This window comes from Streptomyces sp. NPDC096311 (assembly GCF_044763085.1).
Classification (GTDB): Bacteria; Actinomycetota; Actinomycetes; order Streptomycetales; family Streptomycetaceae; genus Streptomyces.
In genome coordinates, this window is sequence record NZ_JBIWFN010000002.1 from 55,550 (window position 1) to 111,650 (window position 56,101).

At 71.0% G+C, this 56,101-nt stretch carries 53 protein-coding genes (2 of these 53 cut by a window edge); 31 read left to right on the forward strand and 22 right to left on the reverse strand.

The features are described 5' to 3' along the window. Positions 1–4 carry the beginning of a cytochrome c oxidase subunit 4 gene (locus tag ACIRA5_RS04855; protein WP_352052142.1) on the reverse strand. 395 nt of this gene lie to the left of the window's left edge, so 4 of the gene's 399 nt are visible here — the first part of the coding sequence; the start codon lies at positions 2–4; its stop codon lies beyond the left edge, outside the window. Beyond that, a complete protein-coding gene (gene ctaD / locus ACIRA5_RS04860) occupies positions 1–1,737 on the reverse strand; it encodes a cytochrome c oxidase subunit I (protein WP_352052143.1) in 1,737 nt (578 codons plus the stop codon). The genes ACIRA5_RS04855 and ctaD overlap by 4 nt, the downstream gene beginning before the upstream one ends. Continuing rightward, on the reverse strand, positions 1,734–2,693 hold the full coding sequence (coxB, locus tag ACIRA5_RS04865; RefSeq protein ID WP_067363563.1) for a cytochrome c oxidase subunit II: 960 nt from the start codon (positions 2,691–2,693) through the stop codon (positions 1,734–1,736). The genes ctaD and coxB overlap by 4 nt, the downstream gene beginning before the upstream one ends. Before the next feature lie 355 nt (positions 2,694–3,048). Between coxB and ACIRA5_RS04870 the strand changes: the two genes are divergently transcribed. After that, entirely contained in the window at positions 3,049–4,440 is a 1,392-nt protein-coding gene (locus tag ACIRA5_RS04870; RefSeq protein WP_403687337.1) for a cysteine desulfurase/sulfurtransferase TusA family protein, read from the forward strand. 54 nt (positions 4,441–4,494) lie between these two features. Here the strand turns inward: ACIRA5_RS04870 and ACIRA5_RS04875 are convergent, their stop codons facing one another. After that, positions 4,495–5,469, reverse strand: a complete 975-nt coding sequence (locus tag ACIRA5_RS04875) for a carbohydrate kinase family protein (protein ID WP_075026442.1) — start codon at positions 5,467–5,469, stop codon at positions 4,495–4,497. 133 nt (positions 5,470–5,602) lie between these two features. On the opposite strand from ACIRA5_RS04875, the gene ACIRA5_RS04880 reads away from it, so the two are divergent. Both ACIRA5_RS04880 and ACIRA5_RS04885 read left to right on the forward strand, forming a co-directional pair. Continuing rightward, the gene (locus tag ACIRA5_RS04880) at positions 5,603–5,818 is read left to right on the forward strand and encodes a hypothetical protein (RefSeq protein ID WP_352052145.1); all 216 of its coding nucleotides are present in this window, start codon (positions 5,603–5,605) and stop codon (positions 5,816–5,818) included. 99 nt (positions 5,819–5,917) lie between these two features. Then, the gene (locus ACIRA5_RS04885; protein ID WP_403687340.1) at positions 5,918–7,474 is read left to right on the forward strand and encodes a hypothetical protein; all 1,557 of its coding nucleotides are present in this window, start codon (positions 5,918–5,920) and stop codon (positions 7,472–7,474) included. Positions 7,475–7,589: 115 nt separating this feature from the next. Here ACIRA5_RS04885 and ACIRA5_RS04890 read toward each other — a convergent pair whose 3' ends face one another. Then, the gene (locus tag ACIRA5_RS04890; RefSeq protein ID WP_352052147.1) at positions 7,590–7,946 is read right to left on the reverse strand and encodes an iron-sulfur cluster assembly accessory protein; all 357 of its coding nucleotides are present in this window, start codon (positions 7,944–7,946) and stop codon (positions 7,590–7,592) included. Between the two features lie 322 nt (positions 7,947–8,268). Here ACIRA5_RS04890 and nadA point away from each other — a divergent pair, with 322 nt between their 5' ends. Continuing rightward, on the forward strand, positions 8,269–9,453 hold the full coding sequence (nadA, locus tag ACIRA5_RS04895; RefSeq protein ID WP_403687343.1) for a quinolinate synthase NadA: 1,185 nt from the start codon (positions 8,269–8,271) through the stop codon (positions 9,451–9,453). 8 nt (positions 9,454–9,461) lie between these two features. Here nadA and ACIRA5_RS04900 read toward each other — a convergent pair whose 3' ends face one another. The 4 genes from ACIRA5_RS04900 to ACIRA5_RS04915 all read right to left on the reverse strand — a co-directional run bounded on the left by ACIRA5_RS04900 (position 9,462) and on the right by ACIRA5_RS04915 (position 12,708). Beyond that, complete coding sequence (locus ACIRA5_RS04900) at positions 9,462–10,145, reverse strand: response regulator transcription factor (protein WP_060895957.1); 684 nt, start codon at positions 10,143–10,145, stop codon at positions 9,462–9,464. Continuing rightward, positions 10,142–11,365 carry a sensor histidine kinase gene (locus tag ACIRA5_RS04905; RefSeq protein WP_403687345.1) on the reverse strand — a complete coding sequence of 408 codons (1,224 nt, stop codon included), beginning with the start codon at positions 11,363–11,365 and terminating at the stop codon, positions 10,142–10,144. Before ACIRA5_RS04905 ends, ACIRA5_RS04900 begins: the two co-directional genes overlap by 4 nt. Positions 11,366–11,607: 242 nt before the next feature. Then, positions 11,608–11,886: a hypothetical protein gene (locus tag ACIRA5_RS04910; protein WP_403687347.1), complete on the reverse strand. Its 279-nt coding sequence runs from the start codon at positions 11,884–11,886 to the stop codon at positions 11,608–11,610. A gap of 30 nt (positions 11,887–11,916) precedes the next feature. Then, positions 11,917–12,708: a PspA/IM30 family protein gene (locus ACIRA5_RS04915; RefSeq protein WP_403687348.1), complete on the reverse strand. Its 792-nt coding sequence runs from the start codon at positions 12,706–12,708 to the stop codon at positions 11,917–11,919. A 246-nt stretch (positions 12,709–12,954) separates the two neighbouring features. On the opposite strand from ACIRA5_RS04915, the gene ACIRA5_RS04920 reads away from it, so the two are divergent. The 3 genes from ACIRA5_RS04920 (at position 12,955) to ACIRA5_RS04930 (ending at position 15,571) form a co-directional block, all read left to right on the forward strand. Further along, entirely contained in the window at positions 12,955–13,581 is a 627-nt protein-coding gene (locus tag ACIRA5_RS04920) for a DUF3043 domain-containing protein (RefSeq protein WP_351701006.1), read from the forward strand. An 83-nt stretch (positions 13,582–13,664) separates the two neighbouring features. Beyond that, positions 13,665–14,366: a class I SAM-dependent methyltransferase gene (locus ACIRA5_RS04925; RefSeq protein WP_403687350.1), complete on the forward strand. Its 702-nt coding sequence runs from the start codon at positions 13,665–13,667 to the stop codon at positions 14,364–14,366. A 110-nt stretch (positions 14,367–14,476) separates the two neighbouring features. Then, positions 14,477–15,571, forward strand: coding sequence for a S1C family serine protease (locus ACIRA5_RS04930; protein ID WP_403687352.1), 1,095 nt, complete (start codon positions 14,477–14,479; stop codon positions 15,569–15,571). A gap of 79 nt (positions 15,572–15,650) precedes the next feature. Here ACIRA5_RS04930 and ACIRA5_RS04935 read toward each other — a convergent pair whose 3' ends face one another. After that, positions 15,651–15,863: a hypothetical protein gene (locus tag ACIRA5_RS04935; RefSeq protein WP_054231569.1), complete on the reverse strand. Its 213-nt coding sequence runs from the start codon at positions 15,861–15,863 to the stop codon at positions 15,651–15,653. 200 nt (positions 15,864–16,063) lie between these two features. Between ACIRA5_RS04935 and ACIRA5_RS04940 the strand changes: the two genes are divergently transcribed. Continuing rightward, positions 16,064–17,263: a bifunctional adenosylcobinamide kinase/adenosylcobinamide-phosphate guanylyltransferase gene (locus tag ACIRA5_RS04940; protein WP_403687354.1), complete on the forward strand. Its 1,200-nt coding sequence runs from the start codon at positions 16,064–16,066 to the stop codon at positions 17,261–17,263. A 37-nt stretch (positions 17,264–17,300) separates the two neighbouring features. Here ACIRA5_RS04940 and ACIRA5_RS04945 read toward each other — a convergent pair whose 3' ends face one another. Then, complete coding sequence (locus ACIRA5_RS04945) at positions 17,301–18,365, reverse strand: class I SAM-dependent methyltransferase (RefSeq protein ID WP_403687356.1); 1,065 nt, start codon at positions 18,363–18,365, stop codon at positions 17,301–17,303. Positions 18,366–18,516: 151 nt separating this feature from the next. Here ACIRA5_RS04945 and cobT point away from each other — a divergent pair, with 151 nt between their 5' ends. The 3 genes from cobT to ACIRA5_RS04960 all read left to right on the forward strand — a co-directional run bounded on the left by cobT (position 18,517) and on the right by ACIRA5_RS04960 (position 22,461). Next, the gene (cobT, locus tag ACIRA5_RS04950; protein WP_403687359.1) at positions 18,517–19,608 is read left to right on the forward strand and encodes a nicotinate-nucleotide--dimethylbenzimidazole phosphoribosyltransferase; all 1,092 of its coding nucleotides are present in this window, start codon (positions 18,517–18,519) and stop codon (positions 19,606–19,608) included. Between the two features lie 248 nt (positions 19,609–19,856). Beyond that, positions 19,857–21,653, forward strand: a complete 1,797-nt coding sequence (locus ACIRA5_RS04955; RefSeq protein ID WP_403687361.1) for a phosphatidylglycerol lysyltransferase domain-containing protein — start codon at positions 19,857–19,859, stop codon at positions 21,651–21,653. 88 nt (positions 21,654–21,741) lie between these two features. Beyond that, positions 21,742–22,461, forward strand: coding sequence for a hypothetical protein (locus ACIRA5_RS04960; protein WP_403687364.1), 720 nt, complete (start codon positions 21,742–21,744; stop codon positions 22,459–22,461). Here the strand turns inward: ACIRA5_RS04960 and ACIRA5_RS04965 are convergent. Beyond that, positions 22,404–23,165 carry a hypothetical protein gene (locus ACIRA5_RS04965; RefSeq protein WP_403687367.1) on the reverse strand — a complete coding sequence of 254 codons (762 nt, stop codon included), beginning with the start codon at positions 23,163–23,165 and terminating at the stop codon, positions 22,404–22,406. The genes ACIRA5_RS04960 and ACIRA5_RS04965 overlap by 58 nt on opposite strands. A gap of 85 nt (positions 23,166–23,250) precedes the next feature. Between ACIRA5_RS04965 and ACIRA5_RS04970 the strand changes: the two genes are divergently transcribed. The 4 genes from ACIRA5_RS04970 to sucB all read left to right on the forward strand — a co-directional run bounded on the left by ACIRA5_RS04970 (position 23,251) and on the right by sucB (position 29,278). Next, on the forward strand, positions 23,251–24,033 hold the full coding sequence (locus ACIRA5_RS04970) for an adenosylcobinamide-GDP ribazoletransferase (protein WP_095855092.1): 783 nt from the start codon (positions 23,251–23,253) through the stop codon (positions 24,031–24,033). Positions 24,034–24,208: 175 nt separating this feature from the next. Further along, positions 24,209–25,738, forward strand: a complete 1,530-nt coding sequence (locus ACIRA5_RS04975) for a leucyl aminopeptidase (protein WP_403687370.1) — start codon at positions 24,209–24,211, stop codon at positions 25,736–25,738. A 262-nt stretch (positions 25,739–26,000) separates the two neighbouring features. Continuing rightward, positions 26,001–27,389: a dihydrolipoyl dehydrogenase gene (lpdA, locus tag ACIRA5_RS04980; protein ID WP_067363503.1), complete on the forward strand. Its 1,389-nt coding sequence runs from the start codon at positions 26,001–26,003 to the stop codon at positions 27,387–27,389. Positions 27,390–27,481: 92 nt separating this feature from the next. Continuing rightward, complete coding sequence (gene sucB / locus ACIRA5_RS04985) at positions 27,482–29,278, forward strand: 2-oxoglutarate dehydrogenase, E2 component, dihydrolipoamide succinyltransferase (RefSeq protein WP_403687371.1); 1,797 nt, start codon at positions 27,482–27,484, stop codon at positions 29,276–29,278. A gap of 68 nt (positions 29,279–29,346) precedes the next feature. Here the strand turns inward: sucB and ACIRA5_RS04990 are convergent, their stop codons facing one another. Continuing rightward, a complete protein-coding gene (locus ACIRA5_RS04990; RefSeq protein ID WP_403687373.1) occupies positions 29,347–29,994 on the reverse strand; it encodes a hypothetical protein in 648 nt (215 codons plus the stop codon). A 343-nt stretch (positions 29,995–30,337) separates the two neighbouring features. Here ACIRA5_RS04990 and ACIRA5_RS04995 point away from each other — a divergent pair, with 343 nt between their 5' ends. The 4 genes from ACIRA5_RS04995 (at position 30,338) to ACIRA5_RS05010 (ending at position 35,663) form a co-directional block, all read left to right on the forward strand. Continuing rightward, positions 30,338–30,961: a GntR family transcriptional regulator gene (locus ACIRA5_RS04995; protein ID WP_352052164.1), complete on the forward strand. Its 624-nt coding sequence runs from the start codon at positions 30,338–30,340 to the stop codon at positions 30,959–30,961. 264 nt (positions 30,962–31,225) lie between these two features. Further along, a complete protein-coding gene (gene aceE, locus ACIRA5_RS05000; RefSeq protein ID WP_403687376.1) occupies positions 31,226–33,937 on the forward strand; it encodes a pyruvate dehydrogenase (acetyl-transferring), homodimeric type in 2,712 nt (903 codons plus the stop codon). A 111-nt stretch (positions 33,938–34,048) separates the two neighbouring features. Beyond that, complete coding sequence (locus ACIRA5_RS05005) at positions 34,049–35,035, forward strand: helix-turn-helix transcriptional regulator (RefSeq protein WP_403687377.1); 987 nt, start codon at positions 34,049–34,051, stop codon at positions 35,033–35,035. A 109-nt stretch (positions 35,036–35,144) separates the two neighbouring features. After that, positions 35,145–35,663, forward strand: a complete 519-nt coding sequence (locus tag ACIRA5_RS05010) for a DUF4240 domain-containing protein (protein ID WP_352052182.1) — start codon at positions 35,145–35,147, stop codon at positions 35,661–35,663. On the opposite strand, the gene ACIRA5_RS05015 is transcribed toward ACIRA5_RS05010, so the two are convergent. Next, entirely contained in the window at positions 35,630–35,917 is a 288-nt protein-coding gene (locus ACIRA5_RS05015) for a hypothetical protein (protein ID WP_403687379.1), read from the reverse strand. The genes ACIRA5_RS05010 and ACIRA5_RS05015 overlap by 34 nt on opposite strands. Positions 35,918–36,021: 104 nt before the next feature. Next, a complete protein-coding gene (locus tag ACIRA5_RS05020) occupies positions 36,022–36,834 on the reverse strand; it encodes a peptidoglycan recognition protein (protein WP_403687382.1) in 813 nt (270 codons plus the stop codon). Positions 36,835–37,021: 187 nt separating this feature from the next. Between ACIRA5_RS05020 and ACIRA5_RS05025 the strand changes: the two genes are divergently transcribed. After that, positions 37,022–38,206, forward strand: a complete 1,185-nt coding sequence (locus ACIRA5_RS05025; protein WP_403687384.1) for a MarP family serine protease — start codon at positions 37,022–37,024, stop codon at positions 38,204–38,206. Between the two features lies 1 nt (position 38,207). On the opposite strand, the gene ACIRA5_RS05030 is transcribed toward ACIRA5_RS05025, so the two are convergent. Continuing rightward, entirely contained in the window at positions 38,208–38,696 is a 489-nt protein-coding gene (locus ACIRA5_RS05030) for a GNAT family N-acetyltransferase (protein WP_403687387.1), read from the reverse strand. A 71-nt stretch (positions 38,697–38,767) separates the two neighbouring features. Between ACIRA5_RS05030 and ACIRA5_RS05035 the strand changes: the two genes are divergently transcribed. Continuing rightward, on the forward strand, positions 38,768–39,694 hold the full coding sequence (locus ACIRA5_RS05035; RefSeq protein WP_403687389.1) for a TIGR01777 family oxidoreductase: 927 nt from the start codon (positions 38,768–38,770) through the stop codon (positions 39,692–39,694). 292 nt (positions 39,695–39,986) lie between these two features. Next, positions 39,987–41,336, forward strand: a complete 1,350-nt coding sequence (locus tag ACIRA5_RS05040) for an NAD(P)/FAD-dependent oxidoreductase (protein WP_403687391.1) — start codon at positions 39,987–39,989, stop codon at positions 41,334–41,336. Between the two features lies 1 nt (position 41,337). Here ACIRA5_RS05040 and ACIRA5_RS05045 read toward each other — a convergent pair whose 3' ends face one another. Further along, complete coding sequence (locus ACIRA5_RS05045) at positions 41,338–42,777, reverse strand: regulator (protein ID WP_403687393.1); 1,440 nt, start codon at positions 42,775–42,777, stop codon at positions 41,338–41,340. A gap of 326 nt (positions 42,778–43,103) precedes the next feature. Here ACIRA5_RS05045 and lipB point away from each other — a divergent pair, with 326 nt between their 5' ends. The 4 genes from lipB to ACIRA5_RS05065 all read left to right on the forward strand — a co-directional run bounded on the left by lipB (position 43,104) and on the right by ACIRA5_RS05065 (position 46,480). Then, positions 43,104–43,901, forward strand: coding sequence for a lipoyl(octanoyl) transferase LipB (gene lipB / locus ACIRA5_RS05050; protein ID WP_403687395.1), 798 nt, complete (start codon positions 43,104–43,106; stop codon positions 43,899–43,901). A 309-nt stretch (positions 43,902–44,210) separates the two neighbouring features. Beyond that, the gene (lipA, locus tag ACIRA5_RS05055) at positions 44,211–45,176 is read left to right on the forward strand and encodes a lipoyl synthase (protein ID WP_352052175.1); all 966 of its coding nucleotides are present in this window, start codon (positions 44,211–44,213) and stop codon (positions 45,174–45,176) included. Between the two features lie 315 nt (positions 45,177–45,491). Then, entirely contained in the window at positions 45,492–45,689 is a 198-nt protein-coding gene (locus ACIRA5_RS05060; RefSeq protein WP_054229278.1) for a hypothetical protein, read from the forward strand. 89 nt (positions 45,690–45,778) lie between these two features. Next, on the forward strand, positions 45,779–46,480 hold the full coding sequence (locus ACIRA5_RS05065) for a DUF4191 domain-containing protein (RefSeq protein WP_095855076.1): 702 nt from the start codon (positions 45,779–45,781) through the stop codon (positions 46,478–46,480). A 171-nt stretch (positions 46,481–46,651) separates the two neighbouring features. Here ACIRA5_RS05065 and ACIRA5_RS05070 read toward each other — a convergent pair whose 3' ends face one another. Then, positions 46,652–47,122: an RDD family protein gene (locus ACIRA5_RS05070; RefSeq protein WP_352052176.1), complete on the reverse strand. Its 471-nt coding sequence runs from the start codon at positions 47,120–47,122 to the stop codon at positions 46,652–46,654. A gap of 199 nt (positions 47,123–47,321) precedes the next feature. Here ACIRA5_RS05070 and glnA point away from each other — a divergent pair, with 199 nt between their 5' ends. Continuing rightward, on the forward strand, positions 47,322–48,731 hold the full coding sequence (gene glnA, locus ACIRA5_RS05075; RefSeq protein ID WP_054229275.1) for a type I glutamate--ammonia ligase: 1,410 nt from the start codon (positions 47,322–47,324) through the stop codon (positions 48,729–48,731). Positions 48,732–48,813: 82 nt separating this feature from the next. Here the strand turns inward: glnA and ACIRA5_RS05080 are convergent, their stop codons facing one another. Beyond that, positions 48,814–49,137: a hypothetical protein gene (locus tag ACIRA5_RS05080; RefSeq protein WP_403687401.1), complete on the reverse strand. Its 324-nt coding sequence runs from the start codon at positions 49,135–49,137 to the stop codon at positions 48,814–48,816. A 360-nt stretch (positions 49,138–49,497) separates the two neighbouring features. Here ACIRA5_RS05080 and htpX point away from each other — a divergent pair, with 360 nt between their 5' ends. The 3 genes from htpX to ACIRA5_RS05095 all read left to right on the forward strand — a co-directional run bounded on the left by htpX (position 49,498) and on the right by ACIRA5_RS05095 (position 52,818). Beyond that, the gene (gene htpX / locus ACIRA5_RS05085; protein WP_403688563.1) at positions 49,498–50,421 is read left to right on the forward strand and encodes a zinc metalloprotease HtpX; all 924 of its coding nucleotides are present in this window, start codon (positions 49,498–49,500) and stop codon (positions 50,419–50,421) included. A gap of 82 nt (positions 50,422–50,503) precedes the next feature. Beyond that, a complete protein-coding gene (locus tag ACIRA5_RS05090) occupies positions 50,504–51,088 on the forward strand; it encodes a hypothetical protein (protein ID WP_095855073.1) in 585 nt (194 codons plus the stop codon). Between the two features lie 59 nt (positions 51,089–51,147). Continuing rightward, positions 51,148–52,818, forward strand: a complete 1,671-nt coding sequence (locus ACIRA5_RS05095) for a phosphotransferase (RefSeq protein ID WP_403687404.1) — start codon at positions 51,148–51,150, stop codon at positions 52,816–52,818. A gap of 106 nt (positions 52,819–52,924) precedes the next feature. On the opposite strand, the gene ACIRA5_RS05100 is transcribed toward ACIRA5_RS05095, so the two are convergent. Next, the gene (locus ACIRA5_RS05100; RefSeq protein WP_403688565.1) at positions 52,925–53,410 is read right to left on the reverse strand and encodes an FxLYD domain-containing protein; all 486 of its coding nucleotides are present in this window, start codon (positions 53,408–53,410) and stop codon (positions 52,925–52,927) included. A 176-nt stretch (positions 53,411–53,586) separates the two neighbouring features. Between ACIRA5_RS05100 and ACIRA5_RS05105 the strand changes: the two genes are divergently transcribed. Beyond that, positions 53,587–54,819 carry a winged helix DNA-binding domain-containing protein gene (locus ACIRA5_RS05105; RefSeq protein WP_403687407.1) on the forward strand — a complete coding sequence of 411 codons (1,233 nt, stop codon included), beginning with the start codon at positions 53,587–53,589 and terminating at the stop codon, positions 54,817–54,819. A gap of 288 nt (positions 54,820–55,107) precedes the next feature. Here the strand turns inward: ACIRA5_RS05105 and ACIRA5_RS05110 are convergent, their stop codons facing one another. Continuing rightward, on the reverse strand, positions 55,108–55,416 hold the full coding sequence (locus tag ACIRA5_RS05110) for a hypothetical protein (protein ID WP_054230803.1): 309 nt from the start codon (positions 55,414–55,416) through the stop codon (positions 55,108–55,110). 258 nt (positions 55,417–55,674) lie between these two features. Further along, positions 55,675–56,101, reverse strand: the 3' portion of a protein-coding gene (locus ACIRA5_RS05115) for a hypothetical protein (RefSeq protein ID WP_403687411.1). Its footprint extends 71 nt past the window's final position; 427 of the gene's 498 nt are visible here — the last part of the coding sequence; its start codon lies beyond the right edge, outside the window — the gene reads right to left on this strand; the stop codon is at positions 55,675–55,677.

A 56,101-nucleotide genomic window follows, 5' to 3' on the forward strand; every position in this document is an offset into this window, starting at 1 on the left:
TCACTTGCCGGCCTCCTTGCCACCAGTGAGGGCCTTCTCACCGTGACCGGCGTTCTCGAGCTGGTCGAGAGCGGCGATCTCCGGGTGGTGCAGGTCGAAGGCCGGGGATTCGGAACGGATCCGCGGCAACGTGAGGAAGTTGTGGCGCGGCGGCGGGCAGGACGTGGCCCACTCCAGCGAGCGGCCGTAGCCCCACGGGTCGTCGACCTCGACCTTCTTGCCGTACTTGGCGGTCTTCCACACGTTGTAGAAGAACGGCAGGATCGACAGGCCGAGCAGGAACGAGCTGATCGTCGAGATCGTGTTCAGCGCGGTGAAGCCGTCGGCGGCGAGGTAGTCCGCGTAGCGACGCGGCATGCCCTCGACACCCAGCCAGTGCTGCACCAGGAACGTGCCGTGGAAGCCCACGAACAGCGTCCAGAAGGTGATCTTTCCGAGGCGCTCGTCGAGCATCTTGCCGGTGAACTTCGGCCACCAGAAGTGGAATCCGGAGAACATCGCGAACACGACCGTACCGAAGATCACGTAGTGGAAGTGCGCCACCACGAAGTACGAGTCCGAGACGTGGAAGTCCATCGGCGGCGAGGCCAGGATGACACCGGTCAGACCACCGAAGGTGAAGGTGATCAGGAAGCCGACCGCCCAGAGCATCGGGGTCTCGAAACTCAAAGACCCCTTCCACATCGTTCCGATCCAGTTGAAGAACTTCACGCCTGTTGGCACGGCGATGAGGAACGTCATGAAGGAGAAGAACGGGAGCAGCACGCCACCGGTGACGTACATGTGGTGCGCCCACACGGTCACGGACAGACCGGCGATGGAGATCGTCGCGGCGATCAGGCCCATGTAGCCGAACATCGGCTTGCGGGAGAACACCGGGATGACTTCGGAGATGATGCCGAAGAATGGTAGAGCGATGATGTACACCTCTGGATGGCCGAAGAACCAGAAGAGGTGTTGCCATAGCAAGGCTCCGCCATTGGCGGCGTCGAACACATGCGCACCGAATTTTCGGTCCGCCTCCAGCGCGAACAGCGCCGCCGCGAGGACGGGGAAGGCCAGCAGCACCAGCACCGCCGTGAGCAGCACGTTCCACACGAAGATCGGCATGCGGAACATCGTCATGCCGGGGGCGCGCATGCAGATGATGGTGGTGATGAAGTTGACCGCACCGAGGATCGTGCCGAAGCCGGAGAAGGCCAGACCCATGATCCACATGTCGGCGCCGACGCCCGGCGAGCGGACCGCGTCCGACAGCGGGCTGTAGGCGAACCAGCCGAAGTCGGCCGCGCCCTGCGGGGTGAGGAAGCCACCGACCGCGATGAGCGAGCCGAACAGGTAGAGCCAGTAGGCGAACATGTTCAGCCGCGGGAACGCCACGTCGGGCGCGCCGATCTGCAGCGGCATGATCCAGTTCGTGAAGCCGGCGAACAGCGGCGTCGCGAACATCAGCAGCATGATCGTGCCGTGCATCGTGAACGCCTGGTTGAACTGCTCGTTCGACATGATCTGCGTGCCGGGGCGCGCCAGTTCGGCGCGCATCAGCAGCGCCATGACGCCACCGATGCAGAAGAACGCGAACGACGTGACGAGGTAGAGCGTGCCGATCGTCTTGTGGTCAGTGGTGGTGAGCCACTTGATCACGACGTTGCCCGGCTGCTTGCGCCGCACCGGCAGCTCGTTCGCGTACGAGTCTTCAGCTGCCCCGGCACCCTGAGGTTCGTTGAGGATGCTCACAGGTTGTTCGTCTCCCGGTTCTTCTCGTGGCCCGTCTGCTCAATGCCGGCCGGGACGTAACCGGTCTGTCCCTGCGCCGCGAGCTGCTTGAGGTGGGCCTCGTAGCGCTCGGGGGAGACGACCTTCACGTTGAAGAGCATCCGGGAGTGGTCGACGCCGCACAGCTCGGCGCACTTGCCCAGGAAGGTGCCCTCCTTGTTGGGGGTCACCTGGAAGGAGTTGGTGTGGCCCGGGATGACGTCCATCTTCATCAGGAACGGCACCACCCAGAAGGAGTGGATGACGTCGCGTGAAGTGAGGACGAAGCGGACCGTCTTGCCCTTGGGCAGCCAGAGGGTCGGACCGGGGTTGCCCGTCTGCGGGTTCCGCTCACCCGGCGTACCGACCTCGTAGACACCGCCGGCGTTCGCCGGGAAGTCCTTCTTGAACCGGTCCGGAATGGCGGCCAGGTTCGGGTCGATCTTGGCGTTGCCGGTGACACCGGGAACGTCCTCGATGTAGTTGAAGCCCCAGCTCCACTGATAGCCGACCACGTTGACCGTGACGTCCGGCTTCTGCTTGAGGCTGAGGAGCTTCGTCTCGTCGCGGGCGGTGAAGTAGAACAGCACCGAGACGATGATGAGCGGGACCACCGTGTACAGCGCCTCGATGGGCATGTTGTACCGGGTCTGCGGAGGAACTTCGACCTTGGTGCGACTGCGCCGGTGGAAGAACACACTCCACAGGATCAGGCCCCACACCAGCACGCCGACGGCGAGCGCGGCCGCCCAGGACCCCTGCCACAGGGAGAGGATCCGCGGACCCTCTTCTGTGGTCGGGGTGGGCATACCAAGGCGGGGGAAGTCCTTGTATGTGCAACCGGTGGCGGTCGCCAGGACCAGGCCCGCAGTCAGTGCCTGCAGCAGCTTCCGCCGCATCGGGCGCCGCGGCGAGCGGTCGGAGCCGTTGGGACTCACGTAGCGCCTTCCCGAGAGTCTCGCCCGCGCGGTTGGCTGCGGCCTTCTCGCTGGTCGGTCGCCGCCCTGCGTCGGGCAGGGGTTTGGATGTTTATGCGGACCAAACCCTACTGGACGCTATTTGGGGTCGCGCGGGGAGGGTGCCCAACGCGCCGCGGGTCACTCTGAAGGGGTGGGATGCCCCGCCCTGGGTCACTTTCTGACGGGGGTTCGGGCGCCTCATGACCCGGTCGACCAGGTCCTTCGGCGGCAGCGGGCTCGTGGTGGCTTGTCGCGCCGCCCCGGCGGAGCCGCAGATGTCACAGCCCCGCGCCCCTTTGGGGCGCTGGTCCGACCGGGGCTTTAGCGTTGGGGTGTGGCCTACTTCGATGCTGCTTCCGCTGCTCCCCTCCATCCCGTCGCCCGGCAGGCCCTGCAGGCCTCGCTCGACGAGGGGTGGGCCGATCCCGCGCGGCTCTACCGGGAGGGGCGGCGGGCCCGGCTGTTGCTCGACGCGGCGCGCGAGGCGGCGGCCGAGGCGGTGGGGTGCCGCCCGGACGAGCTGACCTTCACCTCGTCCGGCACCCGGGCGGTGCACTCCGGGATCGAGGGTGCGCTGGCGGGCCGCCGGCGCGTCGGACGCCACCTGATCGTGTCAGCTGTCGAACACTCGTCGGTACTCCATTCGGCGGAGGTCCACGAGGCGGCGGGCGGCTCGGTGACGACGGTGCCCGCCGACCGCGCGGGCACCGTCTCCCTTTCTTCTTACGCCGCCGCCCTGCGCCCCGACACCGCGCTCGCGTGCCTCCAGTCCGCCAACCACGAGGTGGGCACGGAGCAGCCGGTGCGGGAGGTCGCGGAGGCGTGCCGGGCGGCGGGGGTGCCGCTGTTGGTGGACGCGGCGCAGTCACTGCCCTGGCGCCGGGTGGAGGGCGACTGGTCCCTGCTGACGGCAAGTGCCCACAAATGGGGCGGCCCTTCGGGGGTCGGACTGCTCGTCGTGCGCAAGGGGGTGCGGTTCGCTCCCCAAGGGCCCGTGGACGAGCGGGAGTCGGGGCGGGCGGCGGGCTTCGAGAACATCCCGGCCGTCGTGGCCGCGGCGGCGTCGCTGCGCGCGGTACGGGCGGAGGCCGTCGCGGAGGCCGCGCGCCTGCGGGAACTGACGGAACGGATCCGCGTACGGGTGCCCGAACTGGTCCCGGACGTCGAGGTGGTCGGGGACGCGGTTCACCGTCTCCCGGGGATCGTCACCTTCTCCTGCCTGTACGTCGACGGGGAGACGCTCCTGCACGAACTGGACCGGGCGGGTTTCTCCGTCTCCTCCGGCTCCTCCTGCACGAGCAGCACGCTGACCCCGAGCCATGTCCTGAAGGCGATGGGCGTCCTGAGCGAGGGCAACGTCCGGATCTCGCTGCCACCGGGTACGCCGTCCGAGGACATCGACCGGTTCCTGTCGGTGCTGCCGGACGCGGTCGCGGACGTACGCGAGAAACTCGGCGCCCCGACGGCGTCGGCGCCGCCCTCCCGCTCCCCCTCCGCCTCCGACGCGCTCGTGGTGAACTCGCTCGGCAAGCTCTGCCCCATCCCGGTCATCGAACTGGCCAAGGTCATCGGGGACGTGCCGGTGGGCGGCACGGTGCGCGTCCTCTCGGACGACGAGGCCGCCCGGCTGGACATCCCGGCGTGGTGCGAGATGCGGGGGCAGGAGTACGTCGGGGAGGAGCCGGCGGACCACGGGTTCGCCTATGTGGTCCGCCGGGTGTCCTAGACGGTCGGCCGGAGGAGTGTCCTGATCAGGCCAGGTGGGCCCGGACCTCGGCGATCAGGCCAGGTGGGCCCGGACCTCGATGGCCGCGTCGTCGCCGTACGCCTTGGTGAAGCGGTCCATGAAGTGGGCGCGGCGGAGCTGGTACTCCTGGGTGCCGACCGTCTCGATGACCAGCGTCGCGAGCATGCAGCCGACCTGGGCGGCGCGCTCCAGGGAGACTCCCCAGGCGAGGCCGGAGAGGAAGCCGGCGCGGAACGCGTCGCCGACGCCCGTCGGGTCCGCCTTGCGCTCCTCGTCCGGGCAGCCGACCTCGATCGGGTCCTCACCGGCCCGCTCGATGCGTACGCCCCGCGCGCCGAGGGTCGTCACACGGTGACCGACCTTCGACAGGATCTCCTCGTCGCTCCAGCCGGTCTTGGACTCGATGAGCCCCTTCTCGTACTCGTTGGAGAAGAGGTAGGTCGCACCGTCCAGCAGTATCCGGATCTCGTCGCCGTTCATACGGGCGATCTGCTGCGAGAAGTCGGCGGCGAAGGCGATCGTGCGGGAGCGGCACTCCTCCGTGTGGCGCAGCATCGCCTCCGGGTCGTCGGCGCCGATCAGGACGAGGTCGAGGCCGCCGACCCGGTCCGCGACCGACTTGAGCTCGATCAGCCGGGCCTCGCTCATCGCGCCCGTGTAGAAGGAGCCGATCTGGTTGTGGTCGGAGTCCGTGGTGCACACGAAGCGCGCGGTGTGCAGCACCTCGGAGATCCGGACCGAGTCGGTGTCGACGCCGTGGCGGTCGAGCCACGCCCGGTACTCGTCGAAGTCGGAGCCCGCGGCCCCGACCAGGATCGGCCGGGTGCCCAGCTGTCCCATGCCGAACGCGATGTTCGCGCCGACGCCACCCCGGCGTACGTCGAGGTTGTCGACCAGGAAGGACAGGGAGACCGTGTGCAGCTGGTCCGCGACGAACTGGTCGGCGAAACGGCCGGGGAAGGTCATGAGGTGGTCAGTGGCGATGGAGCCGGTGACTGCGATACGCACGGCGAGGACACGCTCCTGCGACGGAAGGGGATTGACAGTTCACGCTACCCGGTCGACACGCGCCCTCAGAAGCGGTCAAAACTACCCGATAGTAGATCTTTCTTCGTGACGCCGACATGCATACGGTTCCGTTATGACGAACCTCAAGGTCCACGGCTCCGCTCCTCACGACCTCGAAGGCGACCTGGCGTCGCTGCGCGGCGACGGCGCTGTGGCCCGGCACTGGGCGGCACCGGACCCGGTCGTCTCCCGTCCCGACCTTCCCGTGTCCCCGTCGCGCATCCACGGGGTGACCGTGCCTCCCGCGTCGGCCCGCCTGCTGGACGCGATGTCCGACTACGGCGACTGACAGGACCCGAAAGGTCCTCGAAAAGGGCGGCCCCGAACGGCGCCCGCAGGGAACCGTGCGCTCCCCCGCTGCGTCCCATCGCTGTCCCCCGTAAAGGGGATGCGGTGTACGACCAGAAGGAGCGATGCGGTGAGCACCGAGCGACCCGAGACCGAAGCGCCCGAGCCCCCCGAGGACGGCAGCGAGCCGGCAAAGCCGCGCCGCCGCCATTCCCCGGCGGCCGTCGCCTCCGTCGCGGCCGCGGTGCTGCTCGTCGGCGGCGGCGGAGCCTATTTCGCCGCGACCGCGTCCGGCGGCGGGAGCGACCGCGACCACTCCGCGACCCCCGGCGCCGACGGCACTCCCCCACCGCTGGTCCTCGACGGCTACACCGAGGGCGCTACGGGTGGCACGGGCGATATCGCGCCCGGTGAGCCCCATCCCTACGGCGCGACCTACCACGCGGACGGCACCCTGCCCGCAGGCCCGGACTCCGCGCCCGTCTACGCGGCGAAGGGCGAGGTCACGGCGGCCGAGGTGGCGCGCCTCGCGAAGGCCCTGGACATCGTGGGCACCCCGACGCTCACCGGCGAGACCTGGAAGGTCGGCCAGGACAAGGACGGTTCGGGACCCAGCCTCCAGGTCAACCAGCAGGCCCCCGGGACCTGGACGTTCAGCCGGTACGCGCCCGGCACCGACAACTGCAAGGGCGCCGTGTGCACGAGCGACCCCGGCTCCCCGAGGAGCCACGCGGTGACCGAGGCCGCCGCGAAGAAGGCCGCCGTGCCCGTGCTGAAGGCTCTGGGCCAGGACGACGCCAAGCTGGACGCGCGCGAGCTCATGGGCGCCAAACGGGTGGTGAACGCGGACCCGAAGGTCGGGGGCCTGCCCACGTACGGCTGGACGACCGGCGTCCAGGTCGGCCCGGACGGCCAGGTGGTCGGCGGCAGCGGCCAGGTGAAGACGCCGGTCAAGGGGGACACGTATCCCGTGATCAGCGCGAGCAAGGCCCTGGATCTGATGAACGGCCCGGCCTCTGTCGCGACCCGGGACGGCGGGCGCATGGGACCCGGCGGCTGCGCCAGTGCCGTACCGCTGAAGGACCGTGACGAGACACCGTGCCGCGCGTCGACGGCGGTGCCGAAGCGGGAGTCGGTGGCCGTCGAAAAGGCCGTCTTCGGGCTGGCCTCGCACTTCGTGTCCGGGCACCAGACACTGGTGCCGTCCTGGCTGTTCGAGGTACGGCCGACGGGCACGGACTCCGCCTTCACGGTGACGCATCCGGCGGTCGCCCCGAAGTACCTGACCTCGCCGGAGCCGACCGCGGCACCGACACCGACGGCCACCCCCAGCCCGCGGCCGACCGCGGCGCCGACGTCCCGTGACGTCAAGGTGCAGGGCTACACGGCCGACGGCAAGGACCTGACCGTGAGCTTCACGGGCGGGGTGTGCGCGGACTACTCCGCCTCCGCGAGCGAGAGCACGGACAAGGTGACCGTCAAGGTGACCGAGACACCGTGGCAGGGCAAGATCTGCATCCTCATCGCCAAGGTGTACGAGAAGACGGTGCACCTCGACCAGCCACTCGGCGACCGGAAGGTCGTCGGGTCAAACGGCACACCGATCCCGGAGGGCAAGGCGGCCGGCGCCTCGGTGAAGACGCCTCAGGCACGGTAGCCACGGGAGCGGTCGGAGCGGACGCGCTCATGGCCCCGGATACGCGAAGGCGGCGTCCCTGTCGGAGGGGGACGCCGCCTTCGTACGCGTTACGCGTTCGGCAGTCGGCCGGGGCTCAGCTGAAGGAGTCGCCGCAGGCGCAGGAGCCCGTCGCGTTCGGGTTGTCGATCGTGAAGCCCTGCTTCTCGATGGTGTCCACGAAGTCGATGGAGGCGCCGCCCAGGTACGGGGCGCTCATGCGGTCGGTGACGACCTTGACGCCACCGAAGTCCTTGACGACATCGCCGTCGAGGGAACGCTCGTCGAAGAAGAGCTGGTAGCGCAGACCGGAGCAGCCGCCGGGCTGAACGGCGACGCGCAGCGCCAGATCGTCGCGGCCTTCCTGGTCGAGCAGGGCCTTGACCTTGGACGCGGCGGAGTCGGACAGTACGATGCCGTCGCTCACGGTGGTCTTCTCGTCCGATACGGACATCTGCTTCTCTCCCGGGTTGTACGGAGACTGCTTGCCGACGTCTGCAACCGTCGGGGCCGCGGATTCATTCCGGGCCGAGAGTCTGTCTTTTCCGTGGTCTTTTCCGTTCTCGCCTCCCATGCTCGCACACGCGCCGGAGAGGGGACAGCGGCCTGTGGACAACCTCCGGGATTCACGTCACATCGACACTATGGGCATCGTCAACATGACGTGAAGCGGTTATGATAGATAGCGTCATTTCGACGAAAAGGCTAGTCCGAATGTCCCGCTGGATCGCCCCCTCGTGATCCAAGCGAGCCGCAGAACAGAAAGGGTGCGTGTCGTGACCACCGCCCAGACCCAGGAGCTCGACGTACAGCCGACGCCCCTCGCCCTGCTGCTGCTCGGCCGTGAGGCCGACCCGAGGAGCGAGCGCGGCGTGGAGTGTCCCGGAGACCTGCCCTCGCCCTCCGACCCGGACCTCGTGGAGCGGGCCCGCGCGGCCAAGGAGAAACTCGGGGACAAGGTCTTCGTGCTCGGCCACCACTACCAGCGCGACGAGGTCATCCAGTTCGCCGACGTCACGGGCGACTCCTTCAAGCTGGCCCGCGACGCCGCCGCGCGCCCGGAGGCCGAGTACATCGTCTTCTGCGGTGTGCACTTCATGGCGGAGTCCGCGGACATCCTGACGTCCGACGACCAGAAGGTGGTCCTCCCCGACCTCGCCGCCGGCTGCTCCATGGCCGACATGGCGACGGCCGAACAGGTCGCCGAGTGCTGGGACGTGCTGACCGAGGCCGGGATAGCCGAGCAGGTCGTGCCCGTCTCGTACATGAACTCGTCCGCCGACATCAAGGCGTTCACCGGCAAGCACGGCGGCACGATCTGCACCTCCTCCAACGCCCAGCGGGCCCTGGAGTGGGCGTTCGAGCAGGGTGAGAAGGTCCTCTTCCTCCCCGACCAGCACCTCGGCCGCAACACCGCCGTCCGCGACATGGGGATGAGCCTGGAGGACTGCGTCCTCTACAACCCCCACAAGCCCAACGGCGGCCTCACCGCGGAGCAGCTGCGCGACGCCAAGATGATCCTGTGGCGCGGCCACTGCTCGGTCCACGGCCGCTTCTCGCTGGACTCGGTGAACGACGTGCGCGAGCGCATCCCCGGCGTGAACGTCCTCGTCCACCCCGAGTGCAAGCACGAGGTCGTGTCGGCGGCGGACTACGTCGGCTCCACGGAGTACATCATCAAGGCCCTGGAGGCCGCCCCGGCCGGCTCCAAGTGGGCGATCGGCACGGAGCTGAACCTGGTCCGCCGCCTGGCGAACCGTTTCGCGGCCGAGGACAAGGAGATCGTCTTCCTCGACAAGACGGTCTGCTTCTGCTCCACCATGAACCGCATCGACCTCCCCCACCTGGTGTGGACCCTGGAGTCCCTCGCCGAGGGCAACCTGGTCAACCGCATCGAGGTGGACAAGGAGACGGAGACGTTCGCGAAGCTGGCGCTGGAGCGGATGCTGGCGCTGCCGTAACGCGGAGATCACTCCACCCTCGGGCGTACCAGGCCCGACTCGTAGGCGATGACGACGAGTTGGGCCCGGTCGCGGGCGCCGAGCTTGGCCATGGCCCGGTTGACGTGCGTCTTCACGGTGAGCGGGCTGACCTCCAGCCGCTCGGCGATCTCGTCGTTGGAGTGGCCTCCCGCGACCTGGACGAGCACCTCGCGCTCGCGCCCGGTGAGCGCCTCGAGCCGCTCCGCCCGGGCGGAGTCCCGGCCCTCGTCCGAACCGTCCCCCTGGGCGAGGAACTTGGCGATCAGCCCCTTGGTGGCCGCCGGGGACAGCAGTGCCTCACCGCCCGCCGCGATCCGGATGGCGTTCAGCAGCTCCTCCGGCTCCGCGCCCTTGCCGAGGAAGCCGGAGGCGCCGGCCCGCAGCGACTGCACCACGTACTCGTCGACCTCGAAGGTCGTCAGCATGACCACCCGTACGTGCGCGAGTCCCGGGTCGGCGCTGATCAGCCGGGTGGCGGCGAGGCCGTCGGTGCCCGGCATCCGGATGTCCATCAGCACCACGTCGGCGCGGACCTCCCGGGTGAGCCGCAGCGCCTCCGCGCCGTCGGACGCCTCGCCGACCACCTCCATGTCGGGCTCGGAGTCGACGAGGACACGGAACGCGCTGCGCAGCAGCGCCTGGTCGTCGGCGAGCAGGACACGGATGGTCATGCGGAGTCCCCCAGGGCGGGCGCGGTGCGGTTCTTGACCGGAAGGATCGCATGGACCCGGAAGCCGCCTCCGTAGCGGGGACCGGTCGTGCAGGTGCCGCCGAGCGCGGTGACCCGCTCGCGCATCCCGAGCAGCCCGTGCCCGCCGCCCTCCTCGGGGCCGCCGTCCTGCCCGGGTCCGTTGTCGAGGACGGTCACTTCCACGTTCGGTCCCACGCGTACGACGCTGATCTCGGCCTTCGCCTCCGGGCCCGCGTGTTTCTGCACATTGGTGAGGGCTTCCTGGATGACGCGGTACGCGGCGAGGTCGACGGCGGCGGGGAGGGTGGTGCCGTGGTCGGCGCGGGCGACTTCGACGGGGAGTCCGGCGTTGCGGAAGGTGTCGGCGAGTTCGTCGAGGCGGGCGAGGCCCGGGGCGGGTTCCGTGGGGGCCTCGGGGTCGCCGGACTGGCGCAGCAGGCCGACGGTGGCACGCAGTTCGTTGAGGGCCGAGCGGCTGGCCTCGCGGACGTGCGCGAGGGCTTCCTTGGCCTGGTCGGGGCGCTTGTCCATCACATGGGCCGCGACTCCGGCCTGCACGTTGACGAGGGCGATGTGGTGGGCGACGACGTCGTGCAGGTCGCGGGCGATGCGCAGCCGCTCCTCTGCGACCCGGCGGCGGGCCTCCTCGTCACGGGTGCGCTCGGCGCGGTCGGCGCGCTCGCGGATGGCGTGCACGAAGGCGAGGCGGCTGCGTACGGCGTCGCCCGCGGCGGCGGCCATGCCCGTCCAGGCGAAGATCGCGAGGTTCTCCTGCGCATACCAGGGCAGGGGACCGACCAGCATCGCGCAGGCCGTCAGCACCGTCATCGTGAGCAGGCCGACGCGCCAGGTGGTGGGGCGGTCCGTGGCCGACGCGACGGTGAAGAGGGCGACGACGGCGGACATCACCACCGGGGCTCTGGGGTCGCTGGCCACCAGTTCCACGGCGGAGAAGGCGCCGGTCGCGGCGAGGACCGTTCTGGGGGCGCGGCGGCGGAACACGAGGGCGGCGGCGCTGAGCACCATGAGGGTGAGGCTGAGGACGTTCGGGGTGTGCGTGCCCCAGGTCGCTCCGTTCTCCCCGTGGGGGTCGATGAAGGAGCTGGCCATCATCGTCACGAGTACGCCGGTCGCCAGGGTGGCGTCCAGGGCCATCGGGTGCGCGCGGAGTCTGTACCTCGTGCGCTCTAGGGTGCTCACCCGGTTTACGGTACGGCGCCCTTGCAGGGGGCGGAACGGTCGCCACCGCGTCCGCAGACGCCGGACGGCCCAAAGATGCGCGCAGCGCCCTTTCAAGGGCGCGGGGAACTGCGCGACCAGCCCCCACCGACCCGCGGCCACGCCACTTCGGACCGGCGGAGAATCGGGGCGCCGGGAACGTGGGCGAGCCGGGCGGACCCGGAGCTGAGGAGCTCACCCCGCTCACCCCCCGGAGGGAACCGTCAGCCGGGGATCAGGCCCTCGTCGGTCAGCATGGCGCGGACCTCTTCGAGGGTCGCGTCGGGGGACGGCAGGATGAGGTCGGAGGGTTCGAGGGCCTCGTCGGGAAGCGGAGCGCCGAGGCGGCGGACCTGGTCCAGAAGGGTGGTCAGGGTACGGCGGAAGCCGGCCTCGTCACCGCTCTCCATCTCGGCGAGCAGCTCGTCGTCCAGCTTGTTCAGTTCGGTGAGGTGGCTGTCGTCCAACCTCACCTGCCCCTCCCCCATGATCCGTACGATCATGTCGCCCTCCTCAGGCGCCCTAGGTGTGGGTCACTGCTTGTCGAAGCGCGGGGTGTCCTGCGGCTGGGACTGCGGCGTGGACTGTCCCGTGCCGCCCTCGATCGCCTGCTGCGGCGAACCACCGGCGAGCTCGGCCTTCATACGCTGCAGTTCCAGCTCCACATCCGTACCACCGGAGAGCCGGTCCAGCTCGCTCTGGATGTCGTCCTTGGCCAGACCGGACTGGTCGTCGAGCGCACCGGAGGCGAGCAGCTCGTCGATGGCGCCGGCGCGGGCCTGCAACTGCGCGGTCTTGTCCTCGGCGCGCTGGATCGCCATGCCGACGTCGCCCATCTCCTCGGAGATGCCGGAGAAGGCCTCTCCGATGCGGGTCTGCGCCTGGGCCGCCGTGTAGGTCGCCTTGATAGTCTCCTTCTTGGTGCGGAAGGCGTCCACCTTGGCCTGGAGCCGCTGCGCCGCGAGGGTGAGCTTCTCCTCCTCGCCCTGGAGGGTCTGGTGCTGCGTCTCCAGATCCGTCACCTGCTGCTGGAGCGCGGCACGGCGGGAGAGCGCCTCACGGGCCAGGTCCTCCCGGCCGAGCGCGAGCGCCTTGCGGCCCTGGTCCTCCAGCTTGGTGGACTGGTTCTGGAGCTGGTTCAGCTGAAGTTCCAGGCGCTTGCGGCTGGTCGCCACGTCCGCGACGCCGCGGCGCACCTTCTGCAGCAGCTCCAGCTGCTTCTGGTACGAGTAATCGAGGGTTTCGCGCGGGTCCTCGGCCCGGTCAAGGGCCTTGTTCGCCTTCGCGCGGAAGATCATCCCCATACGCTTCATGACACCGCTCATGGGCTTCGCGCGCCCCCTTCTGACGGACTCCAGCTCCAGGTACTGCAACAGAACCCACAGTACGGGCCCTGCATCCATTACCGCACTGTTCGGGGACGGATGCGCTCATCCCCAAGGACGACTGCGTACGGCACCGCTCCGGCGTAGGGAGTAGGTGGGACTCGGGGTCCACCCGTACACAACGTCCCCTCTGTCCCCCTACAGACGCACGGTGTTGCCGGATCGTTCCCCACTCGAACGACGTCCATGCCGCCGCACCCCGTACCCTTGGGTTTTGTGTTCCGTAGCCGTGCCAAGGAAGAGAAGGCCCCCGCCGACAAGGCGCAGGTGACCGACTCCAAGCAGACCCGTGACCCGCAGGCCCCCAAGGGCCGCCCCACGCCCAAGCGCAGTGAGGCCCAGACCCAGCGTCGTAGCGTCGCCCAGACGCCGTCGACGCGTAAGGAGGCGGCCAAGCGGCAGCGCGACGATCGTCGTGTCCAGATGGAGAAGCAGCGCCAGGCCCTGGCCAACGGCGACGAGCGCTATCTACCCGCCCGTGACAAGGGGCCGGTGCGGAAGTTCGCACGCGACTTCGTGGACTCGCGCTTCTGTGTCGCGGAGTTCTTCCTGCCGATGGCCGTGGTCATCCTCGTGCTGAGCATGGTGCGGGTGGGCTCGCTGCAGAACATCGCGCTGTTGCTGTGGCTCGTGGTGATCGTGATGATCGTGGTCGACTCGATCGGCATCGCGATCCGCCTGAAGAAGCAGCTGGCCGCCCGCTTCCCCGACGTGCCCAAGAAGGGCGCGGTCGCCTACGCGCTGATGCGTACTCTCCAGATGCGTCGCCTCCGGCTGCCGAAGCCGCAGGTCAAGCGCGGAGAGCGGCCCTGAGCGCGACATCGTTCTCCGGGGGCGCGGCGGATGCCTGGCTGAGCAAGCTGGGCGGGCTGCGTGATGTCGTACGACAGGAGCTGGTGGCCCGGCAGCTCGACGAGCAGATAGCCGGCCGGTTCCCGGTCGGACAGCGGTTGCGGGTGCTCGACGTCGGTATGGGCCAGGGCACGCAGGCGCTGCGGCTGGCCAGGGCCGGGCATCAGGTGACCGGCCTCGAGCAGGACGCGAAGATGCTCGCCGTGGCCCGGGAGGCGCTGGCCGCCGAGCCCGAGGGCATCCGCAGCCGGGTGCGGCTCATCGAGGGCGACGGCCGCGAGACGGGCGTGCACTTCCTGCCCGGCAGCTTCGACGTGGTGCTGTGCCACGGCGTACTCATGTACGTCGAGGAGCCGGACCCGCTCCTCGCGGGGCTGGCGCGCATGCTGGCCCCGGGCGGGCTGCTCTCGCTGCTGGTGCGCAACGCCGACGCGCTGGCCATGCGGCCGGGCCTGTCCGGCGACTGGACGGCGACCCTGGCCGCGTTCGACACGGACGCCTACGTCAATCGGCTCGGCCTCGCCGTCCGCGCGGACCGGCTCGCCACCCTGACGTCGACGCTCGCGGGGATCGGGGCGGCGTTGCACGCCTGGTACGGCGTGCGGGTCTTCACGGACACGGCGCCCGACGGGACCCCCGTCCCCGAGGACGTGGGGACCCTCCTGGCCGCGGAGGAGCGGGCCGGGCGGACGGACCCCTATCGCCAGGTGGCGGCCCTGCTGCATCTCTGCGGCGTACGCGGCTGATCGATCCCTACGGCGTACAAGACCGGTCGCTGTCCGGTCACTTCCTGATCGCCCCCCGTTCGGCCCTGCACCGCGAGCCGGATCGGAGCCGCGAAAGGGACACTCGGGACATGGCTGCCACCCGTGCCCCGGTGTCGCGTCCGCTGCTCCCCATAACCGCCCTCGTGGTCACCGCCCTCGCCTGCGCCACCGCCCTGCTCTCCGGCTGTTCCGACGCCGGGCCGCCCGCCAAGAAGGACGGGACGAAGGACGGGACGACGCAGGCCGTCGTCCCGCTCGCGGCCGACGACCTGCAGAACGCGTACCTGAAGGTGATCAAGAACGTCCTGCCCTCGGTGGTGCAGATCCAGGCGAGCGACGAACTGGGCTCGGGGGTGGTGTACGACGACAAGGGACACATCGTCACCAACGCGCACGTGGTCGGGAACGAGAAGACGTTCCGGGTGACGACGGCCAACAGCCAGAACGTGCTGACGGCCAAGCTCGTGTACACCTACCCGGGCCAGGACCTCGCCGTCATCAAGCTGGACAAGGTGCCGAGCGGGCTGAAGGCGGCCACCATCGGGAACTCCGAGAAGGTCGAGGTCGGCCAGATCGTGCTGGCGATGGGCTCGCCGCTCGGGCTGTCGTCCAGCGTGACCCAGGGCATCGTGTCGGCGACCGGGCGCACCGTCAGCGAGAGCAGCACCGACGGCGGGACGGGGGCCACCATCGCCAACATGGTGCAGACGTCGGCCGCGATCAACCCGGGCAACAGCGGCGGCGCGCTCGTCAACCTGAACGGGCAGGTCATCGGCATTCCCACGCTGGCCGCGACGGACCCGAGCCTCGGGGGCGCCACGGCGCCCGGTATCGGATTCGCGATCCCCGCCTCGATGGTGCGGACGATCGCCGACCAGATCATCAGGACCGGCACGGTCACCGACTCGGGACGGGCCGCGCTCGGCATCACCGGCCGTACCGTGCTCGACGAGACCTATACGCCCGCGGGTGTCGCCGTGGTCGAGGTGAAGCCCGGCAGCGCGGCCGACACGGCGGGCATCCGGCCCGGCGACATCATCACCCGGATCGGCACCAACGACATCACCACCCTCACCTCGCTCGCCGAGGCACTCGCCTCCGACAAGCCGGGCCAGCGGACGCGGGTGACGTTCGTCCGGGACGGGGCCGAGCGGACGGTCGGTGTGCGGCTGGGTGAGCAGTAGGCAGGGGTGAAGGCGGCGGCGAGGGGTTGACGCACGGCGAACGGGGCTGCCGGGAGCGGTCCCGGCAGCCCCGGCCGGCCTACTCCGGTTCGGCGTGCAGGCTCATCGGCCCGTAGATCTTCGTGCTGTCCTCGAAGAGGAACACCTGGTCCGCGCCGCCCTCCAGGAGGTCCTTCCAGACCTCGCCGATCCAGGACTCCGCATCCCCCTGTGTGGTGAACTCCTCGGGCTGTACCGCGGGTTGGACCTCTGTCCCGTCGGACTTCTCGAACCGCCACGTCCATGCCGCCATGTACGCCTCCCAGGTGTGAGCACACTGCACAGCGGAAGCCGCACAAGATCCGGCTCCCGTCCGAAGCCTAGGCGCTGAGCCGGGCGCGGAACAGAAGATCGCGAGTCGCGGCACGCGTCGCGGGTCGCGAACGGCCCCGCGCGCCGACAGGTGCTGTACCCGAACGCGCGCCACCCACGGTGACACGGGAAAATCAGGGCGTGGAACTGACTCTGCTCGGCACCGGCGCCCCCGAGGGCCTGCCCCGTCCCGACTGTCCCTGTGCGGCCTGTGCGAGTGCGCTCGGCGAGGACGCGCGGGCGGCCACCGCGCTGCTCGTGGACGGCACCCTGCTGCTCGACCTCACGCCCGGCGCCGCGTTCGCCGCGGCCCGCGCCGGGCACTCGCTGGGCGGCGTACGGCAGGTCCTGCTCTCGCATCCGCACGACGGGCCCGCCGTCGAGGTGCCGGCCGGGCTCCCGCAGCCCGTACGGGTTCCCGACGGCAGCGAACTTGCGCTGCTGACCGGACACCGGGTGCGGGCGGTGCCGATGGACTCGCCCGGCACGGGGTACGCGGTGACCGGACCGGACGGACAGCGGCTGCTGTATCTGCCACCGGGCGCGGCGCCCGCGGGACTCGACGAGAACGGCGACTCGTACGCCATGGTGATCGCCGATGTGGTGGGGCGGCCGGACGCCCTGGCGAAGCTGCGCGCGGTCGGGGCCGTCGGGCCGACGACGGACGTGATCGCGGTCCACCTCGACCACGACGTGCCGCCGGGCCCCGAACTGCGGCGCCAGCTCGCGGCGGCGGGCGCGCGGGCGGTGCCGGACGGGACGACGCTGGACGTGGGCGTCTACGAGGACGTACCCGACGTACCGCGCCGCACCCTCGTGCTCGGCGGGGCGCGCTCGGGCAAGTCGGTGGAGGCGGAACGTCGTCTGGAGTCCTTCCCCGGGGTGCTGTACGTGGCGACGGGCGGGTCCCGCAACGGGGACAACGAGTGGGCGTCGCGCGTGCACGCCCACCGAGAGCGGCGGCCCGGCTCCTGGCGCACGGTGGAGACCTGCGACCTGGTGCCGCTCCTGGAGGACTCCGGGCCTCCCCTCCTCGTCGACTGCCTCTCCCTCTGGCTCACGGACGCGATGGACTCCGTGAACGCGTGGGACGACGCGGAGTGGGCCGGCGGCGGCGAACGCGCGCTGCGCGCCCGCGTCGAGGAACTCACCTCCGCCGTCCGCACCACGCGCCGCACCGTCGTCGCCGTCTCCAACGAGGTCGGCTCCGGCATCGTCCCCGCCACCGCCTCCGGGCGCCGCTACCGCGACGAACTCGGCCGCCTGAACGCGGGGTTCGCGGCGGAGTGCGAGCACGTGCTGCTGGTGGTGGCGGGACAGGCGCTGGCATTGCGGGGCTGACCGGGGCCGAGCAGAGCTGACCAGGGCTGACCAGGGCTCAGGAATGTCTGCGGGCGATGATCCGGAAGGCGTTCGAGAAGCGGGTGCGGCGGAAGACCGGGGCCATCGCATGGTCCAGGGCGGAGGCCGAGGCGAGCAGCGGGACGCTCGCCCGGGCCAGGACCGTGTGCAGGGTGCGCTGGAGCGGGGTCGGCGGGGTGGGGCGCCAGGGGGCGTCGAGGTCGGGCAGGACACGGCCGAGGGCCAGCGCGAGGGCGCCGGCGAGGTCGTACGGGATGTGCGGTTCACGGCGGTCCGTCGCGACGATCTCGCAGCCGAGGGACTCCAGTTCGCCCAGCAGGTTGGACAGCGGCATCAGGTGCAGATGGCGCGGCTGGCCGTACGACACCCACCACCTGCCCAGCAGTGCGCCGAACGCGCAGTCGGGGTCCGGCACTTCGACGAGGAGGTGGCCGCCGGGCCGCAGGACCGTCAGGGCGGCGCGCAGTTCCTCGCGCGGGTCGCGGGTGTGCTCCAGATGGTGGAACATGCTCACGACGTCGTAGCGGGCGCTCAGCCGCCCGATGATCCGGGGGTCGGTGAGCCGGCCGCGGTGGGCCTCCTCGATGTGCCCGGCCGCCCGTGCCTTCTCGACCCGCCGGGTGGGGTCGAGGCCGTCGAAGGACGTGTACGGGTGGACCTCCCGGGCGACGGCCGGGAAGTGCCCGTGCCCGGTGCCGACGTCGAGCCAGCTCTCCGGCTCGGCGTGGCGCAGCAGCGCGCGGGCGGCGGCCCGGTGGCGCCCTCTGCTGCCGCGGGCGCCCAGGAGCCGGTCGGTGAGGCCGTCGAGTCCCTCGTGGAAGTCCCGGTGGTAGAAGGCCAGCCCCTCCGCGCTGAGCCGGGGGTTCTGGAAGGCGTGGGAGCAGTCGGCGCACTCGTCGACGACGAACGTGCCGGGCTTGCGCTGCACCTGGTCCGGCGTCCGCAGCCGGGTACGCAGCCGCTTCGAGCCGCACCAGGGACAGTCTTCCCGGCGCGGTTCGTGGAACCGGTCGGTGCCTTGGGCGAGTTCGGCCGCGTAGGCGGCGCGGCGCTCGGCGCTCGGGGGTGGCGTGGGGGGCATGGACGCTCCTGGGGACGGCAGGGTGGGAGGACGGCGGGGCGCGCGAGCGAGCCGTACGACAATCCGACACAAACGGTACGTAGCGGATCGTGTTCCGGGGTGCAACGACGTGGCGCGGACGTGTTCGATCGCTGCCGGTACTGTTCGGCGAATGAGCTCGCTTAATCTCGACGACTTCACCGATCTGATCGAGCGCCCCGACGGAGGCGTGCGCCGGGACGCCGAGGCGCGCCGGGAGCGTCAGATCGTGCCGCCCGGGGCGCTCGGCCGCCTCGACGAACTGGGTGAGTGGCTGGCGGCGGCGCAGTCCGCGGTGCCGGTGCGGCCGATCGAGCACCCGCGTGTGGTGCTGTTCGCGGGCGACCACGGGGTCGCCGGACTCGGTGTGTCGGCGCGGCCCGCGGGCACCGCCGACCGGTTGGTGCGGGCGGTCCTGGAGGGCGCGAGCCCCGCGGCGGTGCTGGCGCGCCGGCTCGGCGTGCCGGTGCGGGTCGTCGACATGGCGCTGGACTGCGATCCGCAGGAGCTGCCCGCGGAGGTCGCAGGGCATCGGGTGCGGCGCGGGTCGGGGCGGATCGACGTCGAGGACGCGCTGACCCTGGAGGAGGCCGAGGCCGCGTTCCGGGCGGGGGTCGCCGTCGCGGACGAGGAGGCGGACTCCGGTACGGATCTGGTGGTGCTCGGCGATGTGAGCGTCGGCGGGACCACCGCGGCGGCCGTGCTGGTCGCGGCGCTGTGCGGGACCGACGCGTCCGTGGTCACCGGGCGGGGCGGGCGGCCCATCGACGACCTCGCGTGGATGCGCAAGTGCGCGGCCGTGCGGGACGCCTTGCGGCGGGCCCGGCCGGTGCTCGGGGATCAGCTGCAGCTGCTCGCGGTGGTGGGCGGTGCCGATCTCGCGGCGATGACGGGGTTCTTGTTGCAGAGCGCGGTGCGGAAGATGCCGGTGATCCTCGACGGCGTCGTCTCGGCCGCGTGCGCCCTCGTGGGGCAGCGGGTCGCCTTCCGGGCGCCGGACTGGTGGCTGGCCGGCCAGAACAGCGGCGAGCCGGCCCAGGCGAAGGCCCTGGACCGCATGGCCCTCGAACCCCTTCTCGACCACGGCGTCACGGTCGGCGAGGGCGCGGGAGCCCTCCTCGCGCTCCCCCTCGTCCAGGCCGCCGCCGCCCTCTCCGCCGAACTCCCGGAGACTCCGGCCCCCGAGCCCGACCCCGAGCCCGAGGTCTCCGACCAGAACGAGTGAACGGCCTCGCCCACGAACGCCGGACGGGCTGAAGGACGCGGGCCGGGGCGGGTGGGGCAGCCTCCGGCCTCGCCCGCGAACACCGTCCGCCCCGAGGCTTCCAGGGGCGGGGAACTGCGCGACCAGCCCCACCGGCCCGCGGCCGAAGAGCTACGGGCGAAAACCCACCCCGCAACAAGACCCCGGCCCGCATCACCCGTACCGCCCCTCCCCCGCACGACGCGCCCCGCCCCATATCATCGCCCTTTATGGGAGATGCCCGAATTGCCGCTGACCAGGAGCGGGTCCCGGCCCGTCGGGGTGAAGGGGACCACCTGTCCACGGGCGCGTCGCGCAGAGCCGCCGCCTTCGCGGTCTGGTACCTGCGGGCCGTCGCGTTCATCAACTTCCTGAGCGCCGCGTGGGTGTCGCTCGGGCAGGACGTACGGCGCCACAACACCGAGAACTTCTTCACCCCGTACCTGCTGACGGCAGGATTCGCGTCGGGTGTGTTCACCATGTTCCTGGCCATCACGATGCGCCGCCGCAAGCGGGCCGCGTGGATCCTGAACTTCGTGCTCAGCGGACTGTTCCTGATGCTGTTCGCCGTCGCGATGACGTTCCCGGAGATCCGCCAGTACGCCCAGAACTGGGTCTCGATCGTCCTGACCGCCGCCTTCGTCGTCGCGCTCGTCGTCGGCCGCCGGGAGTTCTACGCGAAGGGCGACCGGTCGAACCCCAAACTCGCCGCGGCCGTCGCCGTCGGCGGACTGCTCGTCGCCTCCCTGCTCGCCGCGCTGCTGGTGACGGTCACCAACAGCGCGCCGGACGCGTACCGTTCGACCTTCTGGGACCGCTGGCGCTACGGCGCCCTGCGACTGGTCTCCGTCGCGGCCGACGACTCCCGCTTCCACGGCCTGGAGATCGCCAACTGGGTCAACGTCACCATCAACGTGCTCAGCACCCTGCTGGTCCTCGCCGTGTTCTACGCCGCCTTCCGCTCCCGCCGAGCCGTCGACCCGATCACCGAGGACGACGAGAAACGGCTGCGCACCCTGCTCGACCGGCACGGCGACCGCGACTCGCTGGGCTACTTCGCGCTGCGCCCGGAGAAGAGCGCGATCTGGTCGCCGACCGGCAAGGCCGCGGTCGCGTACCGCGTCGTCGGCGGGGTCTCGCTGGCCTCCGGCGACCCGATCGGCGACCCGGAGGCGTGGCCCGGCGCCATCGAGCCCTGGCTCGCCGAGGCCCGCGCGCACGGCTGGATCCCGGCGGTGATGGGAGCGAGCGAGGAGGCGGGGACCGTCTACTCACGGCACGGGCTCGACGCCCTCGAACTCGGTGACGAGGCGATCGTCGAGACCGCCGAGTTCACCCTCGAGGGACGCGCCATGCGCACGGTCAGGCAGGCCTACAACCGGGTCAAGCGAGCCGGGTACGAGGTGCGCATCCGGCGGCACGAGGACATCCCGGCCGACGAGATGGCGTACCTCCTGAAGCGTGCCGACGACTGGCGGGACGGGGCCACCGAGCGCGGGTTCAGCATGGCGCTCGGACGGCTCGGCGACCCGGGCGACGGGCGGTGCGTGATGCTGGAATGCACCGACGGCGAGGGGGAGTTGCGGGCGCTGCTGTCCTTCGTGCCGTGGGGGCCGCAGGGGCTCTCGCTCGATCTCATGCGGCGTGACCGGGACGCCGAGAACGGGCTGATGGAGTTCATGGTGATCGAACTCCTGCGCCGCGCCCAGGAGATCGGGATCACCCAGGTCTCACTCAACTTCGCCATGTTCCGTTCCGTCTTCGAACGAGGTGGACGCCTCGGTGCCGGGCCGGTGCTGAGGCTGTGGCGTTCGCTGCTCAGCTTCTTCTCGCGCTGGTGGCAGATCGAGTCGCTGTACCGGGCCAACGCCAAGTACCGGCCGATCTGGGAACCCCGGTTCCTGCTCTTCGAGAAGAGCGCGGACCTGCTGCGCATCGGCCTCGCGGCCGCGCGCGCCGAAGGGTTTCTCGAAGCGCCCGGACTGCCGAAGTGGCTGCACCGCAGACACCTGGAGTCGCACCGATGAGGACAGCCGGACAGACAGGGAAAACCTGCCGGCCCGGGACCGGGACCGGGACCGGGACCGGGACCGCAGGACGGATGGGGACCGCTGCATGAACACCCTCGCCCGCCTCGCCCGCGCCGAATGGAGACTGCTGTACGTCACCGTGCGCGAGGCACTCGCGAGACAGCGATGGCGGGCGATGCCGGTGACGCTCGGGGCCGTCTGTCTGACGGCCATCCTCCAGTTCGTGCAGAACCAGCCCTGGGGCTTCCAGTTCGTGCAGGACATCGGCTCCGTGCGGGCCGAGGAGCCACTGTGGCTGGCCCTGCTGCGCACCCCGCTCTCCCTGTTCGTGCCGGCCCTCGACCTGCCGGTGTGGGGCGCGCTGCTGCAACTTCTCATCGTGTTCGGGATCGCCGAGATCTGTCTGGGCTGGTGGCGGATGCTCGTCATCGCGTACGCCGCCACGCTGGCCGGCACGCTCTACGCACGCGAGGCGATCTCACTGAGCCCGGGCAACCCGCTGGGGCTGCCCGTGACGGACGCACAGGTCGTGGACACCGGGCCCTCGGCGGCCGTGGTCGGCCTCGCCGTCTTCGTCGCCTGGCGCTATCGCGCCTACTGGACGGGGTGGGGGGTGGTCGCGGCGATGGTGATCGAGGTGGCGTTCAAGGGGAACCTCGCGGGCAAGGAGCACATCGCCGCGCTCGCCGCGGTCTTCGTGCTGTACGGGATCTCGATCCTGCGCCACCGCCACCGCCGCCGTCGCTTTCACCGGCGGCCGGGCAGGGGCCGGACGGGATCCGGTTTCCCGCCGATCCAGTCCTGAAGCCTGCGGCGCGGGCCGAACCAGCGGCGGTCGCGGTGGTAGGCGCGCAGCATCGACCTGGACCGGGCGCGCGGCCTGCGGCGGTAGAAGCGCTTGGCCCACGGAGAGAAGGGGCGGGCCAGTCGGACGGCGCCGATGAGAGCGACGAACGGGACGATCACGCCGAAGATCGCCATGCGGGCCTTGCCCTTGCTCAGGGCGAGCAGGGCGAAGAGGAAGTTCACGGCGACGCTCAGGATGACCCCGCCCCGGTCGTGGAGTTCCTCCTGGGTCATGTCGTTGACCCCGAACGGCAGGAACCCGCCGAGCACCAGGCCGACGAGGGCCGCCGTGACCAGGACGACCTCGACGCTCTGGCGACCCTCCTCGCTCCAGTACACGTCGTCGAGGTGCAGGATCAGCGCGAACTCGTCGAGCACCAGCCCGGCGCCCATCCCGAACACCACCGCGAACAGGGCGGCGCCGAAGCCGTGCCGGGAACTGGCCACCGCGCCGAAGCCGCCGATCACCGTCAGGACGACACCGGGCACGACGTGGTGGATGTGCAGACCGCCCGCCTTGACGTTGCCGAACGGACCCCTGCCCGCGCGGATGAGGCGGACGACGACACGGGTGATCACAAAGGTCAGCACGAAGGAGGCAAGTGCCAGCAGAAGCGGCAGCTTTCCCGGTTCGATGATGTTCCTCTGCAACCAATGACCCATAATGCGCACTTTATCCGCGGCTCTCGCGCCCGTCCGTCGCACCCGTCCTCGGCCGGCCCGCCACCTCCCCGGGTACCCTGCGCCGGTGTCCAGGACCCCTCTCCCCCACGGCCTCCGCTTCGCCTTCGGCACCCTGACCGTGCTCCCGGTCACGGTCACCCGCTGGGACCGTGAGGCGGCGCGCGGCGGAATGCTGTGCGCCCCCGTCGCCGGGCTGGTCGTCGGGGCGGGCGCGGCCCTCGTGGGCGTGACACTGCTCGCCATGGGCGCGGGCCCGCTGCTGGCCGCCGTCGCCACCGCCGCCGTACCGGCCGCGCTCACCCGTGGTCTGCATCTCGACGGACTCGCCGACACCGCGGACGGCCTCGGCAGCGGCAAGCCCGCCGAGGACGCGCTGCGCATCATGAAGCAGTCCGACATCGGCCCGTTCGGCGTGATCACCCTGCTCTTCGTGCTGCTGGCGCAGGTCGCCGCGCTCTTCCAGGCCTACGAGGCCTCGTGGGCACGGGGCGTGCTCGCGGCCGTCGTCTCGGCGACCGCGGCCCGACTCGCCCTCACCCTGGCCGCGCGCACCGGGGTGCCCCCGGCCCGCCCCGAGGGCCTGGGTGCCGCGGTCGCGGGCACCGTGCCCGTGCGCGGCGCCCTGCTGGTGACCCTCGCCGTCACCGTCGCGGCGGCCGGTGCCGGCGCACTCCTGGGCACGTACGACCTTGTACGCGCCCCCCTGGCCGTCCTCGCCGCCTGCGCGAGTGCCGAACTGCTCCTGCGCCACTGCACCCGCCGCTTCGGCGGCATCACGGGCGATGTCTTCGGCGGCCTCGCCGAGACGGCGGCGACCACCGCCCTCGTGGCGCTCTCCCTCGGCTGAACTTCAAGCGAGCGTAGGAATGAGCGAAACCCGGCGGCGCGCGTAGGCTCGTCCCGAGTATGTGCCACCCAGGTAAAGACACTCCCTGAGGCCGGATCTAGGGTCATTCGTCAGGGCCCGGTCGACCCATCCCTACTCGGCCGCAGCAAAACAATGGAAGCGAGATCTCACCACAGTGACTGCTCTGACTCTCAGCACCGCCGCGGCGTCCGGCCTGCGGGCCGACGCGATCGTCGTCGGTGTCGCGAAGGGCGCCAAGGGCCCGGTCGTAGCACCGGGTGCCGAGGCCGTGGACAAGGCGTACGACGGCGCACTCGCCGGGATCCTGGAGACCCTCGGCGCATCCGGCGGCGAGGGCGAGGTGACGAAGCTGCCCGCGCCGACCGGCTTCAAGGCGCCCGTCGTCGTGGCCGTCGGACTGGGAGCCGTCCCGGAGAAGGACGACACGTTCAGTGCCGAGGCGCTGCGCCGCGCGGCCGGTGCCGCGGCCCGCGCGCTCGCCGGTGCCAAGAAGGCCGTCTTCGCCCTGCCGATCACCGACGCCGCCGACGCGGGCGTCCTGGCGGAGGGCGCGGCGCTCGGCGCGTACGCCTTCGACGCCTACAAGGAGAACGGCAAGAACGGCAAGGACGCGAAGAACGGCAAGGCCCCGCTCGCCGAGGTCACGCTGCTCGGCGGCAAGCCCCGGGACGCTGCGTACAAGGCGGCCCTCGCGCGCGCCACCGCCGTGACCGAGGAGCTCAACCGCGCCCGCGACCTCGTCAACACCCCGCCGAACGACCTCTACCCCGAGGCCTTCGCCGCCGTCGCCACCGCCGCCGGCAAGGAGCACGGCATCAAGGTGCAGGTGCTCGACGAGAAGGCCCTGGCGAAGGGCGGCTACGGCGGCATCCTCGGCGTCGGCGCGGGCTCGGCCGCCGCTCCCCGCCTGGTGAAGCTGTCGTACACCTCGCCGAAGGCGGCCAAGCACCTCGCGTTCGTCGGCAAGGGCATCACCTACGACTCGGGCGGCATCTCCCTCAAGCCCGCCGGACACAACGAGACGATGAAGTGCGACATGAGCGGCGCGGCGGCGGTCTTCGCCGCCGTGGTCACCGCGGCGCGCCTCGGCCTCGAGGTCAACGTCACCGGCTGGCTGGCGCTCGCCGAGAACATGCCCTCCGGTTCCGCCACCCGCCCCGGTGACGTGCTGCGCATGTACAGCGGCAAGACCGTCGAGGTCCTCAACACCGACGCCGAGGGCCGTCTCGTACTCGCCGACGCGCTGTGGAAGGCGTCCGAGGAGAAGCCGGACGCGATCATCGACGTGGCGACGCTGACCGGCGCGATGGTGCTCGCGCTCGGCAACCGCACCTTCGGCGTGATGGCCAACGACGACGCGTTCCGTACGGCGATCGTCGAGGCCGCGGAGGAGGTCGGCGAGGAGTCCTGGCCGATGCCGCTGCCGGAGCACCTGCGCAAGGGGATGGACTCCCCGACCGCCGACATCGCCAACATGGGTGAGCGGATGGGCGGCGGGCTGGTCGCCGGTCTGTTCCTGAAGGAGTTCGTGGGCGAGGGCATCACGTGGGCGCACCTCGACATCGCCGGGCCCGCGTTCAACGAGTCCGGCCCGTTCGGCTACACGCCGAAGGGTGGCACGGGGTCGGCGGTGCGGACGCTGGTGCGGCTCGCCGAGCTGACCGCCACGGGCGATCTCGGCTAGAGGTGTTTCACGGCCGCGGGTGATGCGCGGCCGGTCGCGCGGTACCTCCGCGCCCCCCTGTCGGGGCGCGGAGGTACCCCCCGTATTCGGACAGTGCGACTTCTCACACACCGGCCCGGCGTCTCGAACGCTCCGGACAAGTGCGAAGATGGGTTCTCGGCAGGACAGGGCCCCCACCACAGGGCCGAAGAAGAGCGGCCGGACACCAGCCGCCGACCGGTCACTGGAGACCGGCGTGGCGCACATGCATGGAGGACGTGACGTGGCGAACGACGCCAGCACCGTTTTCGACCTAGTGATCCTCGGCGGTGGCAGTGGCGGTTACGCCGCGGCGCTCCGCGGGGCACAGCTGGGCCTGGACGTCGCCCTGATCGAGAAGGACAAGGTCGGAGGCACCTGCCTGCACCGGGGATGCATCCCCACCAAGGCCCTGCTCCACGCGGGCGAGATCGCCGACCAGGCCCGCGAGAGCGAGCAGTTCGGCGTCAAGGCCACCTTCGAGGGCATCGACGTCCCGGCCGTCCACAAGTACAAGGACGGGGTCATCTCGGGCCTGTACAAGGGCCTGCAGGGTCTCATCGCGTCCCGCAAGGTGACGTACATCGAGGGTGAGGGCCGGCTGTCCTCCCCCACCTCGGTCGACGTGAACGGCCAGCGCATCCAGGGCCGCCACGTGCTGCTCGCGACCGGCTCCGTGCCGAAGTCGCTGCCGGGCCTGGTGATCGACGGCAACCGGATCATCTCCTCCGACCACGCGCTGGTCCTCGACCGCGTCCCGCAGTCCGCGATCGTGCTCGGCGGCGGCGTCATCGGCGTCGAGTTCGCCTCCGCGTGGAAGTCCTTCGGCACCGACGTGACGGTGATCGAGGGCCTCAAGCACCTCGTCCCGGTCGAGGACGAGAACTCCTCCAAGCTTCTTGAGCGCGCGTTCCGCAAGCGCGGCATCAAGTTCAACCTGGGCACCTTCTTCTCGAAGGCCGAGTACACCCAGAACGGTGTCAAGGTCACCCTCGCCGACGGCAAGGAGTTCGAGGCCGAGGTCCTGCTCGTCGCCGTCGGCCGCGGCCCGGTCTCGGCCGGTCTCGGCTACGAGGAGCAGGGTGTCGCGATGGACCGCGGCTATGTCCTGGTCGACGAGTACATGCGGACGAACGTCCCGACCATCTCCGCCGTCGGTGACCTGGTCCCGACGCTCCAGCTCGCGCACGTCGGCTTCGCCGAGGGCATCCTGGTGGCGGAGCGTCTGGCCGGTCTCAAGACCGTTCCGATCGACTACGACGGTGTCCCCCGGGTGACGTACTGCCACCCCGAGGTCGCCTCCGTGGGCATCACCGAGGCCAAGGCCAAGGAGATCTACGGCGCGGACAAGGTCGTCGCCCTGAAGTACAACCTCGCGGGCAACGGCAAGAGCAAGATCCTCAACACCGCGGGCGAGATCAAGCTCGTCCAGGTGAAGGACGGTGCCGTGGTCGGCGTCCACATGGTCGGCGACCGCATGGGTGAGCAGGTCGGCGAAGCCCAGCTGATCTACAACTGGGAGGCGCTGCCCGCCGAGGTCGCCCAGCTCATCCACGCCCACCCGACGCAGAACGAGGCGCTCGGCGAGGCCCACCTGGCCCTCGCGGGCAAGCCGTTGCACTCGCACGACTGATCCAGTCCCCGGCTGATTTCAGTCATCGCGTCGCCCCTGGGCGCGACGACGACCACAGACTTCCGCACCATTCGTAAGGAGCAACAGAAACCATGCCGGTTTCCGTAACCCTTCCGGCGCTCGGTGAGAGCGTCACCGAGGGCACTGTCACTCGCTGGCTGAAGGCCGAGGGCGAGCGCGTCGAGGCCGACGAGCCGCTGCTCGAGGTGTCGACCGACAAGGTCGACACCGAGATCCCCTCCCCCGCCGCCGGTGTCCTCGCCTCCATCAAGGTCGCCGAGGACGAGACGGTCGAGGTCGGCGCCGAGCTGGCCGTCATCGACGACGGCACGGGCGCGCCCGCCGCTGCCCCCGCTCCGGCCGCCGAGCCCGTGGCCGCCCCGGCTCCGGCCGCTCCCGCCCCGGTCGCCGAGGCCCCCGCGGCCCCGGCCGCCCCGGCCCCCGCCGCCGCTCCTGCCGCTCCGGCCGGTGGCGCCTCCGGTACCGACGTCGTGCTGCCCGCGCTGGGCGAGTCGGTCACCGAGGGCACCGTCACCCGCTGGCTGAAGGAGGTCGGCGAGGAGGTCGCGGAGGACGAGCCGCTGCTCGAGGTCTCCACGGACAAGGTCGACACCGAGATCCCCGCGCCGGTCGCCGGCGTGCTGCTGGAGATCGTGGTCGGCGAGGACGAGACCGCCGAGGTCGGCGCGAAGCTCGCCGTCATCGGTGCCCCGGGCGCGGCTCCGGCCGCCGCTCCGGCTCCCGCGGCTCCGGCCCCCGCCGCTGCCGCCCCGGCTCCGGCCGCCCCCGCGGCTCCGGCGCCCGCCCCGGCCCCGGTGGCTCCGGCCGCCCCGGCCGCCCCGGTCGCGCCCCCGGCTCCGGTCCAGGCCGCCGCCCCGGTCGCGCCCGCCGCGCCGGCTCCGGCGCCCGCGCCGGTTGCCGCTCCCGTCACCCCGGCTCCCGCGCCCGCCGGTGACGACGGCGCGTACGTGACCCCGCTGGTGCGCAAGCTCGCCGCGGAGAACTACGTCGACCTGGCCTCCGTCAAGGGCACCGGCGTCGGCGGCCGTATCCGCAAGCAGGACGTCCTCGCCGCCGCCGAGGCCGCGAAGGCCGCCGCCGCTGCCCCGGCTCCGGCCGCTGCCGCCGCCCCGGCCGCCAAGAAGGCGCCGGCCCTGGAGGTCTCCCCGCTGCGCGGTCAGACCGTCAAGATGCCCCGCATCCGCAAGGTCATCGGCGACAACATGGTGAAGGCCCTGCACGAGCAGGCCCAGCTGTCCTCGGTCGTCGAGGTCGACGTCACCCGCCTGATGCGGCTGCGCGCGCAGGCGAAGGACTCCTTCGCGGCACGTGAGGGCGTCAAGCTCTCCCCGATGCCGTTCTTCGTGAAGGCCGCGGCCCAGGCACTGAAGGCCCACCCGGCCGTCAACGCCCGGATCAACGTGGACGAGGGCACGATCACCTACTTCGACACCGAGAACATCGGTATCGCGGTGGACTCGGAGAAGGGCCTGATGACCCCGGTCATCAAGCACGCGGGCGACCTGAACATCGCCGGCATCGCCAAGGCCACCGCCGAGCTGGCGGGCAAGGTCCGGGCGAACAAGATCACTCCGGACGAGCTGTCCGGCGGGACCTTCACCATCTCCAACACCGGCTCGCGCGGCGCGCTCTTCGACACGATCATCGTGCCGCCGAACCAGGTCGCGATCCTCGGCATCGGTGCCACGGTCAAGCGTCCGGCCGTCATCGAGACGGAGGAGGGTACGGTCATCGGCGTCCGCGACATGACCTACCTGACGCTCTCCTACGACCACCGTCTGGTGGACGGCGCCGACGCGGCCCGTTACCTGACCGCGGTCAAGGCGATCCTGGAGGCGGGCGAGTTCGAGGTCGAGCTCGGCCTGTAACCACCCCCGCTCGCGCGAAGCCCCCGTCCGGAACCTTCCGGACGGGGGCTTCGCGTTTCCGCCGCAGGTCACCGCGGCTTCAGCACGTTGTCCGACCACCGCACCAGCGTCTCCACCCACAGGTTCGGGATCTTCGTCGGGTACGCGGGTGTCAGGTGCCGAGTCCGGTACGCCCTGAGGACGTCGTACGTGGCGTCCAGGCAGTCGCGCGAGCCGAGGTCCCCCGTCTGCGGGTCGACGCCGACGAGGAAGCCCCGCTTCTCGACCGTACGGATCATGGCGCGGGCGGAGTTCACGTCACTGGTCGAGGAGTCCGTGCAGCGGTAGCGGCTGTACGGGTGGGTGGACGTGCCCGGATAGTGCGCGTCCCGGGACATGTCGGTGAGCATCCGCGCGTACGTGCCCTCCGCGTGCCAGGCGCCGATGTCGCCGCCGGGCGCGGTGTAGAGCGCGTTCGACGGGTTCTCCACCGCGCCGTACACCCAGCGGCCGGTGCCGGTGATCCGGAAGCCCCAGCCGACGTGCCCGAACTTCTGTGCGCCGTCGGGCTTGACGAAGACACACGCCCCGCCGGAGGCGACCGAGGTGCCGTGGGCCCGCGTCGCACTCGGCCGCACGGCCGCCCCCGTGTCCACGGGCCCGCAGGCGGCCACGGCCGCGACCGCCCCGGCCGCCACAGCCCAGCGCAGCCCCCGCTTCCGTCCCCGTCCGCCCATGCCGACCCCCTTGCGTTCGCGGGAGCCCCGTGGAAACCCCCGCGCCGAAACCCCTGTGCCGACCCACACACCGTGCGGGGCCCGCGGGTTCTCCGGGTGACACGGACGTGACGCCTCCGGACCCCACCCGGTACGGGTCTTTACATCCGCGGCCGCTCTGACAGCGTGTAAGTCTCGTCTCACCTGCATGAAAGCGCCCCCGTACGCCTCTCTCCCACGGCGCTGCGGCCTTATTGTCTAAAGGTCAAACGCCCTTGGTCCCGCCCCTCGCCCGACCACCACCCCTCAATGAGGCCCTTCGGGCCGCAGCATTGAAAGCGCGCCCCCCGCGAAGGAGCCCCTCATGACCGCGCCCGTCGTCCACTCGCTGCGCGAACAGATCCGCGAGCACATCGTGGAGGGGATCGTCAGCGGGCGCTGGAAGCCGGGTGAGCGGATCGTCGAGCGGCGGATCGCGACCGAGCTGGAGGTCAGCCAGACCCCGGTGCGGGAGGCACTGCGCGAACTGGAGTCGCTGCGGCTGATCGAGTCGGCGCCCAACAAGGGTGTGCGCGTGCGCAACCTGACGGCCGCCGACCTGGAGGAGAGCTACCCCGTACGGGCCGGTCTGGAGGCCATCGCGGCCGAGCTGGCGGCCGAGCGGCTCGCCCACGACTGCTCGGCCCTGGAGCCGCACGTCACGGCACTGTACGAGGCCGACCGGCTGTCGGACGGCACCGGCCAGGTCCGTCACACCGTCGCCTTCCACCGCGAACTCGTGCGCGCCGCGGGCAACTCCGTCCTCCTGCACACCTGGGAGGGCCTGGGCATCGAGGTCTTCACCGCCCTGTCCATCCGCTGGCTGGGAACCGTCCAGCAGTCGTACGCGGAGGAGCACGAGGCACTCGTGGACGCCTTCCGGCGCCGGGATCCGCTGATCGCCGACCTGGTGAAGGCGCATGTGCTGGGCTGCGCGCCGCGCCCGTGACACAGCCGAGCGCACGCACGCTCACCTGGGGAAACCCTGGGAATCCAAGGCACCGCGTGCCTGCCGTCAAGGCACCCCGTGCCGACTTTTGCGATACGAAGAGGTTTTCGCCTTCAACCCTTTGATCGATCATCGATCAGGGAGTTACAGTCATCGCTGGGCTCCCACCAGAGCCCGCCGCCCTGTCCTGCCAAAGACATAAGGGCACCCCCGAAAACCCCTTGCCGATGAGGGAACCCCCCTCCACATCCGGAAGGCGGCGCAATGACCGACCTCACCGCAATCCAGCCGAGCGAGCTCGACCAGCTCCCGGACCGCGACCCCGAGGAGACCGCCGAATGGCAGGCCTCCCTGGACGCCGTCACCCAGGCGGCCGGGCCGCACCGTGCCGCGTACCTGATGCGCCGCACGCTGGAGCGCGCCGAGGGCAACGGTCTCGCGCTGCCCAAGCTGCTTGAGACCGACTACGTCAACACCATCCCCACCGCCGCCGAGCCCGTCGTGGACGGCGACGAGGCGATGGAAGCCCGGATCACCGCCTGGAACCGCTGGAACGCGGCCGCGATGGTGACCCGGGGCGCGAAACACGGCGTCGGTGGCCATATCGCCACCTTCGCCTCCGCGGCCTGGCTCTACGAGACCGGCTTCAACCACTTCTTCAAGGGCAAGGAGTCCCAGGAGGCTCCCGGCTCCGGAGACCAGCTCTACATCCAGGGCCACGCCTCCCCCGGCATCTACGCCCGCGCCTTCCTCGACGGCCGGCTCACCGAGCAGCACCTCGACAACTTCCGCCAGGAGGCGGGCGGCAACGGCCTCCCGTCGTACCCGCACCCGCGGCGCCTGCCCTGGCTCTGGGAGTTCCCGACCGTCTCCATGGGCCTCGGCCCGCTGTCGGCGATCTACCAGGCGCGCTTCAACCGCTATCTGACCAGCCGCGGCATCAAGGACGTCTCGCAGTCCCACGTGTGGGCGTTCCTCGGCGACGGCGAGATGGACGAGCCCGAGTCGACCGCGGCACTCGCACTCGCCTCCCGCGAGGGCCTGGACAACCTGACCTTCGTCATCAACTGCAACCTGCAGCGCCTCGACGGCCCGGTCCGCGCCAACTTCAAGATCGTGCAGGAGCTGGAGGCCCAGTTCCGCGGCGCCGGCTGGAACGTCGTGAAGTCGCTGTGGGGCTCGGCCTGGGACGAGCTGTTCCAGCTCGACACCACGGGCGCCCTCGTACGCCGCCTGCGCGAGGTACCCGACGCGCAGGTGCAGACGTACCAGACGCGCGACGCCGCCTACATCCGCCAGGACTTCTTCGGCTCCGACCCGGCGCTCGTCGAGATGGCGAAGCTGCTCAGTGACGACAAGATCACCGAGTGCTTCCACCTCTCCCGCGGCGGTCACGAGTCCCGCAAGGTGTACGCGGCCTACCGCGCCGCCCTCGCCCACAAGGGCACGCCGACGGTGATCCTGGCCCAGACGGTCAAGGGCTTCACGCTCGGCCAGGGCTTCGCGTCCAAGAACGCCAACCACCAGATGAAGAAGCTGTCGACGGACGAGTTCAAGCAGATGCGTGACCTGCTCGAGCTGCCCATCTCCGACAGCCAGTTCGTCGACGGCGTGGTCCCCTACGGCCACCCGGGCGCCGACTCCCCCGAGGTCCGTTACCTCCAGGAGCGCCGCGCGGCCCTCGGCGGCCCGGCCCCGGCCCGCCGTACGCACGCGCTCGCCCCGCTGCCCGCCCCCGCCGACAAGGCGTTCGCGTCCTTCGACAAGGGCTCCGGCTCGCAGAACCTGGCGACCACGATGGCCTTCGTCCGCCTGGTCAAGGACCTCGTCCGTGACAAGGAGACCGGAAAGCGCTGGGTGCCGATCGTCCCCGACGAGGCGCGCACCTTCGGCATGGAGAGCCTCTTCCCCTCCCTCGGCATCTACTCGCCCAAGGGCCAGACGTACGAGCCGGTCGACCGCGACCAGCTGATGTACTACAAGGAGGCCAAGGACGGCCAGATCCTCAACGAGGGGATCACCGAGGCCGGCTCCATGGCGGACTTCATCGCCGCGTCCACCGCGTACGCCACGCACGGCGAGGCGATGATCCCCTTCTACATCTTCTACTCGATGTTCGGCTGGCAGCGCACGGCCGACCAGATGTGGCAGCTCGGCGACCAGCTCGGCCGCGGCTTCCTGGTCGGCGCCACGGCCGGCCGTACGACGCTGACGGGCGAGGGCCTCCAGCACGCCGACGGCCACTCCCCGGTCATCGCGGCGACCAACCCGGCCGCGCTGTCCTACGACCCGGCGTTCGCGTACGAGATCGCGACGATCGTCAAGGAAGGTCTGCGCCGGATGTACGGCGAGGCGGCTCCGGGCGAGGACTCGAACGTCTTCTACTACCTGACGGTCTACAACGAGCCGATGCCGCAGCCCGCCAAGCCGGGCGGCCTCGGTATCGACGAGGGCATCGTCAAGGGCCTCTACCGCTTCAACACGGCCGAGTCGGCGGGCCTGCCCCCCGTCGCCAACGCCCCGCGCATCCAGCTCCTCGGCTCCGGCACGGCGATCCACTGGACCCTCCAGGCGCAGAAGCTGCTCGCCGAGGAGTGGGGCGTGGCCGCCGACGTGTGGTCCGCGACCTCCTGGACGGAGCTGCGGCGCGACGCGCTGGAGGCGGACGCGGCCCTGCTGCGCGGCGAGGAGCGGGTGCCGTTCGTCCGCCAGGCGCTGCAGGGCGCCGAGGGTCCGGTGCTCGCGGTCTCCGACTACATGCGCCAGGTCCCGGACCAGATCGCGCAGTGGGTCGAGCAGGACTACTCCTCGCTCGGTGCCGACGGCTTCGGCCTCTCCGACACCCGTGAGGCGGCCCGTCGCCACTTCGGCGTCGACGCGCAGTCGATCGTCGTCGCGGCGCTGGCGCAGCTGGCACGGCGGGGCGAGGTCAAGGCGTCCGCGGTGAAGGAAGCGCGGGAGCGCTACGGACTCTGACGGTCCGCCTGATTCCGGTGTTCCGCGAGGGGCGCGGTGGCTACGGCCGCCGCGCCCTTCGGCGTTCCCGCGCACCCCTTCGCTGTCAGTGGGGCCCGGCATCATGGCCGTATGCGTGCTGCCCGCCTGATCAAGATGGTGCTGCTGCTCCAGTCACGGCCGTCGATGACCGCCGCCGAGCTGGCGCGGGAGCTCGAGGTGTCCGAACGGACGATCACGCGGGACGCGCAGGCACTGTCGGAGGCGGGCGTTCCGGTGTACGCGGACCGCGGCAGGGCCGGGGGCTACCGCCTGATCGGCGGCTACCGCACCCGGCTGACGGGCCTGGCGCGTACGGAGGCGGAGGCGCTGTTCCTGAGCGGGGTGCCGGGGGCCCTGCGGGACATGGGTCTGCAGGACGCCGCCTCCGCCGCGCGCCTGAAGGTCTCCGCCGCCCTCCTCCCCTCCCTGCGGGACGCCCCGCGAGCGGCGGGAGCGCGGTTCCATCTGGACGCGCCCGCGTGGTTCAACGAGCCCGAGACGCCCGAGCTGCTGCCCGCGGTCGCGGAGGCGGTCTGGGACGACCGTCGGATCACCGCGGGGTACCGGCGCGGGACGGCCGAGGTGGAGCGGGTCCTCGAACCGTACGGGCTCGTACTGAAGGCGGGCGTCTGGTACCTGTGCGCGCGGGTGCCCGAGCCCGGGGCGGCCGGATCCGGCCCCTTCCGGGTCTACCGGATCGACCGTTTCACGGAGGTGCGGCCCGCCACGGAGTGCTTCACCCGCGAGGACGGGTTCGACCTGCCCGGGTTCTGGGCGGAGCGGGCCGAGCAGTTCGCACGGTCCCTTCTGCGGGCGGAGGCCGTCGTACGGCTGTCTCCGGAGGGCGTGCGGAGACTTGCGTACGTCGTCGACCCCGCGTCCGCGAGACAGGCGCTGGGCGAGTGCGGTGAGCCCGACGGGCGGGGCTGGGTGACGGTCACCCTCCCCGTCGAGTCCGAGGAGGTCGCCCATGGGCAACTGACGGGGCTCGGGCCCGAGGTGGAGGTGCTCTCCCCCGCGGCGCTGCGGGACCGGCTCGCGAGGGACGCGGCGCGGCTGGCGGCGCTGTACCGGTGACCGGGAAGACGCCTCGTAGCTGGCGGTTTTACCGTCGGCATGTGCGCGCATAACAATCTGCGGCACTCCGCGTGCGTCACTCCCGTTCAGGCCCGATGCTGGACCCGTGATGGACGAGACGGAGTTCTGGGAGCTGGTGGACACGACCCGCGAGGCCGTCGAGGGCGACCCCGAGGACCACGCCGATCTGCTCGTCGAACGGCTCGTCCAGCTGGACCCGGACGCCGTGCTCGACTTCGCCCGTCACTTCGAGGCCCGCTACAACCGCGCCTACCGCTGGGATCTGTGGGGCGCGGCGTGGGTCCTGCTCGACGGGGTGAGCGACGACGCCTTCGACTTCTTCCGGTGCTGGCTGATCGGCCAGGGCCGGGAGGTCTTCGAGGGCGCTATGCACGATCCCGACACGCTCGCCGACCTCCTGGACGACTTCGACGAGGACCTCGACGGGGACGGTGAGGAGCTCGGGTACGCCGCGGACGAGGCGTACGAACAGCTGACCGGGGTCGTCGCGCCCGACCTGGGCATTCCGCCCGCGTCGCCCGAGCCGGAGGGGACGCCGCTCGACTTCGAGAACGAGTCCGTGCTGGCCGAGCGCTATCCCAAGCTGTGGGAGCGCTTCAGGGACTGAGGCAACGTGGCGTACGGGGTGACGTACGGGAGGTGTGCCTCGTGGTTCTTGTGGTGTTCGTGGTTCTCGTGGGCGTGGTACGGGGGTGCGGCGTTGGCTCGGTCCAGTGCCGAGGCAGTGGCCGCGGCGGGTCCCACGAGGACCGTCACCACGGCACAGGCCACGGTCCACGGGGTCCGCAAAGCGGTGTTCCAACCCCCCGCGCCGGCCGCCTTGTTCGCCTTGCCCGTCTTCTCGGTACGCCTGCTGCTCATCTTCCCCACCTCCAGTCGGCTGTTACGAGAAGGACACTAGAGAGCGGCGATCTGAGACACCGTTGACTCGACTGTGGGCTGTCTGTGAACGCGTTCCTCGGCGGTCAGCGGCCCTGGAGGTGGGCGGCTCGGGAGCGGATTCGGGGGAGTTGGGACGTCAGCGCGGCGCCGGGACAGTTGGTCATGAAGCCCGCGTCGTGGCCTGCCAGCGTGGGCAGCACCGCACTCGTACCGGCGGTGTAACGGCTGAGGTCGTTGCTGGAGACGAGCCGCACCCTGGCACGGGGATCCACGTCGGACAGCCCCAGCTTCCACGCCGCCAACACGGCGATCGCCTCGGTCATCGCCCGCGGCACCGGCGTCCCCGCCCCGAACGTACCAATGGCCGCGATCCCCGCGGTGCCATGGTTGAACCCCTGCGTATGCGCTCCGGTGACGGCCCGGTCGACCCCGCCGGCCCGCCCCTCGTAGATCGTGCCGCAGCGGTCGACGAGGAAGTTGTACCCGATGTCGTCCCACCGCCGGACACCCGTCTGACCGGCGTACAGGGAGCGGATGATGTGGGGCACGTCGGCGCACTCGTACGCGTTCGGCGAGTCGGTGTGGTGCACGAAGACCGCGACGACGTGATCGTCGTAGCGGGCCGGCGGCTGCGCGTGTGTGCTCCCGGCGTCCAGCCACCGCGACCGCGGCACGATGACCGGCCGCGCCGCGCGATGCGGACCCGCGGGCAGCGGCGCGGCCACCGGCCGCTCGCGCTCGACGACCCTCCGGTCGACCCCCACCGCACACACCACCAGCGCGAGCACGGCGAGCAGACCGGGCACGCACCCGAGCACGACGACGGCGGCACGCCGCGTCCACACCCTCCGTGCGAGCCGCGTCCATGCCCCTCGCGCCGTTCGGAAGACACGCATGGGGCCACCCTGACCCGGTTCCGATCCCCCCGCGATGTGTGCTGTGCCACCTGGTGGAACCATCGTCCTGGTCCGGGACGTTTTTACAGGTCCACGCGCACGTGGCCGTTTCCCGGCTCCACGCGCGCGTGCCTGATCACTGGGCCTGCCCCACGCGTACTAAGGGGCCCAAGAGAAAGGCGGCTCCGTGGACCTGCTCGACTTCCTGCTGTTGCTGGTGATCCTTGCTTACGCGGCGTCCGGCTACCGGCGCGGTCTGGTCGCCGGCTGTGTCTCGCTGGCCGGTTTCGTGGGCGGCGCCGTCATCGGCGTATGGGTGCTGCCGTGGATGATGGACCTGGTGACGGCGGGGACGTCGGCGGCGACGGTGACGGCCGTGCTGACGGTGCTGGTGCCCGCCGTGGTGGGCCACGAGCTGGCGGGCCGGCTGGCGCTGAAGCTGCGCCGCGAGCTGGACCAGGGGCCGCTGCGGGTGGCCGACGGGGTCGGCGGGGCGGCGGCGAACACGGTGGCGGTGCTGCTGGTGGCCTGGGTCGCCGCGAGCGTCCTGGGAGCCTCCTCGTCCACCCTCATCACCCAGTCGATCCGCAACTCCACGCTGCTGGGCGCCGTACAGACGGCGATGCCGGACACCACGCCCACCTGGTTCTCGCGGGCCACCTCGGCGCTGACGGAGGCGGGCTTCCCGCAGGTCTTCAACCCGTTCGAGAACGAGCCGACGGCGGGTGTCGCGAAGCCCTCCGGCGACAGCGTCACCGCGGCGGCGACGAGCGCCGCCAAGCGCAGCACGGTGAAGATCGAGGGCGCCGCGGGCAACCAGGGCCGCGAGGGCAGCGGGTTCGCGTACGCGGCGCGGCACGTGATGACCAACGCCCACGTGGTGGCGGGCATCGACAACCCGACCGTGCGCGTCGGCGGTGTGGGCCGGGCGTACTCGGCGCGGGTGGTGTTCTTCGACCCGCGCAAGGACGTCGCGGTCCTGTACGTACCGGACCTCAAGGTCCCCCTCCTGCGTTTCGACGACAGCGCCAAGCGCGGCGACTCGGCGGTCGTCGCGGGCTATCCGCAGGACGGCGGTCTGGATCTCCAGGCGGCCACGGTCGCAAGCCGGATCAACGCGCGGGGCCAGAACATCTACAGCTCGAGCATGGTCACCCGGGAGATCTACTCGATCCGCTCCACCGTCCGCCCCGGCAACTCCGGCGGCCCGCTCCTCACCACCGGCGGCAGGGTGTACGGCGTCGTGTTCGCCCGCTCGACCTCGGACAACGAGACGGGTTACGTCCTGACGGCCGACGAGGTCGCGGGCGACGCCCAGCGCGCCGCGGCCGCGACGACACCGGTGGACACGGGCGACCTGATCACCTCGTAGCTCAGAGAAGGCGGCCCATGAACACGTCGTCGACGTAATCGCCGTCGAGCAGGAACTCCTCGGGCAGGACACCCTCCACCTCGAAGCCCTCGGACTCGTACAGCTTCCGTGCCGCGGTGTTGTGCCCGAGGACGCGCAGCGTGATCCGCCGGGCGCCCTGCCGTCGGGCCCCGTCCAGCACGGCCCGCAGCAGCCCTCGTCCGACGCCCGCGCGGCGCGCCTCCTCGGCGACGACAAGTCCCTGGATCTGCCGGACGTGGGAGTTGCAGGCGAGGGGCGTGGGATAGCCCAGCCGGATGTAGCCGACGAGCACGCCGTCGAGTTCGGCGACGTGATGGTCCCGGGGGCCGAACCGCTCGTTGTAGAAGGGTTCGTACGGCGGCTGAGGGCGCGGCATGACGGCGTGCAGGGTCGACCAGGTGACACGGTCGAGACGGCCGAGCGCGTCCTCGTCGTCGAGGGTGGCGATGCGTATGTGCGGTACCGGCATGAAGGTCACTTTACGGCGGCCGCGCGCGATCCCGTCCCGTACTTTCCCGGCGCGCGCGGCAGGATGGGCGCATGAACGACTCACCGCTCGCGCCGGATTCCCGTAGGTCCCGTATCGCGATCGCCGGCGCGTCCGGCCTGATCGGCTCGGCGCTGACGCGCTCCCTGACCGCGGACGGACACGAGGTGGTCCGCCTCGTACGGCGTGCGCCCCGCGGGCAGGACGAGGTGCGGTGGGATCCGGACGGGCAGCGGATGGACGCCGCGGGCCTCGCCGGGTGCACGGCGGTCGTCAATCTCGCGGGGGCGGGGGTCGCTTCGCGGCGGTGGACGGAGGCGTACAAGCGGAAGATCCTGGACAGCCGGGTGCGGGGGACGGCGACACTGGCGGCGGCGGTGGCCTCTCTCGACGAGCGGCCTGGGGTGTTCGTCAACGGGAGTGCGATCGGGTTCTACGGCGAGACGGGCGACCGGGTGGTGGACGAGTCGGCGCCGCCCGGGGAGGGATTCCTTCCCTCCGTGTGCGTGGCGTGGGAAGGGGCGGCGGAGCCGGCGCGGGAGGCGGGTGTCCGTACCGTCTTCGCCCGTACGGGGCTGGTGGTGGCCCGTGAGGGTGGGGCGTGGGGGAAGCTGTTCCCGCTCTTCAAGGCGGGGCTCGGTGGGCGGATGGGGGACGGCCGCCAGTACTGGAGCTACATCTCGCTGCAGGACGAGGTGGCCGCGATCCGGCATCTCATCGACACGTCGTCACTGTCCGGGCCGGTGAACCTCACCGCGCCGACACCCCTCACCAACCGGGAGATCACCGAGGTGATGGGGCGCGTCCTGCACCGGCCCACCGTCTTCCCCGCCCCGGCTCCCCTCCTGCGCCTCGCCCTCGGCGACATGTCCGGCGACATCCTGGGCAGCCAACGCGTCCACCCCACCCGCCTGCTGTCCTCCGGCTTCACCTTCACCTTCCCGTCGATCGAGGGCGCATTGCGAGCGGCCCTGCACTGACAAACGTTCCTCGTTCCCAAAACGCCGGACGGGCCGAAAACGAGGGCGAGCTGAGGCTTTCGGGGGCGCGGGGACGCGGGGCGGAGCCCCGCCTCAGCGGCGCGGGGAACTGCGCGCCGAGCCCCACTCACCCGCGGACAAGGAATCCGTGCACCCCCATGCGACCGTGCACGCCCGACGCGCGACTGTCCACGGCTCCAGACGCACCTACCCTCGACCCGAACTCGGGTATCCCCAGGGCACGTTGGGGGCATGACGTTCCCACCGGCCGCGCAACCTCGAGGAGGGGTACGTGCTAGAGCCCGTATGCAAGGCGGACGTGGACGTCGTCATCGTCGGGGCCGGAGCCGCGGGACTCGCGGCCGCCCAGCACCTGACCAGGGCGGGCCTCACGACGAAGGTTCTGGAGGCCGACCCCACCGTGGGCGGCCGCATGACGACGGAGAAGGTGGACGGCTTCCGGCTCGACCGCATCGGCCGGCTCCTGTCCACCTCGTACCCCGAACTGCACCGCACCCCGGGCCTGAACACCCTGGCCCTGCGCCCGTTCTCCCCGGGCGTGCTGCTGCACAGCGACGGCCGCCACCATCGCGCCGCCGCCCCCACCCCCCGGAGCGCAAGGGGCGCACTCACCGCCGCACGCGCCCTCGCAAGCGCCCCTCGGCTCCCCCGGAGCCAGTCCTCCCGCCCCGGCCCCCTCGGCGGCCACCTCGACCAGACCCGCCTGGCCACCGCGCTCGCCCGCCTCGCCGCCACACCACCCGAAGGCCTCCTCACCCGCCCCGACCTCCCCACCGCACAGGCGCTGACCACCCGTGGTCTGCCGCCCCGTACGGTCAACGGCTTTCTGCGCCCCCTGCTCGCCGCACTCCTGTGCGACCCGGACCTCACCACCTCCAGCCGCGCCGCCGACCTGGCCCTGCATTCGTTCGCCTCGGGCCGGCTGTGTCTGCCGGAGGGCGGCGCGGACACCCTGCCGGAGCTCCTGGCGGCCTCCCTGCCCCCGGGCACCGTCCACACCGGCGTCGAGGTCACCGCGGTCTCCACGACCACCGTGACGACGAAGGACCACGGCGAACTCAGCTGCCGGGCCATCCTGCTGGCGACCGGAGCCCGCGCCGCGGCCCGGCTGCTGCCCGGTCTGCGCGTCCCGGCCTTCCATCCCGTGACGGTCCTGCACCACACCACGGACGAGCCCCCGTTGACCGACCCGGCCCTGCTGCTGGACGCCGACCGGAGCGGCCCGGTGGCGCAGACAGCGGTCATCAGCCAGGTCGACCCGTCCCGCGCCCCCGACGGACGGGCGCTCGTCTCCTCGATGGTGCTGGGCACTCCCCCGGCCGCCGCCCATCTGGACACCGCGGTCCGCGCCCAACTGGCCCGCCTCTACGGCACGTCGACGACCCGCTGGGAACTCCTCGCGGTCCACCACACCCGTGACGCGGTCCCCGCGATGCCCCCGCCGCACGACCTGCGCCGCCCTGTACGCCTCCTGGCGGGCCTGTACGTCTGCGGGGACCACCGGGACACCGGCACGGTCCAGGGCGCCCTGCATTCGGGCCGCCGGGCCGCCCACGCCCTCCTGATGGACCTGGGCGCCCGTCCGGCCGCGACGCAGGAGCGTCTGGAAACGGCGGCCTGAGTCAGCCCAGGGCCGCCACCCGATCCCGGTAGCCCCGAACGGGTGCCGCGTCCCGGTACGGTTCGAGCCGTCGCTCGAAGTCCCGTACGTACTCGACGGCCCGGACCGACCGCATCTCCGCCGCCTGCCCCGCGGCCTCGGCGCCCAACTGGCAGGCCTGGTCGAGCTCCCCGAGCCCGAGCCGTGCCGAGGCGAGCACCACCCGGCAGAACAGCCGGCTGCGCGCGAAGCCGGGCGCCCGCAACTGCAGCGAGCGCTCGGCGTGCTGCGCCGCGGCCCGGTACTGCTGCAGGTCCCGGTGGCAGTGCCCGAACTCGTCGGCGAGCTGCGCCTCGTCGAAGAACCGCGCCCAGTGCGGGGCCTCGTCCCCCGGCCGGGCGGATTCGAGGGCCCGCTCGGCGCGCACCAGCGACGCCGTGCAGGCCCGCACCTCCCCGAGTACGCCGTGCCCGCGCGCCTCCACGGAGTGCAGCAGCGCCTGGACGACGGGCGGCACGGACGAGCCGACGCCCTGCTGCGCGACCCGGGCGAGCTGCACGGCCTCGCGCCCGTGGCCGAGGTAGACCGCCTGCCGGCTCATGGTGACCAGGACGTACGAGCCGTACGCCCGGTCGCCGGCCGCCTGCGACAGCCGCAGCGCCTGCACGAAGTAGCGCTGCGCGAGCCCGTGCGCGGCGATGTCGTACGAGGTCCAGCCGGCGAGGCGGGTGAGGTCGGCGGCGGCCGCGAACAGGCGCCGCCCGGTCTGCTCGCCGTACGCGCCGCGCAGCATCGGCTCGGCCTCGTGCTCCAGGTAGCGGACCAGGGCCTGGCGGGCGTGGCCGCCGCCGTAGGCGTGGTCGAGGGCGCGGAACAGTTCGCCCACCGAGCGCAGGGCGGCGATGTCCCCGCCGGTGACCTTCTGGCCGGGGCCGCGTTCGGTCTGGCTGCGCTGGCGGGGAACCGCGGGGCGCCCCTGGGCGGGGATGCGCGTGGCGGCCGGGTCGCCGCGGCTCACCCGGTCGTCGGCCCGTCCGATCAGCCAGTCGCGGCTGGGGACGACGAGTCCCGCCGGGGTGAAGGCGATCTTGCGGAGCTCGGTGTGGCTGCCGGAGTCCTTGCGCCACAGGCCGCTGACGATGTCGACGGCCTCCTCGGGGGTCGCGGCGAACTCGAGGCCCGCGTAGACGGGTGCGCAGGCGTCGAGCCCGAGGTCCTGCGCGGTGAGGCGGCGGCCGAGGCGCCGTGTGAACACCTCGGCGATGAGGGCGGGTGTGGTGCCGCGGGGCTGCTGCCCGCGCAGCCACCGCGTCACCGATGTCTTGTCATATCTCAGGTCAAGTCCGTGTTCGAGGCCGAGCTGGTCCACGCGACGGGCGAGACCTGCGTTGGAGAACCCCGCTTCTGCGATGAGCGCGGCGAGCTGGCGATTGGGAGTGCGCTGCGCGGGTCGTTCCGTCATCTGCGGTGCGGTCTCCTGCCTTCCGGGCATCACTGGGTGCCCGGATTGCCTGTGAGCAGCCCTTATGGCCTCATGGACGGCGCGAATGTAGCGGAGAGTAAGCACCTGATCGCGCGCATCGACATACATTCATCCGATCGTGTGAGGATTGACCGCTGGGCTGACGCTCGCGGCCCGGACGTACAGTGGCGTGGGCGCGTTACGTACCTGACGAAAGGTTCTTTCGCCTGCCGCGCAACGGGCCCGCCGGTTGCCACACCACCGGTTCTGCCGGTTGCCACACCACAGGTTCTGAAGGTTCTGAGGCTTCTAGGGAGGCGCTTGCCGTGAGTGAGTTGCGGTTCGTCCGCATGGGATTCGGTGCCGAGGCCGTGGAGTACCAAGAGGCCTGGGACGAGCAGCGCCGCGTGCATGCCGCCCGTTTCCTGGACGAGGTCCCCGACACCTGCCTGCTCCTGGAGCACCCGCCGGTCTACACGGCGGGCCGGCGTACGGCGGACAGCGAACGGCCCCTCGACGGCACGCCCGTGGTCGACGTGGACCGCGGCGGCAAGATCACCTGGCACGGGCCCGGGCAGCTCGTGGGCTACCCGATCCAGAAGCTGCCGCGTCCGGTGGACGTGGTGGCGCACCTGCGGCGGCTCGAAGAGGTCATGATCCGGGTCTGCGCCGAGTTCGGCGTCGAGACCAGCCGGGTGGAGGGCCGGGCGGGCGTCTGGGTCCTGGGTGACCCCGTCGCCTCGCGCCCCGCCCTCGGCGGGCTCTCCCTCGACTTCGACCCGCGGCTGACGGACGAGGAGTTCGACCCCCGTCTGAACGGGCCCGAGTACGCGCCCTCCAACGCCGGGCAGCGGCGCGAGGACCGGAAGATCTGCGCCATGGGGATCCGGGTCGCCAAGGGCGTCACGATGCACGGCTTCGCCCTGAACGTGAATCCGGACACATCTTCCTTCGACAAGATCATCCCGTGCGGGATCCGGGACGCGGGGGTGACGTCCCTGGCGTACGAGCTGGGGCGCGAGGTCACCATCGCCGAGGTGCTGCCGGTTGCGGAGAAGCACCTCCGCGACGTCCTGGAGAACGCCGACCTGCGCCCCCGCGAGGTCGAACGGGCCTCGGCCTGACGGATGGCTTCGCCCCGCACCCCCCGCCCGCCCGGTCCGTTCGGCTGCGGGCCCGTGGGGGTTGCTCGCGCAGTCCCCCGCGCCCCTGAAAGCCTTCAGCCCGTCCGGCGCTTGAGGACGGGGCCGTTCAGGCCGGTCGGGGGGTCGGGGGCGGAGCCCCCAGGTGGGGAGGGGACGGGTAGGGGCGGCGGGGGCGAGGAAACCCCCGGGAATGCACCCCCGGTCCGCAAGGTTGCCCACCCCGGGGGCCGAGAACCGTACGGGCGTACCCTGGTGTACGCCGAAGAATCGAAGCTACAGGGAGCCGATGTGTCCGCAGTCGCACCCGACGGACGCAAAATGCTGCGCCTGGAGGTCCGGAACGCCCAGACCCCCATCGAGCGCAAGCCCGAGTGGATCAAGACCCGGGCGAAAATGGGCCCCGAGTACACGAAGATGCAGAACCTCGTGAAGAGCGAGGGCCTGCACACGGTCTGCCAGGAGGCGGGCTGCCCCAACATCTACGAGTGCTGGGAAGACCGCGAGGCCACGTTCCTGATCGGCGGCGACCAGTGCACCCGGCGCTGCGACTTCTGCCAGATCGACACGGGCAAGCCGGAGGCACTCGACCGCGACGAGCCCCGTCGCGTGGGCGAGTCCGTGGTCACGATGGACCTGAACTACGCCACCATCACCGGCGTCGCCCGCGACGACCTGGAGGACGGCGGGGCCTGGCTGTACGCCGAGACGGTCCGCCAGATCCACCGGCAGACGGCGGAGCGCGAGGCCGGCCGCACCAAGGTCGAGCTCCTCGCCCCCGACTTCAACGCCGAGCCCGCCCAGCTCGCCGAGGTCTTCTCGTCCCGCCCCGAGGTCTTCGCGCACAACGTCGAGACGGTCCCCCGGATCTTCAAGCGCATCCGCCCGGGCTTCCGCTACGAGCGCTCGCTGAAGGTCATCACCGAGGCGCGCGACTACGGTCTGGTCACGAAGTCGAACCTCATCCTCGGCATGGGCGAGACCCGCGAGGAGGTCAGCGAGGCTCTCACGCAGCTGCACGAGGCGGGCTGCGAGCTGGTGACCATCACGCAGTACCTGCGTCCCTCCGTGCGCCACCACCCCGTGGAGCGCTGGGTCAAGCCGCACGAGTTCGTGGAGCTGAAGGAGGAGGCCGAGCAGATCGGCTTCTCCGGCGTCATGTCGGGCCCGCTCGTGCGCTCCTCGTACCGCGCCGGCCGGCTGTACCAGATGGCCATCGAGAAGCGCGGCGCGTACATCGCCTCGCAGGCGGTCTGAACACCCGTACGGAGCAACGCGGGCGACACAATTTAAAACGCCGTACAACGCGAGCGGTGGCACTCAGTGCCACCGCTCGCGTGTGAATCGGCGCACAAGCAACTCCCCCCACAATGTGGCCAATTCACCGCGCTGCGGACCGTCCGCGCAGATGGGGACAGGCGTCAGGACGGCGTCGCGCTGGAGGCCCGCCGCATCAAGGCTTCATTGGTGTTTGACCGGTCGGTCACGCCCTGGTAACACCAATCAGTGACCCTGGTCTTACTCCACGTACCGCCCCGTCCAGAGCCGCCATCCCGAGGGGGGACCTCCATCATGCAGGCCGCGCCCGTACGCGCCACAGCCATCCCGTCGTTCACCGATGCACTCCGTGCCGTCGAGTCGCTGCTCATGAGCAGCGGCCAGCGCACCGCCCGCCGCAACGCCTGGACCTCCGTCCTGGAGGACCGCCGCCGCGCCAAGGACCGGGTCGAGGCGCAGCGCGTGCTGGAGTCCGTGGCGACGCGTTCCTAGCCGTCGCCGGACTCCCCGTGCGGGCGCTGCCGCCGCCTGCCCGGACACTGCCGTCGTCGGCGCTTGTCGGGCCACGTAGACTTCGTGGCATGGCGAGGAAGGAAACTGCAGCGGACGCTGCTAACCCCGGGCGACTCAAGCAGATCGCCCTGACCTACAAGATGACTCGCAAGGCCGACTCCAAGATCGGTCTTGTACTCGCGGCAGTCGGAATCGTCACCTTCGGTGTCTTCCTCGCGATCGGCCTCTTGATCGACCACCCGTACTACCTGGGCATTCTCGGCCTTCTGCTCGCCTTCCTCGCGACGGCGATCGTCTTCGGGCGCAGGGCCGAGCGAGCCGCGTTCGGACAGATGGAGGGCCAGCCCGGCGCAGCAGCGGCCGTACTGGACAACATCGGCCGTGGCTGGACCACGACTCCGGCGGTGGCGATGAACCGCAGCCAGGACGTGGTGCACCGCGCGGTCGGCAAGGCCGGCATCGTGCTGGTGGCCGAGGGCAACCCGAACCGGGTGAAGAGCCTGCTGGCGGCCGAGAAGAAGAAGATGGCGCGAATCGTCGCCGATGTGCCCGTGCACGACGTGCTCGTGGGCTCCGGCGAGGGTCAGGTGGGGCTCAAGAAGCTCCGCACGACGATGCTGAAGTTCCCCCGCGTCCTGACCGGCCCGCAGGTGACGGCCACCAACGACCGGCTGCGCGCGATGGGCGACCTGATGAGCAACATGCCCCTTCCGAAGGGTCCGATGCCCAAGGGCATGCGGATGCCGCGCGGCGGACCGAAGGCCCGCTGACACTCCTCTGAGCAGCGTTACGACGATGGGGGCGCCCGGATCACTCCGGGCGCCCCCATCGTCGTACCACTCGTCGTCGTACCACTCGTCGTACGGCCCGGTGCCCGGTTGCCAGGGCCTGTCCGGCGGATCAGGCCCGCGTCTCCGGCGTGATCCGCCGGACAGGCCCTCCTAGGCCCGGACCTCGATCGTGCGGGCCAGGCGGTCGTGCAGGCCGCGGCCGTCGCGGTCCCAGATCAGGGCGGGGATGGCCACGCACAGCAGGGCGGTGCGCAGCAGGACGCGCAGCGGGTTGAGACGGCCGCCGCCCTCGGGGACGATCCGCAGGCCCAGGAGGCGCTTGCCCGGGGTGAAGCCGACCGTGCCGACGGTCAGGACGCCCAGGACGAAGAAGACGAGCAGAGCCCAGTTGCCCGTCGACCCCGGCTTGTAGCCGTGGGTGAGCAGTCCGTATGCGATCAACAGGCACAGGGCCCAGTCGATGGCGAGGGCGCCCAGCCTGCGGCCGGGGCGGGCGATGGAGCCGGGGCCCTGCTCCGGCAGACCCAGCTGTTCACCCCGGTATCCGAGGTCGGCACCAGCGTCCTCCAGGGCCGCGCGGGGTCCGGAGAGCCACGATCCGATTGCTTGCCTGTTGTCCACCCGTCCACGGTACTGCGCCCGTTTTGGCATGCGGACACGAGGGGCCTGGCGACCCCGGGTCGGTTAACTTGGGCGAAACAAATGGGTCACGCTGGAGAAATCCCCCATCCCTATGGTCGGCTCCAGCGTGTGCCACCGCACTGGCCGCACGAACGAACTACCACCCCGGTCCACTGTGGGCGGGAGTAGGAGGAGCTGGATGTTCCAGAACGCCGACGAGGCCAAGAAGTTCATCGCGGACGAGGACGTCAAGTTCGTCGACGTCCGTTTCTGCGACCTGCCGGGCGTGATGCAGCACTTCACGATCCCGGCCGAGGCCTTCGACCCGGCCGAGGAGCTCGCGTTCGACGGTTCCTCGATCCGCGGTTTCCAGGCCATCCACGAGTCCGACATGGCGCTCCGCGCCGACCTGTCCACCGCGCGCGTCGACCCGTTCCGCCGCGACAAGACGGTCAACATCAACTTCTTCATCCACGACCCGATCACGGGCGAGCAGTACTCCCGTGACCCGCGCAACGTGGCGAAGAAGGCCGAGGCCTACCTCGCGTCCACCGGCATCGCCGACACCGCGTTCTTCGGCCCCGAGGCCGAGTTCTACGTGTTCGACAGCGTGCGCTTCGACACCAAGTCGAACGAGGCCTTCTACCACATCGACTCCGAGGCCGGCGCCTGGAACACCGGCGCCCTCGAGGACAACCGTGGTTACAAGGTCCGCTACAAGGGCGGCTACTTCCCGACCCCGCCGGTCGACCACTTCGCCGACCTGCGTGCCGAGATCTCCCTGGAGCTGGCCAAGTCCGGCCTCCAGGTCGAGCGCCAGCACCACGAGGTGGGCACCGCCGGCCAGGCCGAGATCAACTACAAGTTCAACACGCTGCTCGCCGCGGCCGACGACCTCCAGCTCTTCAAGTACATCGTGAAGAACGTCGCCTGGCGCAACGGCAAGACCGCGACCTTCATGCCGAAGCCGATCTTCGGTGACAACGGCTCGGGCATGCACGTCCACCAGTCGCTGTGGGCCAACGGCGACCCGCTGTTCTACGACGAGGCCGGTTACGCGGGCCTCTCGGACACCGCCCGCTACTACATCGGCGGCATCCTCAAGCACGCCCCGTCGCTGCTCGCCTTCACGAACCCGACGGTGAACTCGTACCACCGTCTGGTCCCCGGCTTCGAGGCCCCGGTCAACCTGGTGTACTCGCAGCGCAACCGCTCCGCGGCCATGCGTATCCCGATCACGGGTTCGAACCCGAAGGCCAAGCGCGTCGAGTTCCGCGCGCCCGACTCCTCCGGCAACCCGTACCTGGCCTTCTCGGCGCTCCTGCTCGCGGGCCTCGACGGCATCAAGAACAAGGTCGAGCCGGCCGAGCCGATCGACAAGGACCTCTACGAGCTCGCCCCCGAGGAGCACGCGGGCGTCGCCCAGGTCCCGACCTCCCTCCCGGCCGTCCTCGACCGCCTCGAGGCCGACCACGAGTTCCTGCTCGCGGGCGACGTCTTCACGTCCGACCTGATCGAGACGTGGATCGACTACAAGCGCACGAACGAGATCGCGCCGCTGCAGCTGCGTCCGCACCCGCACGAGTTCGAGCTGTACTACGACGTCTAAAGATCACGACGCCTGAAAAGACGCCTGAAAAACTGAGGGCCGCCACCTGTGCGTACAGGTGGCGGCCCTCGGCCGTGGTCCGTCAGGGCACCACGACGACTACGACTCCTCCACCACCGAAGCCGTTGCTGAAGCCGTTGTTGAAGCCGAAGCCGTTGTTGAAGCCGAAACCGTTGTTGAAGCCGAAACGGTTGAAGCCGCTGTTGAAGCCGTTGTTGAAGCCGAACCCGCAGTTGCCGAATCCACGGCCACCCCAGTTGGAACAGCCGTAGGTGGTGGCGTGGGTCTGGGCCTGGGCCGGGGCAGCTGCCGAGGCCGTACCTGCTGCGCCGATCGCCGCGCCTCCGGCCATCAGAACGCCGATGGCGGATACCGCGAAGAAGCGCCTCGCACGTTGTGCCTTCATGGATGAATCCTCCTTGCACCCCTCGTGCGGTCTTTCGGAGGCACGAGACGGATGGCAGATGGCCGTGACCGCGGCGGAGCGGGTCCGGCGCGATGCTCGCCCGAGTACAGGGAGTACGTTCAGACCGCCGACGCGTGCGGCGGGCGTACTCCGATGGCGGCTCTTTTCATGAAGAGCTGCTCGCGAGTAAAGGTTAGTCGGCGATCGACCACTCAGCATCTTGGAGGGAATCCCTCAGATCCTGCCCGGAATCCCACAGGTTGCCTTTGCACCTCCTAGGGCTGTTCGGAACCGCTTCATGGGCGTCCGCAGGTGCACACTGGACAGCGGGACGAGTGCCTTACTGCGGGGGTGATGCAGATGCAGAGCCGGTTCCGGAGCGATCCGCGGTTGACCGTACGCATGACGGTCACGCTGTTCCTGCTCGGATTGCTGTACGTGGCCTTCGTCGCCGCGTTGATCGTGCTGCTGAAGTCCTGGGTGCTGGTCGTGGTCCTCGCGGCACTGCTACTCGGCGCGCAGTACTGGTTCTCGGACCGGATCGCGCTCTACGCGATGCACGGCCGGATCGTGGAGCGCGAGGAGTATCCGCAGCTGCACGGGGTCGTCGACCGGCTGTGTGCCGTCGCCGACATGCCGAAGCCGCTGGTCGCCGTGTCGGACATCGACATGCCGAACGCGTTCGCGACCGGGCGGAACGCCGATCACGCGGTCCTCTGCGTGACCAGCGGGCTGCTGCGGCGGCTGGAGCCCGACGAGCTGGAGGGCGTCCTCGCGCACGAGCTGTCGCACGTGGCGCACAAGGACGTCGCCGTGATCACCGTGGCCTCGTTCCTCGGGGTGATCGCCGGGCTGATCGTGCGGTTCGCCTTCTACTCCCAGCTCTTCGGCGGGCGCGGCCGCAAGGACCAGAACACCGTGGCGATCTTCATGGCGGTGATGGCGGTCTCCGCGGCCGTGTACGCGATCAGCTTCCTGCTCATCCGGGCCCTGTCCCGGTACCGCGAGCTGGCCGCCGACCGGTCCGCCGCCCTGCTCACCGGCCGGCCCTCGGCGCTGGCGTCCGCGCTGACGAAGGTCTCCGGGGACATCGCGCGGATCCCGACCAAGGACCTGCGGACGGCGCAGGCGTTCAACGCGTTCTACTTCACGCCGGCCTTCGGTGCCGAACCGGGGATCGCGAAGCTCTTCTCGACCCACCCCAGCCTGGAGCAGCGGCTCGAACAACTGGGCAGGATCTCGGCGGAGCTGGGTGAGGCGGCGACTCCGGAGAGCAGCGTCTGACTCTTCTTCCCGTCCTTTTCCGACCCACCCCGCTCATCCTGGGCCATGGCCCTTCGTCCCTTCCGGAAAGGCAGCCGACTGCATGGGGTTCCTGGACATCCTGCTCGGGCGCACCAAGGCCGTCGCGCCCGATCTCGACCAGCTCTTCGGGCTGCCGTCGGCGGCCCTGACCCTGCAGGCCGCCGCCGGGTTCACCCCGACCGGGACGGGAGCGGTGTGTTTCGCGAGCGTCGAGGGCGGGGCCTTCGCCCAGGCGCACCAGGAGGTGCAGGAACTGCTCGACGCGGATGCCGAACGCACGGGTCCGCCGGTGGAGGTCAGCCGGGACGAGTACGGATACTCGTGGCTGGTCTCACGGCGGGAACCGGACGATCTGCCCGCACTGGTCAGTGATCTGCACGCGGTCAACAGCGCGCTGGAAGGCAGCGGCTTCGGACCGCAGCTGCTCTGCTCCGTGGCCGGATTCCAGGACACCGGGCAGCGGCGGCTCGGACTCGTCTATCTCTACAAGCGCGGCACCTTCTATCCCTTCGCGCCGCTGGCCGGCGAGGCCCAACGGCGCGACAACGCGCTGGAACTGCAGGTCAAGGCCGCGCTCGCGGACGATCTGCGGATCGAGCAGGATCTCAGCCGCTGGTTCCCGATCTGGGGCGCCCCGGGTCTGTGACCTGGCCGGGGGCCGTCGGTACGTAGAGAGGGGAAAAGCCGCCGTGGGTAAATGGGGGGATGCTCGCCTCCTTCGCACACGACCATGACGGTGAACGACTGAGCTGCGTCAGCGGCGGCGGTGACGGTGGCCCCGGCGGCGCGGCCACCGTCGTCCTGCTGCACGGCGCGGGCCTCGGCAACAAGGAGCGCCTGCTCCCGCTGCTGGAGGAGTTCGTGGCACGCAGCTGCCGAGGCCTCGCCCTCGACTTCTCCGGACACGGCGAGAGCTCGGGCGAACTCAGGCACCTGAGCCTGCGCCGACGTTTCGAGCAGGCCGTCTCCGTCATCGACGCGTCGGTCCCGGCGGAGGGTCCGCTGATCCTCGTCGGGTTCAGCATGAGCGGCCAGACGGTGGCCGATCTCGCCGGGCACTACGGGCGGCGTGTGGTGGCGCTGGGCCTGTGCGCGCCCGCTGTGTACGGCGCCGAGGCCTGGCAGGTTCCCTTCGGGGAGAAGGGGGGCACCTCCCGCTCGAGCGAAGTCGAGAGCGGGGGAGCGCGCTTCAGCGAGATCATCCGGGCGCCGGACAGCTGGCGGCGGGCCCCCGCGCTCGACGTGCTGCGCGGGTACGACGGCCGTGCGGTCCTCGCCGTACCCGGTACGGACGCCGTCATCCCGCCCGCCGTCACCGAAGCCGTGACGGACGCGCTCACCGCCCGCGCCCAGTTCAGCCGGCTCGACTTCCCCGACGCGGACCACACGCTGGGCCTGTGGCTGCGCGAACATCCCGCCGACCGGGCGCGGTTCGTGGACGCCGTACTCGTGGGACTGGGCGAGCGGGGGTGGACCGCGACCCGCGGCTGGGTGGCCGAGCAGCTTCCGGCCGGCAGGAGCGTACGGGAGTCCACGGCCCTGCGCGGCGGCTGGAGCTCCCAGATGCGCCGGCTCACCCTCGACGAGGGTACGGGTCTGGTGCTGCGGTCGTTCGTGAAGCCCTTCTACCGCCGTCACGCGGCCGGTCTGCTGGCCCGCGAGGCGTCCGTCCTCACCCTGCTCGCCCCGTACGAGGACGTACCCACGCCCGAGCTCCACGCCGTCGACGCCACCGCCGAACACTGCGACCACCCCTCCCTGTTGATGTCCTTGCTGCCGGGCGGGGTACGGGTCGACGAGGAGGACCTGGACCGGCGGATCGACCTGCTGGCCCGCCAACTGGCCCGTATCCACGCGGTGGTTCCGGCCGACCGCCCGCGCCCGTACCAGGCATGGACCTCGCCCGAACGCGTCCGCGCGCCCCGGGGGACGCTGTGGGAGCGGGCCGTGGACGTGATCCGGCGTGAACCCCCGGCGTACGAAGGATGTTTCCTGCACCGGGACTTCCATCCCGGCAACGTGCTCTTCACCGGCGCGGGCGACACTCTGCGGATCAGCGGGGTGGTCGACTGGGTGGAGACCTCGTGGGGGCCCGCCGACCTGGACGTGGCCCACTGCTCCACGGCTCTCGCGCTGCTCCACGGGAAGGCGTACGGCCTGGGGTTCCGCGCGCGGTACGAGGCACACGGCGGGCGCCGACCGGCCGGCGCCGAGGAGCACTTGTACTGGCGGCTGCTCGACGCGCTGGCCTACTCCCCCGACGCCGAGAAGCTCGCGGTGCCGTGGCGGGAACTGGGGCGCGCAGACCTGACCCCCGAACTGCTGGGCGAACGGCTGACGGCGTATGTGACCGGGCTGTTCGAGCTGCACGGCTGAGGCATCGGCGACAGCGACAGCGACGGTGACTGTGACGGTGACGGTGACGGTGACGGTGACGGTGACGGCGGGATGGTCGCCGTCGCGGGAAGCGCGTTCACGGGTGTCAGGTCCGTACGGCGCGGGCCACGTCGGCGGTGACGTCTCCGGAGAGGGTGCGGTGGCTGCGGGCGGCGGCGTCCTTGGCGGCACCCGCCGGGACGTCGTTCAGGGTGACGACGACCGTGTCGAGGAGGTTGCCGCCCTTGTCGCGGAAGTCGACCTGGACCGCGTACGTCTTCGCCGCGGACGTCGGGTTGGTGGCGGTGGCCTTGACGGTGGCCCGGCCCGCGGAGTCGATGCTCACCCGGTCGCCGAGCTTCACCTCGTCCTTGGCGTTCAGGCCGTTCTTGAACTCGTCGAACTTCCGCCCGGCCTCGGCGGTCGCGGAGGCGAGCGAGTCGCCGGCCTGGGACGCGAGGGAGGAGGCGGCGGAGGCCACGTCGGACGGGCTGGTGTCGTCGGAACAGCCGGCCAGGCAGGCGCCGAGGGCCAGCAGGAGCACCACAGCCACGGCCCCCGGGCCGGTCCGTCGTACGCCGGGCGCTCGTATCCCACGCACCCCACGCACTCCGTACACCACGCCTGTCCCGCGCATCCCACGTATCCCTTGCCGCGCGTGCCGCGCCATGTCGTCTCCCGACGTTCCGCTGCGGATTCCCGCTTCAGTCAAGGCCGTGAGCAGGGCGTACGCACGGCGGGGGCGCCGATCGGGTGAGGCGCGAGAGGATGCGGGGACGGCAGCTACGAGAGGGAGGCGGCGTGGGCGAGGAGCGGCGGCACATCGCAGGGGCGGAGCGGCGGGCCCGGCTCGCCCTGCGGCACCGGCTCGCGGGGACGGCGCGCGCGGCGAGCCCCGAGGAGGTCGCCGGGTCCCTGGTCGCACTGCACGGAACCGATCCGGTGACGGTGTACCTGGCGGTGGGCGCGCGGCTCGCGGACGCCGGGAAGACGGTGGCGGAGCTCGACCGGGCGCTGTACGAGGACCGGACGCTGGTACGGATGCACGGCATGCGGCACACCGTGTTCGTGTTCCCCACCGAGCTGGCCGCGGTGGTGCACGCCTCCACGGGGCTCGCGATCGCCGCGAAGGCCCGGGCCGGGCTGATCAAGGACATGGTGAGCGGCAGCGACGGGCGGCTGACCGAGGAGTGGCTCGCCGAGGTGGAGACGTCCGCGCTCGCCGCGCTGGCGCGGCGCGGGCAGGCCACGGTGAACGAACTCGTCCAGGACGAACCGCGGTTGAGGGAGCAGTTCACGTACGGCACGGGGCGGAGTTACGAGAGCGCGCAGACCGTGTCGTCCCGGCTGATGCGGGTGCTCGGGGTCGAGGGGCGGGTGGTGCGGGGGCGCCCGCTGGGGTCCTGGACGTCGACCCAGTTCCGCTGGGCCGTGGCGCCGCCGCATCCCGAACTCCCGCCCGCCGAGGCCCAGACCGGGCTGCTGCGCCGCTGGCTCGCGGTGTGCGGGCCCGCCACCGAGGCCGACCTCAAGTGGTGGACGGGGTGGAAGGTCACCGATGTGCGGCGGGCGCTGGCCGCGATCGGGGCGGTGGCCGTGTCGCTCGACGACGGAGCCACCGGATATGTGACCGCCGACGACGTCGCCCCCGTCCCCGGCCCCGCCGCGCCGTGGGCCGCGCTCCTTCCCGGGCTCGATCCCACGGCCATGGGATGGCAGGAACGGGACTGGTACCTCTCCCCCTCTCTCCGCGCCGCCCTCTTCGACGGCAGTGGGAATGTCGGGCCGACGGTGTGGTGGGACGGGCGGGTGGTCGGGGGGTGGGCGCAGCGGGGCGATGGGGATCTGGTGTGGCGGGTGCTGGATCCTGGCGGGGTGGGGCGGGAGGCACTGGCGGCCATCGAGACGCAGGCCGCCCGGCTACGGGCCTGGCTGGGCCCGACCCGGATCACGCCACGCTTCCGAACCCCCCTGGAGAAGGAACTGACGACGGGGCAGTGACGGAGGAAACGGGGCGCCCCCCCCCCAGCCACCGGGGGTGCCGTTCAGCCGCGGGTGGGTGGGGGCGGATCGCGCAGTTCCCCGCGCCCCCGAAGACCCAGGGTCGTCCGGCGTTCCAGGACAAGCCCGGAGACCGCGCCCCACCCACCCCGGCCCGCTTCTTTCAGCCCGTCCGGCGTCTGAGGACAAGGCCGTTCAGCCTGAAGGGGGTTTGGGGGCGGAGCCCCCGGGATGGGACGGGTAGGGGCGGCGGGGGCGAGGGACCTTGCCCCGGCCGCCCCTCTGCGCTCAGCGCGCGTAACGCATCAGCGCGCGCACCATGTGGCACGTGGTGTCCGACGGCGGATGAACACCGATCGCCTCCGCAGTACTGCGGATCTTCTCGTTGCGGGCCTGATTCGGAACGTACACACCGGAGTCGAGCAGGGCGATCGCGAGACGCATCGCCTTGAGCCGGCGGTTGTGCGTGACGTACCACTCGCGAGGCCGCCCCGGCGGCAACGGTCGCTTCGCCACGGGCTCGTACGGCAGGTCCATCAGGACCGCCCTCTTGGACGTGGACTGAGTGGGCAGCGGCTTCAGTGCGGCAGCGGGCACAGGCATCCTCCTGTCGCGGTCAGGGCGCCATCCGGACCCCCCGGCGACACCCTCGAACACTGCCTCCAGTTTACTGCCCGGCACTGACATCCAGGGAGTCCACAGAGTCCAGCAAACCTCCAGGTGGGCAAGGGAATTGCCGCCGTGTCACAGCAGTTCTGCGAGAGGTGCGTGAGGCGGCGGCAAATTCGAACAGGCCCTCCGGCGGCACGACGTGGACCCACCCGTCACCCACCGGGAAAGACACGGCTCGCGCCGTCAGGAGTAGGTCCAGCGCCACCCGTTGCGATAGGCGCACGTGATGCCCGCACCGCCGGCATCCGTCGTCGAAGCGCCATGGTCCCTGTTCCGGCAGTACTGCCCCGCCTCATAGCAGTTGCCCGAGTTGGAGACGATCGAGCAGGTGCCGGTGTCGCTGCTCCCGCTCGTGTCCGCCCCGGTGTCCTGCGCGGCCTCGGTGACCGTTTTGGTGGGGCCAGGCGTCCGCACCGTCTTGGTGACGGTCGCCCGCGGCTTCGGCGTCGCGGTGACGGTGGCGGTAGCCGTGGCGGTGGCGGTGGCGGTCACCGTGACCGTCGGACGGGGGCTGGCAGCCGCGGCCTTCGCCGCGTTCACCTCGTCCTGCGCGCTCTGGGTGCCACCCATGGCCCCCAGACCGAACAGGAGGATCCCGGCCGCCCACACG

Bases quoted from the DNA above. Each gene is read 5' to 3' on its own strand.
- ACIRA5_RS04880 (WP_352052145.1), top strand. From the start codon at position 5,603: ATGACGAACCTCAAGGTCCACGGCTCCGCTCCTCACGACCTCGAAGGC.
- ACIRA5_RS04885 (WP_403687340.1), top strand. From the start codon at position 5,918: ATGCGGTGTACGACCAGAAGGAGCGATGCGGTGAGCACCGAGCGACCC.
- ACIRA5_RS04890 (WP_352052147.1), bottom strand. From the start codon at position 7,946: ATGTCCGTATCGGACGAGAAGACCACCGTGAGCGACGGCATCGTACTG.
- ACIRA5_RS04900 (WP_060895957.1), bottom strand. From the start codon at position 10,145: ATGACCATCCGTGTCCTGCTCGCCGACGACCAGGCGCTGCTGCGCAGC.
- ACIRA5_RS04910 (WP_403687347.1), bottom strand. From the start codon at position 11,886: ATGATCGTACGGATCATGGGGGAGGGGCAGGTGAGGTTGGACGACAGC.
- ACIRA5_RS04915 (WP_403687348.1), bottom strand. From the start codon at position 12,708: ATGAGCGGTGTCATGAAGCGTATGGGGATGATCTTCCGCGCGAAGGCG.
- ACIRA5_RS04920 (WP_351701006.1), top strand. From the start codon at position 12,955: ATGCCGCCGCACCCCGTACCCTTGGGTTTTGTGTTCCGTAGCCGTGCC.
- ACIRA5_RS04930 (WP_403687352.1), top strand. From the start codon at position 14,477: ATGGCTGCCACCCGTGCCCCGGTGTCGCGTCCGCTGCTCCCCATAACC.
- ACIRA5_RS04935 (WP_054231569.1), bottom strand. From the start codon at position 15,863: ATGGCGGCATGGACGTGGCGGTTCGAGAAGTCCGACGGGACAGAGGTC.
- ACIRA5_RS04945 (WP_403687356.1), bottom strand. From the start codon at position 18,365: ATGCCCCCCACGCCACCCCCGAGCGCCGAGCGCCGCGCCGCCTACGCG.
- cobT (WP_403687359.1), top strand. From the start codon at position 18,517: ATGAGCTCGCTTAATCTCGACGACTTCACCGATCTGATCGAGCGCCCC.
- ACIRA5_RS04955 (WP_403687361.1), top strand. From the start codon at position 19,857: ATGGGAGATGCCCGAATTGCCGCTGACCAGGAGCGGGTCCCGGCCCGT.
- ACIRA5_RS04960 (WP_403687364.1), top strand. From the start codon at position 21,742: ATGAACACCCTCGCCCGCCTCGCCCGCGCCGAATGGAGACTGCTGTAC.
- ACIRA5_RS04965 (WP_403687367.1), bottom strand. From the start codon at position 23,165: ATGGGTCATTGGTTGCAGAGGAACATCATCGAACCGGGAAAGCTGCCG.
- sucB (WP_403687371.1), top strand. From the start codon at position 27,482: ATGCCGGTTTCCGTAACCCTTCCGGCGCTCGGTGAGAGCGTCACCGAG.
- ACIRA5_RS04990 (WP_403687373.1), bottom strand. From the start codon at position 29,994: ATGGGCGGACGGGGACGGAAGCGGGGGCTGCGCTGGGCTGTGGCGGCC.
- ACIRA5_RS04995 (WP_352052164.1), top strand. From the start codon at position 30,338: ATGACCGCGCCCGTCGTCCACTCGCTGCGCGAACAGATCCGCGAGCAC.
- aceE (WP_403687376.1), top strand. From the start codon at position 31,226: ATGACCGACCTCACCGCAATCCAGCCGAGCGAGCTCGACCAGCTCCCG.
- ACIRA5_RS05005 (WP_403687377.1), top strand. From the start codon at position 34,049: ATGCGTGCTGCCCGCCTGATCAAGATGGTGCTGCTGCTCCAGTCACGG.
- ACIRA5_RS05010 (WP_352052182.1), top strand. From the start codon at position 35,145: ATGGACGAGACGGAGTTCTGGGAGCTGGTGGACACGACCCGCGAGGCC.
- ACIRA5_RS05015 (WP_403687379.1), bottom strand. From the start codon at position 35,917: ATGAGCAGCAGGCGTACCGAGAAGACGGGCAAGGCGAACAAGGCGGCC.
- ACIRA5_RS05020 (WP_403687382.1), bottom strand. From the start codon at position 36,834: ATGCGTGTCTTCCGAACGGCGCGAGGGGCATGGACGCGGCTCGCACGG.
- ACIRA5_RS05030 (WP_403687387.1), bottom strand. From the start codon at position 38,696: ATGCCGGTACCGCACATACGCATCGCCACCCTCGACGACGAGGACGCG.
- ACIRA5_RS05035 (WP_403687389.1), top strand. From the start codon at position 38,768: ATGAACGACTCACCGCTCGCGCCGGATTCCCGTAGGTCCCGTATCGCG.
- ACIRA5_RS05045 (WP_403687393.1), bottom strand. From the start codon at position 42,777: ATGACGGAACGACCCGCGCAGCGCACTCCCAATCGCCAGCTCGCCGCG.
- ACIRA5_RS05060 (WP_054229278.1), top strand. From the start codon at position 45,492: ATGCAGGCCGCGCCCGTACGCGCCACAGCCATCCCGTCGTTCACCGAT.
- ACIRA5_RS05065 (WP_095855076.1), top strand. From the start codon at position 45,779: ATGGCGAGGAAGGAAACTGCAGCGGACGCTGCTAACCCCGGGCGACTC.
- glnA (WP_054229275.1), top strand. From the start codon at position 47,322: ATGTTCCAGAACGCCGACGAGGCCAAGAAGTTCATCGCGGACGAGGAC.
- ACIRA5_RS05080 (WP_403687401.1), bottom strand. From the start codon at position 49,137: ATGAAGGCACAACGTGCGAGGCGCTTCTTCGCGGTATCCGCCATCGGC.
- htpX (WP_403688563.1), top strand. From the start codon at position 49,498: ATGCAGAGCCGGTTCCGGAGCGATCCGCGGTTGACCGTACGCATGACG.
- ACIRA5_RS05090 (WP_095855073.1), top strand. From the start codon at position 50,504: ATGGGGTTCCTGGACATCCTGCTCGGGCGCACCAAGGCCGTCGCGCCC.
- ACIRA5_RS05095 (WP_403687404.1), top strand. From the start codon at position 51,148: ATGCTCGCCTCCTTCGCACACGACCATGACGGTGAACGACTGAGCTGC.
- ACIRA5_RS05105 (WP_403687407.1), top strand. From the start codon at position 53,587: ATGCGGGGACGGCAGCTACGAGAGGGAGGCGGCGTGGGCGAGGAGCGG.